This window comes from Janthinobacterium sp. GW821-FHT03A03, assembly GCF_059421435.1.
Map to the genome: position 1 here is coordinate 1 of NZ_JBWKUZ010000028.1, position 57,671 is coordinate 57,671.

General features: G+C 62.1%; 41 protein-coding genes, 1 tRNA gene and 1 riboswitch (1 of these 43 running past the window's edge). Of the genes, 23 read left to right on the forward strand and 19 right to left on the reverse strand.

The annotated features are described in order from the left end of the window. From AC07VI_RS27435 to rpoC, 10 genes are all read left to right on the forward strand, one after another. Positions 1–105: EF-Tu C-terminal domain-related protein (locus AC07VI_RS27435; protein ID WP_462805295.1), on the forward strand; the 105-nt coding region annotated here is incomplete at its 5' end. A 66-nt stretch (positions 106–171) separates the two neighbouring features. Beyond that, a tRNA-Trp gene (locus tag AC07VI_RS27440) sits at positions 172–247 on the forward strand. A 32-nt stretch (positions 248–279) separates the two neighbouring features. Then, positions 280–663 carry a preprotein translocase subunit SecE gene (gene secE, locus AC07VI_RS27445; protein WP_010394308.1) on the forward strand — a complete coding sequence of 128 codons (384 nt, stop codon included), beginning with the start codon at positions 280–282 and terminating at the stop codon, positions 661–663. Further along, complete coding sequence (nusG, locus tag AC07VI_RS27450) at positions 663–1,289, forward strand: transcription termination/antitermination protein NusG (RefSeq protein ID WP_076565135.1); 627 nt, start codon at positions 663–665, stop codon at positions 1,287–1,289. The genes secE and nusG overlap by 1 nt, the downstream gene beginning before the upstream one ends. A 114-nt stretch (positions 1,290–1,403) precedes the next feature. Beyond that, on the forward strand, positions 1,404–1,838 hold the full coding sequence (gene rplK / locus AC07VI_RS27455; RefSeq protein WP_034753131.1) for a 50S ribosomal protein L11: 435 nt from the start codon (positions 1,404–1,406) through the stop codon (positions 1,836–1,838). Further along, on the forward strand, positions 1,838–2,533 hold the full coding sequence (gene rplA, locus AC07VI_RS27460; RefSeq protein ID WP_034753134.1) for a 50S ribosomal protein L1: 696 nt from the start codon (positions 1,838–1,840) through the stop codon (positions 2,531–2,533). The genes rplK and rplA overlap by 1 nt, the downstream gene beginning before the upstream one ends. A gap of 320 nt (positions 2,534–2,853) precedes the next feature. Beyond that, on the forward strand, positions 2,854–3,390 hold the full coding sequence (gene rplJ, locus AC07VI_RS27465) for a 50S ribosomal protein L10 (protein ID WP_086140065.1): 537 nt from the start codon (positions 2,854–2,856) through the stop codon (positions 3,388–3,390). 67 nt (positions 3,391–3,457) lie between these two features. Beyond that, positions 3,458–3,835 (forward strand): 50S ribosomal protein L7/L12, encoded by a 378-nt coding sequence (gene rplL / locus AC07VI_RS27470; protein WP_086140055.1) that lies wholly within the window; start codon positions 3,458–3,460, stop codon positions 3,833–3,835. Positions 3,836–4,079: 244 nt separating this feature from the next. Then, positions 4,080–8,186 carry a DNA-directed RNA polymerase subunit beta gene (rpoB, locus tag AC07VI_RS27475; protein WP_086146739.1) on the forward strand — a complete coding sequence of 1,369 codons (4,107 nt, stop codon included), beginning with the start codon at positions 4,080–4,082 and terminating at the stop codon, positions 8,184–8,186. A 122-nt stretch (positions 8,187–8,308) separates the two neighbouring features. Then, a complete protein-coding gene (gene rpoC, locus AC07VI_RS27480) occupies positions 8,309–12,550 on the forward strand; it encodes a DNA-directed RNA polymerase subunit beta' (protein WP_086146738.1) in 4,242 nt (1,413 codons plus the stop codon). Between the two features lie 62 nt (positions 12,551–12,612). On the opposite strand, the gene AC07VI_RS27485 is transcribed toward rpoC, so the two are convergent. Further along, a complete protein-coding gene (locus tag AC07VI_RS27485; RefSeq protein ID WP_086146737.1) occupies positions 12,613–14,052 on the reverse strand; it encodes an FAD-dependent monooxygenase in 1,440 nt (479 codons plus the stop codon). Positions 14,053–14,132: 80 nt separating this feature from the next. Here AC07VI_RS27485 and AC07VI_RS27490 point away from each other — a divergent pair, with 80 nt between their 5' ends. From AC07VI_RS27490 to AC07VI_RS27500, 3 genes are all read left to right on the forward strand, one after another. Next, entirely contained in the window at positions 14,133–14,768 is a 636-nt protein-coding gene (locus AC07VI_RS27490; RefSeq protein ID WP_086146736.1) for a TetR/AcrR family transcriptional regulator C-terminal domain-containing protein, read from the forward strand. Between the two features lie 288 nt (positions 14,769–15,056). Continuing rightward, the gene (locus AC07VI_RS27495; RefSeq protein WP_086146735.1) at positions 15,057–15,689 is read left to right on the forward strand and encodes a helix-turn-helix domain-containing protein; all 633 of its coding nucleotides are present in this window, start codon (positions 15,057–15,059) and stop codon (positions 15,687–15,689) included. A 79-nt stretch (positions 15,690–15,768) separates the two neighbouring features. Then, positions 15,769–16,608, forward strand: coding sequence for an HDOD domain-containing protein (locus tag AC07VI_RS27500; protein WP_086146748.1), 840 nt, complete (start codon positions 15,769–15,771; stop codon positions 16,606–16,608). A 73-nt stretch (positions 16,609–16,681) separates the two neighbouring features. Here AC07VI_RS27500 and AC07VI_RS27505 read toward each other — a convergent pair whose 3' ends face one another. The 4 genes from AC07VI_RS27505 to AC07VI_RS27520 form a co-directional block, all read right to left on the reverse strand. Further along, complete coding sequence (locus AC07VI_RS27505; protein ID WP_086146734.1) at positions 16,682–18,502, reverse strand: DUF885 domain-containing protein; 1,821 nt, start codon at positions 18,500–18,502, stop codon at positions 16,682–16,684. 134 nt (positions 18,503–18,636) lie between these two features. Further along, positions 18,637–19,734: a M48 family metallopeptidase gene (locus AC07VI_RS27510; RefSeq protein ID WP_086146733.1), complete on the reverse strand. Its 1,098-nt coding sequence runs from the start codon at positions 19,732–19,734 to the stop codon at positions 18,637–18,639. Next, the gene (locus tag AC07VI_RS27515) at positions 19,731–20,897 is read right to left on the reverse strand and encodes an HPP family protein (RefSeq protein WP_099376142.1); all 1,167 of its coding nucleotides are present in this window, start codon (positions 20,895–20,897) and stop codon (positions 19,731–19,733) included. The genes AC07VI_RS27510 and AC07VI_RS27515 overlap by 4 nt, the downstream gene beginning before the upstream one ends. 80 nt (positions 20,898–20,977) lie before the next feature. After that, positions 20,978–21,271 (reverse strand): DUF3349 domain-containing protein, encoded by a 294-nt coding sequence (locus AC07VI_RS27520; protein WP_086146731.1) that lies wholly within the window; start codon positions 21,269–21,271, stop codon positions 20,978–20,980. 155 nt (positions 21,272–21,426) lie between these two features. On the opposite strand from AC07VI_RS27520, the gene AC07VI_RS27525 reads away from it, so the two are divergent. Then, complete coding sequence (locus tag AC07VI_RS27525) at positions 21,427–21,930, forward strand: thioredoxin family protein (protein ID WP_492992235.1); 504 nt, start codon at positions 21,427–21,429, stop codon at positions 21,928–21,930. A gap of 5 nt (positions 21,931–21,935) precedes the next feature. On the opposite strand, the gene AC07VI_RS27530 is transcribed toward AC07VI_RS27525, so the two are convergent. Beyond that, the gene (locus AC07VI_RS27530) at positions 21,936–23,960 is read right to left on the reverse strand and encodes a methyl-accepting chemotaxis protein (protein WP_492992237.1); all 2,025 of its coding nucleotides are present in this window, start codon (positions 23,958–23,960) and stop codon (positions 21,936–21,938) included. A gap of 197 nt (positions 23,961–24,157) precedes the next feature. After that, positions 24,158–24,655, reverse strand: coding sequence for an Lrp/AsnC family transcriptional regulator (locus AC07VI_RS27535; protein WP_086146729.1), 498 nt, complete (start codon positions 24,653–24,655; stop codon positions 24,158–24,160). 157 nt (positions 24,656–24,812) lie between these two features. Between AC07VI_RS27535 and AC07VI_RS27540 the strand changes: the two genes are divergently transcribed. Together AC07VI_RS27540 and AC07VI_RS27545 are read left to right on the forward strand one after the other, a co-directional pair. Next, positions 24,813–26,849 (forward strand): aminotransferase class V-fold PLP-dependent enzyme, encoded by a 2,037-nt coding sequence (locus AC07VI_RS27540; protein ID WP_492992239.1) that lies wholly within the window; start codon positions 24,813–24,815, stop codon positions 26,847–26,849. A 394-nt stretch (positions 26,850–27,243) separates the two neighbouring features. Then, a complete protein-coding gene (locus tag AC07VI_RS27545) occupies positions 27,244–35,871 on the forward strand; it encodes a glycoside hydrolase family 94 protein (protein ID WP_492996244.1) in 8,628 nt (2,875 codons plus the stop codon). A 334-nt stretch (positions 35,872–36,205) separates the two neighbouring features. On the opposite strand, the gene AC07VI_RS27550 is transcribed toward AC07VI_RS27545, so the two are convergent. Continuing rightward, entirely contained in the window at positions 36,206–36,781 is a 576-nt protein-coding gene (locus AC07VI_RS27550) for a TMEM165/GDT1 family protein (protein ID WP_492992241.1), read from the reverse strand. Positions 36,782–36,789: 8 nt separating this feature from the next. Then, positions 36,790–36,972: riboswitch (yybP-ykoY riboswitch) on the reverse strand. Positions 36,973–37,118: 146 nt separating this feature from the next. Here AC07VI_RS27550 and AC07VI_RS27555 point away from each other — a divergent pair. The 3 genes from AC07VI_RS27555 (at position 37,119) to AC07VI_RS27565 (ending at position 43,150) form a co-directional block, all read left to right on the forward strand. Next, positions 37,119–39,512 carry a M1 family aminopeptidase gene (locus AC07VI_RS27555; RefSeq protein WP_099376145.1) on the forward strand — a complete coding sequence of 798 codons (2,394 nt, stop codon included), beginning with the start codon at positions 37,119–37,121 and terminating at the stop codon, positions 39,510–39,512. A 118-nt stretch (positions 39,513–39,630) separates the two neighbouring features. Beyond that, complete coding sequence (locus AC07VI_RS27560; protein WP_086146725.1) at positions 39,631–41,490, forward strand: M1 family metallopeptidase; 1,860 nt, start codon at positions 39,631–39,633, stop codon at positions 41,488–41,490. A 22-nt stretch (positions 41,491–41,512) separates the two neighbouring features. Then, positions 41,513–43,150: a serine hydrolase gene (locus tag AC07VI_RS27565; protein WP_086146724.1), complete on the forward strand. Its 1,638-nt coding sequence runs from the start codon at positions 41,513–41,515 to the stop codon at positions 43,148–43,150. Here AC07VI_RS27565 and AC07VI_RS27570 read toward each other — a convergent pair. Then, positions 43,089–43,607, reverse strand: a complete 519-nt coding sequence (locus tag AC07VI_RS27570) for a hypothetical protein (protein ID WP_157792489.1) — start codon at positions 43,605–43,607, stop codon at positions 43,089–43,091. The two genes, AC07VI_RS27565 and AC07VI_RS27570, sit on opposite strands and share 62 nt — an antisense overlap. A gap of 94 nt (positions 43,608–43,701) precedes the next feature. On the opposite strand from AC07VI_RS27570, the gene AC07VI_RS27575 reads away from it, so the two are divergent. Continuing rightward, complete coding sequence (locus AC07VI_RS27575) at positions 43,702–43,893, forward strand: hypothetical protein (protein WP_086146722.1); 192 nt, start codon at positions 43,702–43,704, stop codon at positions 43,891–43,893. Between the two features lie 68 nt (positions 43,894–43,961). Here the strand turns inward: AC07VI_RS27575 and AC07VI_RS27580 are convergent, their stop codons facing one another. Together AC07VI_RS27580 and AC07VI_RS27585 are read right to left on the reverse strand one after the other, a co-directional pair. Further along, the gene (locus tag AC07VI_RS27580; RefSeq protein ID WP_086146744.1) at positions 43,962–44,792 is read right to left on the reverse strand and encodes a class I SAM-dependent methyltransferase; all 831 of its coding nucleotides are present in this window, start codon (positions 44,790–44,792) and stop codon (positions 43,962–43,964) included. 85 nt (positions 44,793–44,877) lie between these two features. Further along, a complete protein-coding gene (locus tag AC07VI_RS27585; protein WP_086146721.1) occupies positions 44,878–45,537 on the reverse strand; it encodes a pyridoxamine 5'-phosphate oxidase family protein in 660 nt (219 codons plus the stop codon). A gap of 108 nt (positions 45,538–45,645) precedes the next feature. On the opposite strand from AC07VI_RS27585, the gene pdxR reads away from it, so the two are divergent. Both pdxR and AC07VI_RS27595 read left to right on the forward strand, forming a co-directional pair. Then, the gene (pdxR, locus tag AC07VI_RS27590; RefSeq protein WP_086146720.1) at positions 45,646–47,151 is read left to right on the forward strand and encodes a MocR-like pyridoxine biosynthesis transcription factor PdxR; all 1,506 of its coding nucleotides are present in this window, start codon (positions 45,646–45,648) and stop codon (positions 47,149–47,151) included. Positions 47,152–47,179: 28 nt separating this feature from the next. Next, complete coding sequence (locus AC07VI_RS27595; protein ID WP_086146719.1) at positions 47,180–47,785, forward strand: imm11 family protein; 606 nt, start codon at positions 47,180–47,182, stop codon at positions 47,783–47,785. Between the two features lie 28 nt (positions 47,786–47,813). On the opposite strand, the gene AC07VI_RS27600 is transcribed toward AC07VI_RS27595, so the two are convergent. The 8 genes from AC07VI_RS27600 to AC07VI_RS27635 form a co-directional block, all read right to left on the reverse strand. Further along, complete coding sequence (locus AC07VI_RS27600) at positions 47,814–48,593, reverse strand: spermine/spermidine synthase domain-containing protein (protein WP_086146718.1); 780 nt, start codon at positions 48,591–48,593, stop codon at positions 47,814–47,816. 59 nt (positions 48,594–48,652) lie between these two features. Next, positions 48,653–49,177 (reverse strand): FxDxF family PEP-CTERM protein, encoded by a 525-nt coding sequence (locus AC07VI_RS27605; RefSeq protein WP_086146717.1) that lies wholly within the window; start codon positions 49,175–49,177, stop codon positions 48,653–48,655. A 238-nt stretch (positions 49,178–49,415) separates the two neighbouring features. Next, entirely contained in the window at positions 49,416–50,771 is a 1,356-nt protein-coding gene (locus AC07VI_RS27610) for a sensor histidine kinase (protein WP_216356367.1), read from the reverse strand. After that, a complete protein-coding gene (locus AC07VI_RS27615) occupies positions 50,771–52,117 on the reverse strand; it encodes a sigma-54-dependent transcriptional regulator (protein WP_492992247.1) in 1,347 nt (448 codons plus the stop codon). The genes AC07VI_RS27610 and AC07VI_RS27615 overlap by 1 nt, the downstream gene beginning before the upstream one ends. A gap of 28 nt (positions 52,118–52,145) precedes the next feature. Next, positions 52,146–53,384, reverse strand: a complete 1,239-nt coding sequence (locus AC07VI_RS27620) for an ABC transporter permease (RefSeq protein WP_492992249.1) — start codon at positions 53,382–53,384, stop codon at positions 52,146–52,148. A 28-nt stretch (positions 53,385–53,412) separates the two neighbouring features. Beyond that, complete coding sequence (locus AC07VI_RS27625) at positions 53,413–54,735, reverse strand: ABC transporter permease (RefSeq protein ID WP_086146714.1); 1,323 nt, start codon at positions 54,733–54,735, stop codon at positions 53,413–53,415. Between the two features lie 9 nt (positions 54,736–54,744). Then, positions 54,745–55,461: an ABC transporter ATP-binding protein gene (locus AC07VI_RS27630; protein WP_086146713.1), complete on the reverse strand. Its 717-nt coding sequence runs from the start codon at positions 55,459–55,461 to the stop codon at positions 54,745–54,747. Between the two features lie 24 nt (positions 55,462–55,485). Then, entirely contained in the window at positions 55,486–56,751 is a 1,266-nt protein-coding gene (locus AC07VI_RS27635; protein ID WP_492992252.1) for an efflux RND transporter periplasmic adaptor subunit, read from the reverse strand. Between the two features lie 222 nt (positions 56,752–56,973). On the opposite strand from AC07VI_RS27635, the gene AC07VI_RS27640 reads away from it, so the two are divergent. Continuing rightward, positions 56,974–57,671 carry the 5' portion of a MutS-related protein gene (locus AC07VI_RS27640; RefSeq protein WP_492992254.1) on the forward strand. The gene runs 895 nt beyond the window's last position, so 698 of the gene's 1,593 nt are visible here — the first part of the coding sequence; its start codon is at positions 56,974–56,976; its stop codon lies beyond the right edge, outside the window.

Here is a 57,671-nt window from a genome sequence, read left to right on the forward strand (position 1 = left end):
GTCAAGCTGATCAACCCGATCGCGATGGAAGAAGGTCTGCGCTTCGCTATCCGTGAAGGCGGCCGTACCGTCGGCGCCGGCGTGGTTGCAAAAATCCTCGCATAAGGAAATGTTATGCTTCCACCCGGGGCGTCCTGGGTGGTAGAATAGCACTCCTCGAAAGTTTTACGTAGGGACGTAGCTCAATTGGCAGAGCGTCGGTCTCCAAAACCGAAGGTTGGGGGTTCGATGCCCTCCGTCCCTGCCACCGTCAAGGTGCAGGGCACCGAAAGTAGAAAAATGTCAAATCAATCCGTGCAAACCGTTAGCACGTCGAGTGACAAGATAAAAGTCGCGCTGGCAATAGTGGCTGCGATTGCAGGAGTAGTCGGGTTTTATTACCTGGCAGGCCAACCAGCTCTGGTGCGTGCAAGCGCGCTTGTGGCTGGTTTGGTTATTGCTGTTGCGCTCTTGTATGTCTCGACGACCGGCCGTGAATTTCTCAATTTCGCCAAAGAAGCTGTGCGCGAAACCAAGAAAGTCGTTTGGCCAACCCGCAAAGAAGCCACGCAGATTACTGCGATCGTGTTTGCCTTTGTGCTGGTCATGGCGATTTTCCTGTGGGGTACGGATAAATTGCTCGAGTTTTTGTTGTATGACGTAATTCTGGGTTGGAAAAAATAATGAGCGAAAATGTGCATGATGAAGCGGCGGACGAATCCGTTCCGGGCGACGCTCCGGTAGCGGATACTGGTGCAGCGCTGAGCGTGCCAGTGAGCAGCAAGCGCTGGTATGTCGTGCATGCTTATTCCGGCATGGAAAAAAGCGTCATGCGCGCACTGACCGAGCGCATCGAGCGCGCGGGCATGCAAGACCAGTTCGGCCAGATCCTGGTGCCGATCGAAGAAGTGGTCGAAGTCAAGAATGGTGTGAAGTCGGTCACCGAGCGTCGTTTCTATCCTGGCTATGTGCTGGTCGAAATGGAAATGACCGATGAGAGCTGGCACTTGGTCAAGAATACCAGCAAGGTTACCGGTTTTATTGGTGGCAAATCGAACAAGCCGACGCCGATTTCCGCGCGCGAAATCGATGCCATCATGCGCCAGATGCAGGAAGGCGTTGAAAAGCCCCGTCCGAAGACCTTGTACGAAGTGGGCGAGCAAGTGCGCATCAAGGATGGTCCGTTCACCGACTTCAACGGCAACGTCGAAGAAGTCAACTACGAGAAATCCAAAGTGCGCGTTTCGGTCACCATCTTCGGCCGCGCTACTCCGGTGGAACTCGAATTCGGCCAGGTCGAAAAAGTTTAAGTTGTATCAGCGCCACCAGGAGCGCCGCAGCAGTCTCAGCGAAATCCGGTCAGAGGAGCCCCGCCAGGGTAGGATCGGCGGGGCGCTACTACTCAATCCAAGATAGGAGCCATCATGGCAAAGAAAATCATTGGTTTTATCAAGCTGCAAGTGCCAGCTGGTAAAGCAAACCCATCCCCACCAATCGGTCCAGCTCTGGGTCAACGTGGCCTGAACATCATGGAATTCTGCAAGGCGTTCAATGCACAGACCCAAGGTCTGGAGCCAGGCATGCCGATTCCAGTCGTGATCACCGCGTTTGCTGACAAGTCCTTCACGTTCGTGATGAAGACGCCTCCAGCAACCTACCTGATCAAAAAAGCTGCTGCGATCACCAAAGGTTCGCCGAAGCCACATACCGACAAAGTCGGTACGCTGACCCGCGCACAAGCTGAAGAAATCGCTAAATTGAAAACCCCTGATCTGACCGCTGCCGACATGGATGCTGCTGTACGCACCATCGCTGGTTCCGCTCGTTCGATTGGTATCACGGTGGAAGGTGTTGTATAATGGCTAAGTTATCCAAACGTATCAAGGCTTTGAAAGCCAAAGTCGACCGTACCAAAGTGTACGCTTTCGACAACGCTGTCGCTCTGATCAAAGAGTGCGCAACGGCCAAGTTCAATGAGTCGATCGACGTATCGGTACAACTGGGCGTTGATCCTAAGAAATCCGACCAAGTGGTGCGCGGCTCCGTCGTGTTGCCAGCTGGCACCGGCAAAACCGTACGCGTGGCAGTATTCGCGTCGGGCGAAAAAGCGGAAGCTGCCAAGGCAGCCGGCGCCGACATCGTTGGTATGGAAGACCTGGCTGAGCAGATCAAAGCCGGCGACATGCCTTTCGACATCGTTATCGCTTCGCCAGATACCATGCGTATCGTTGGTACCCTGGGTCAGATCCTGGGCCCACGCGGCATGATGCCTAACCCGAAAGTCGGCACTGTTACTCCTGACGTCGCTACCGCCGTGAAAAACGCGAAAGCCGGTCAAGTTCAGTACCGTACCGACAAGTCCGGTATCATCCACGCTACCATCGGTCGTAAATCGTTCGCTGACGCAGATCTGAAGTCGAATCTGGTCGCACTGATCGACGCACTGAACAAAGCCAAGCCAGCATCGAGCAAAGGCGTGTACCTGCGCAAAGTTTCGCTGTCGTCGACCATGGGCGCTGGCGTCCGTGTTGACCAGGCTAGCCTGGCAGCTTAAGTAACAGAATCAAGTCCTGTAGCGCCTTCGGGCGCTGTAGGCGCATCTTTGGGCTGTCTGCGCGGTGTTCGCACCGGGCAGGCAGACAATCAAAGACCGTTGGGCCGACTGCGATGGCACATGCAGAAGGTTAATAGGCTTGCCGGCAACGGCAAGTGCCCAACGCAGATGGTGTACCCGAACAAGTTTTGTAGTCCTCATGCTGCGTGAATCCATCCGCTCAGTTTAGTACTTCTTGACTTCGGACGCCGTGTTCGAACCGATGCAAGGCGCTCAACCACTCGGTTGTGATTGCCGAACATCATTTAAGGAGGTTGACCGTGAGTCTCAATCTGAATGACAAAAAGGCCGTCGTCGCCGAAGTTTCCGCACAAGTAGCAAATGCGCAAACGATCGTCGTGGCCGAATATCGTGGCATCCAGGTTGGTCACTTGACGCAACTGCGTGCTAAAGCGCGTGCCCAAGGCGTGTACCTGCGTGTGTTGAAAAACACTCTGGCTCGTCGCTCCGTTGAAGGTACCGCATTCGCCAGCCTGGCAGATGCCATGACCGGCCCGTTGATCTACTCGATCTCGGCCGATGCCGTTGCAGCAGCTAAAGTCATCGCTGACTTCGCTAAAACCAATGACAAACTGGTCATCAAAGCAGGTAACTACGCAGGCAAGCCGCTGGATACAGCTGCTGTCACCGCGTTGGCGAGCATTCCTAGCCGTGAAGTTCTCATTTCGCAGTTGTTGGGCGTTATGCTGGCTCCGGTTTCGGGCTTTGCACGTGGTCTGGCTGCCCTGGCAGCGAAAAAAGGCGAAGGCGCCGCTCCTGCAGAAGCAGCAGCAGAAGAAGCCCCAGCAGCCGCTTAATTGCGCGCACTTTTTTCTCTCAGTACCAATCTGATGTAACTAACGTAATAAATTTAGGAGTTTCAAAATGGCAATTAGCAAAGACGATATCCTGGAAGCAGTTAGCGCCATGTCCGTAATGGACCTGAACGACCTGGTTAAAGCATTCGAAGAAAAATTCGGCGTGTCGGCAGCAGCTATGGCTGCTCCTGCAGCCGGCGGCGCAGCAGCAGGCGGCGCAGCAGCTGAAGAGCAAACCGAGTTCAACGTTGTGCTGGACACCTTCGGCGCAAACAAAGTTGGCGTCATTAAAGCAGTTCGCGAAATCACCGGCCTGGGCTTGAAAGAAGCTAAAGACCTGGTCGATGGCGCACCAAAAACTGTGAAAGAAGCAGTGTCGAAAGCTGACGCTGAAGCTGCAGTGAAGAAACTGGTTGAAGCCGGCGCAACCGCTTCGATGAAGTAATATCTGTACCGGCGGCAGTTAGCGCCCGAGTCAAAGTCTGAGGTTTCCCCTCGCAAGGGGGGAAATCCGACTTTGGCTCCTTTGTCGTCTGCATCGTATTTGTCATGTAGTTGTAGCAGCAGTTTTTATTCGATTCAAGCCGGAAAGCAGAGCCTTGAGGTTTCGTCTGTGTCACACGCAGCGGTGCAAACGAACACTTGCAAAACCTGAATTTTCTATCCTTTCTGTCACTCACGGAGTGTCCATGCACTACTCATTTACTGAGAAGAAACGCATTCGCAAATCATTCGCGAAGCGCGCCAACGTTCACCACGTTCCGTTCCTGCTGGCGACCCAGCTCGAGTCTTATCATAGCTTCTTGCAAGAGGACATAGCACCGTCCGGCCGCAAGAATGATGGCCTGCAGTCGGCTTTCACTTCGATTTTCCCTATCGTGTCGCACAATGGTTTTGCGCGTCTCGAATTCTTGTCGTACGTTCTGGGCGATCCTGCCTTTGACGTCAAAGAATGTCAACAACGTGGCCTGACGTTCGCGTCGCCGCTGCGCGCGAAAGTGCGCCTGGTGATCCTGGACAAGGAATCGCCAACCAAGCCCGTCGTCAAAGAGATGAAGGAACAGGAAGTCTACATGGGCGAATTGCCGCTCATGACGACCACCGGTTCGTTCGTGATCAACGGCACGGAGCGGGTTATCGTTTCCCAGCTGCACCGTTCGCCAGGCGTGTTCTTCGAGCATGACCGCGGCAAGACCCACTCGTCCGGTAAACTGCTGTTCTCCGCGCGTATCATTCCTTACCGCGGTTCGTGGCTGGACTTCGAGTTCGACCCGAAAGACATCCTGTTCTTCCGCGTCGACCGCCGCCGCAAGATGCCCGTGACGATTTTGCTCAAAGCAATCGGCATGTCGCATGAGCAAATCCTGGCCAATTTCTTTGTCTTCGACAATTTCAACCTGCGCTCCGAAGGCGCGGAGATGGAATTCGTTGCCGAGCGTCTGCGCGGTGAAGTGGCGCGTTTCGACATCGTCGACAAGTCGGGCAAGACCCTGGTCTTGAAAGACAAGCGTATCAATGCCAAGCACGTGCGTGATATCGAAGCTGCCGGCATCAAGCACATTTCCGTACCGGAAGACTACCTGCTGGGCCGCGTACTGGCGAAGAACATCGTCGATGGCGACACCGGCGAAGTCGTCGCTTCCGCGAACGATGAGCTGACGGAAGACCTGCTGGGTCGCTTGCGCGATGCCAACATCTCCGAAATCCAGACCCTGTACACCAACGACCTGGATCAAGGCGCCTACATTTCGCAAACCCTGCGTATCGACGACACCGCCGACCAGATGGCTGCGAAAGTGGCGATCTACCGCATGATGCGTCCAGGCGAACCGCCAACGGAAGACTCCGTTGAAGCGCTGTTCAATGGCCTGTTCTACAACTCGGACCGCTACGACCTGTCAGCCGTGGGCCGCATGAAGTTCAACCGCCGCATTGGCCGCGATGAACTGACTGGCGCCATGACCCTGTCGAACGAAGACGTGCTGGCCGTGATCAAGATCCTGGTGGAATTGCGCAATGGCCGCGGCGAAGTCGACGATATCGATCACCTGGGTAACCGCCGCGTACGTTGCGTGGGCGAACTGGCCGAGAATCAATTCCGCGCCGGCCTGGTGCGTGTTGAGCGCGCCGTCAAGGAACGCCTCGGCCAAGCCGAAGCGGACAACCTGATGCCGCACGACCTGATCAACTCGAAGCCGATTTCGGCCGCGATTCGCGAGTTCTTCGGTTCGTCCCAGCTGTCGCAGTTCATGGACCAAACCAATCCTCTGTCGGAAATTACCCACAAGCGCCGCGTATCGGCTCTGGGACCCGGCGGTCTGACACGCGAACGCGCCGGCTTTGAAGTGCGCGACGTGCATCCGACCCATTACGGCCGCGTCTGCCCGATCGAGACACCGGAAGGTCCGAACATTGGTCTGATCAACTCGCTGGCTCTGTATGCCCGCCTGAATGAATACGGCTTCCTGGAAACCCCGTACCGCAAGGTCGAAGGTTCCAAGATTACCGATCAGATCGACTACCTGTCCGCCATCGAAGAAGGCCGCTACATCATCGCTCAGGCGAATGCGACCATCAACGACGAAGGCATGCTGTCCGATGAACTGGTCTCGGCCCGTGAAGCCGGCGAAACCATTCTGGTCTCCCCGGAGCGCATCCAGTACATGGACGTGGCGCCGGGCCAGATCGTTTCCGTCGCTGCCTCGCTGATTCCGTTCCTCGAACACGATGATGCGAACCGTGCATTGATGGGCGCCAACATGCAACGCCAGGCTGTGCCTTGCTTGCGTCCGGAAAAGGCGCTGGTCGGTACCGGTATCGAACGCACTGTTGCGGTCGACTCGGGCACCACCGTGCAAGCGCTGCGTGGCGGTATCGTCGATTACATCGATGCGGGCCGTGTCGTGATTCGCGTCAACGATGACGAAGCGCAAGCTGGTGAAGTGGGCGTCGACATCTACAACCTGATCAAGTATACCCGTTCGAACCAGAACACCAACATCAACCAGCGTCCTATCGTGCAAGTGGGCGACCGTGTTGCCAAGCGCGACGTGATCGCCGACGGCGCATCGACCGACCTGGGTGAATTGGCGCTGGGCCAGAACATGACCGTGGCCTTCATGCCATGGAATGGTCTGAACTTCGAAGATTCGATCCTGATCTCGGAAAACGTCGTCAAGGACGACCGCTACACCTCGATTCATATCGAAGAGTTGTCGGTGGTGGCCCGTGACACGAAACTGGGCGCGGAAGAAATTACGCGCGACATCTCGAACCTGGCTGAAAACCAGCTGGCTCGTCTGGATGAGTCCGGTATCGTCTACATCGGCGCGGAAGTGCAAGCGGGCGACACCCTGGTCGGTAAAGTGACGCCGAAGGGCGAAACCCAGCTGACCCCGGAAGAGAAGCTGCTGCGCGCGATCTTCGGCGAAAAAGCCTCGGACGTGAAAGATACGTCGCTGCGCGTGCCTTCGGGCATGATCGGTACCGTGATCGACGTGCAAGTCTTCACCCGTGAAGGCATCGTGCGCGACAAGCGTGCCCAGCAAATTATCGATGACGAACTGAAACGTTTCCGTCTGGATCTGAATGACCAGATGCGTATCGTGGAAGGCGATGCCTTCCAGCGTCTGGAAAAAATGCTGATCGGCAAAGTCGTCAACGGCGGCCCGAAAAAGCTGGCCAAAGGCGCCAAGATCACCAAGGAATACCTGGCCGATCTGGACAAATACCACTGGTTCGACATCCGTCCTGCGGACGACGATGCCGCGGTAGCGCTGGAAGCGATCAAGGAATCGATCAACGAGAAGCGTCACCAGTTCGACCTGGCTTTCGAAGAGAAGCGCAAGAAACTGACGCAAGGCGATGAGCTGCAACCAGGCGTGCAAAAAATGGTCAAGGTGTACCTGGCCGTGAAACGCCGCCTGCAGTCGGGCGACAAGATGGCAGGTCGCCACGGTAACAAGGGTGTGGTTTCCCGTATTGTTCCTGTGGAAGACATGCCATACATGGCCGACGGCACGCCAGCCGACGTTGTGCTGAACCCGCTGGGCGTTCCTTCGCGGATGAACGTTGGTCAGATTCTCGAGACGCACTTGGGCTGGGCTGCCAAGGGTCTGGGTATCCGCATCGGCGAAATGCTGAAGGCGCAAACCAAGGTCGAGCAAGTGCGCAAGTACCTGACGACGATCTACAACGACAACGGCCGTGCGGAAGAGCTGGACAACTTCGACGACGAAGAGATCATGAAGCTGGCGGAAAACCTGAAAAAAGGTGTTCCGTTCGCCACGCCAGTGTTCGACGGCGCGAATGAAGAAGAGATCCGCCGCATGCTGGACCTGGCGTATCCGGACGACATCGCCAAGAACCTGGGCATGACCGCATCGAAAAACCAGGTGACCATGTATGACGGTCGCACCGGTGAGGCATTCGAGCGCAAGGTCACTGTCGGCGTCATGCACATGCTGAAACTGCATCACTTGGTTGATGACAAGATGCATGCGCGTTCGACCGGTCCTTACTCGCTGGTGACGCAGCAACCGCTGGGTGGTAAAGCCCAGTTCGGTGGTCAGCGTTTCGGTGAGATGGAAGTCTGGGCACTGGAAGCGTATGGCGCGTCGTATGTCTTGCAAGAGATGTTGACCGTCAAGTCCGATGACGTGAATGGCCGTACCAAAGTGTACGAAAACCTCGTCAAGGGCGACCACGTGATCGACGCCGGCATGCCGGAATCGTTCAACGTGCTGGTCAAGGAAATCCGTTCGCTCGGTATCGATATCGACCTCGAACGCAACTAAACGACAGGCTTATTGACCCAATAAGCGTCATTTGGTTTGGGAAACACAAAGCCCGGCTGGGAAACCATGCCGGGCAATGTAGTCTCAGGAATATAGAAATTTAATCACCTCTGGAGTGATACATGAAAGCACTGCTCGATCTATTCAAGCAAGTACAGACCAACGAGACCTTCGATGCAATCAAGATCGGTCTCGCTTCGCCTGAGAAAATTCGTTCGTGGTCCTACGGCGAAGTCAAAAAGCCGGAAACCATCAACTACCGTACCTTCAAGCCTGAGCGCGATGGCCTGTTCTGCGCCAAGATCTTTGGCCCGATCAAGGACTACGAGTGCCTGTGCGGCAAGTACAAGCGCCTGAAACACCGTGGCGTGATCTGTGAAAAGTGCGGCGTCGAAGTCACGCTGGCCAAGGTGCGCCGCGAGCGCATGGGCCACATTGAGCTGGCTTCGCCAACCGCGCACATCTGGTTCCTGAAGTCGCTGCCGTCGCGTCTGGGCATGGTCCTGGACATGACCCTGCGGGACATCGAGCGCGTGCTGTACTTTGAAGCATACGTCGTGACCGACCCAGGCATGACCCCGCTGAAGAAGTGCCAGATCATGTCGGAAGACGACTACGCCGCCAAGTACGAAGAGTACGGCGACGACTTCACCGCCTTCATGGGTGCCGAAGGTATCCGTGAACTGCTGCGCTCGATCGACATCCACCGCGATGCCGAAACCCTGCGCGTGGAACTGAAGGAATCGAAATCCGAAGCCAAGATCAAGAAATACGCGAAGCGCCTGAAAGTGCTGGAAGCGTTCCAACGTTCGGGCATCAAGCCTGACTGGATGATCATGGAAGTGCTGCCAGTGCTGCCGCCGGAACTGCGTCCGCTGGTACCGCTGGACGGCGGCCGTTTCGCGACTTCGGATCTGAACGATCTGTATCGCCGCGTCATCAACCGTAACAACCGTCTGAAACGCCTGATGGAGCTGCGCGCTCCAGAGATCATCACGCGCAACGAAAAGCGCATGCTGCAAGAAGCGGTCGATTCGCTGCTGGACAACGGCCGTCGCGGCAAAGCGATGACCGGCGCCAACAAGCGTCCGCTGAAATCGCTGGCAGAGATGATCAAGGGCAAGGGCGGCCGTTTCCGTCAAAACTTGCTGGGCAAACGCGTCGATTACTCCGGTCGTTCGGTCATCGTCGTGGGCCCGCAATTGAAACTGCATCAGTGCGGCTTGCCGAAACTGATGGCGCTGGAACTGTTCAAGCCATTCATTTTCAATAAACTGGAACTGATGGGTCTGGCTACCACGATCAAGGCCGCGAAAAAGCTGGTCGAGATCCAGGAACCGGTCGTGTGGGACATCCTGGAAGACGTGATTCGCGAACATCCGATCATGTTGAACCGTGCACCAACCTTGCACCGCCTGGGTATCCAGGCTTTCGAGCCAGTCCTGATTGAAGGCAAGGCCATCCAGCTGCATCCGCTCGTCTGCGCCGCATTCAACGCCGACTTTGACGGTGACCAAATGGCGGTCCACGTTCCTCTGTCGATCGAAGCGCAGATGGAAGCACGTACCTTGATGCTGGCATCGAACAACATCCTGTTCCCATCGAACGGCGAACCGTCGATCGTGCCGTCGCAGGATATCGTGCTGGGTCTGTACTACGCGACCCGCGAAGCGATCAATGCGAAGAACGAGGGGATGATGTTCCCTGACGTGTCGGAAGTGATCCGCGCCTACGACAACAAGGAAGTCGAACTGACGACTCGCGTCACCGTGCGTATTACCGAATACCCGAAAAACGCCGAAACGGGCGAATTCGAGAAAACGGTTACCCGCTACGAAACGACGATCGGCCGTGCGATCCTGTCGGAAATTCTGCCGAAAGGCCTGCCGTTCTCCGTATTGAATCGCGCGCTGAAAAAGAAAGAAATTTCCAAGCTGATCAACACGTCGTTCCGCAAGTGCGGCCTGCGCGCCACCGTGGTGTTCGCAGACAAACTGATGCAATCGGGTTTCCGCCTGGCGACACGCGCCGGTATCTCGATCTGCGTCGACGACATGCTGGTACCGCCTCAAAAAGTTACCCTGATCGCGACGGCCGAGTCGGAAGTCAAGCAGATCGAACAGCAATACGCCTCGGGTCTCGTGACCGCCGGCGAGCGTTACAACAAGGTAGTCGATATCTGGGGCAAGACCTCCGATGAAGTCGGCAAGGCCATGATGGACCAGCTCAAAGTTGAAGACGTGATCCGCCGCGACGGCACCAAGTCGACGCAAGAATCGTTCAACGCCATTTACATGATGGCCGACTCCGGCGCGCGCGGTTCCGCAGCCCAGATTCGCCAGTTGGCCGGTATGCGTGGTCTGATGGCGAAACCGGATGGTTCGATTATCGAAACGCCGATTACCGCGAACTTCCGCGAAGGCCTGAACGTGTTGCAGTACTTCATTTCGACCCACGGTGCGCGTAAAGGTCTGGCCGATACGGCGCTGAAAACGGCGAACTCCGGTTACCTGACGCGTCGTCTGGTCGACGTGACGCAAGATCTGGTGGTGATCGAGGACGATTGCGGCACCATGAACGGTACCGTCATGAAGGCCCTGGTTGAAGGTGGTGAAGTCATCGAACCGTTGCGCGACCGTATCCTCGGCCGCGTGGTGGTGCATGACGTCGTCAATCCTGAAACCCAGGAAACCCTGTATGACGCCGGTACCCTGATGGACGAAGACATGGTCGAAGAGATCGAGCGTCTGTCCATCGATGAAGTCAAGGTCCGTACGCCGCTGACTTGCGACACGCGCTTCGGCCTGTGCGCCAAGTGCTACGGCCGCGACCTGGGCCGCGGCATGCTGGTCAACGCCGGCGAAGCTGTCGGTGTGGTGGCAGCGCAGTCGATTGGTGAGCCTGGTACCCAGCTGACCATGCGTACCTTCCACATCGGTGGTGCGGCATCGCGTGCGGCAGTGGCATCGTCGGTGGAAGCCAAGTCGAACGGTACCATCCGCTTCACGGCAACCATGCGTTACGTGACGAACGGCAAGGGCGCGCAAATCGTCATTTCCCGTTCCGGCGAAGTGCTGATCACCGACGACCATGGCCGTGAGCGTGAACGTCATAAAGTGCCGTACGGCGCGACCCTGATCGTCAAGGACGGCATGGTCATCAAGGCCGGTACGGCCCTGGCGACGTGGGATCCGCTGACCCGTCCGATCATTACCGAATACGCCGGTCAAGTGCGTTTCGAGAACGTCGAAGAAGGCGTCACCGTGGCCCGTCAGGTCGACGAAGTGACCGGTCTGTCCACCCTGGTGGCGATCGATGCGAAACGTCGCGGTTCGCTGACCAAGACCCTGCGTCCGCAAGTCAAGCTGATCAACGACGCGAACGAAGAAGTCAAGATCGCCGGCACCGAACACTCGGTGGCGATCGGCTTCCAGGTCGGCGCGCTGATCATGGTCAAGGACGGTCAACAGGTATCGGTGGGTGAAGTGCTGGCACGTATCCCGACCGAATCGCAAAAAACACGCGATATTACCGGTGGTCTGCCGCGCGTTGCGGAACTGTTCGAGGCGCGCTCGCCGAAAGATGCCGGTATGCTGGCGGAAGTCACGGGTACGGTTGCGTTCGGTAAGGAAACCAAGGGCAAGCAACGTCTGGAAATCACGGACATGGACGGCAACAAGCATGAGTTCCTGATCACCAAGGACAAACAAGTGCTGGTGCATGACGGCCAAGTCGTGAACAAGGGCGAGATGATCGTGGACGGCCCGGCCGATCCGCAAGACATCCTGCGCCTGCTGGGTATCGAAGCGCTGGCCCGCTACATCGTTGATGAAGTGCAGGACGTGTATCGTCTGCAAGGCGTGAAGATCAATGACAAGCACATCGAAGTGATCGTGCGTCAGATGCTGCGCCGCGTGCAGATCGTCAATGCCGGCGACACCAACTACATCGTTGGCGAGCAGGTAGAGCGTTCGGAACTGCTGGACGAGAACGATCGCGTAACGTCGGAGAACAAGATTCCTGCGACTTACGAGAACGTCTTGCTGGGTATTACCAAGGCATCGCTGTCGACCGATTCGTTCATCTCGGCCGCATCGTTCCAGGAAACCACCCGCGTGCTGACCGAAGCGGCGATCATGGGCAAGCGCGATGGTCTGCGCGGCCTGAAAGAGAACGTCATCGTCGGCCGCCTGATTCCTGGCGGTACGGGCCTGGCCTTCCACCGCGCACGCAAAGAGAAAGAAGCGTGGGAAGTGGAAGAGCGTCAAGCCCTGCTGCTGGCCGAGAAAGCCTCGATGGCTGGCGAAGCTGCCGAAGCGCTGCAGGATATCGAGACCCAGCAACACCACGGCGACGAAGCGTAAGCTTCCCGCTGACAGAAACGGCACCTTCGGGTGCCGTTTTTTTTCGTCTTGAGATCAGTCAATCAGACCGCGTGATCCGCGTAACCGTCGGGTCGGATCAGCAAGCTTTTGATGCCGGCCAGTTGCGGGCAGCCGGGTTTGATGGTCAGCGAGGTCAACCAGGCGGCATCAAAACGATACGGCTGTGCCGAGGGGGCGGCGCCGCCGACGGCCAGGTGTAGCCATTTTCCCGCGTGCAGCAGTTCATGGATGCCCACGGCCGTGCCGTCGGCCAGGCGCAGCAGCCAGTCGGGCACGCGCCGGCCCGTCCAGTCTGTGCTGCCGGTACCGGCGCTTAGCGGGGCGCGATAGCGCACGCCGAAGCCGGACAGTTCGCTGGCCAGCGCGCGGTTCACTTCCGGTTGCGTCAGCATGTCACTGATGGTGGCGCGCAGGGCCAGGGTGCGCGCGTCAAAACGCGTCAGCATGGCCGTTTGCGCGAGGGTATTGTGCTGCAAGGACACGCCAACGGGATGGCGCTCCGCATGGTAGCTGTCGAGCAGGCTGTCCGGCGCGTAACCGTTGAGCACGCCGGCCAGCTTCCAGCCCAGGTTCATTGCGTCCTGCATGCCGACGTTCATGCCCTGGCCGCCGGCCGGCATGTGGATGTGGGCGGCATCGCCGGCCAGGAAGACACGGCCCTGGCGGTAGCGCCGGGCCAGCCGTGTTTCATCGCTGAAGCGCGACAGCCAGCTGGCGTCATGCAGGCCGAAATCGTGTTCCGCGATGAGCGTGCAGGCCTGCGCCAATTCCTCCAGGGTGGCCACTTCCGCTGCCGCAGCGTGGGGGCGGCGCGCATTCATGGCGATGACGCGGTGACGGCCTTGCCCCAGCGGCACGATCATCAGGCTGCCAGCCGCATTCGTCAGCGACAGCATGGGTGACGCGGGCGGATGGCGCAGCCGTACATCTCCCATGAGCATGCTGCAAGTGGCCGCCACGCCGTCGAAGGCGATGCCCGCCTGCTGGCGCACCAGGCTGCGGCCGCCATCGGCGCCGACCAGGTAACGGGCGCGCAGGCAGAACGGCGCGCCGTCGCGCGTGCCGGCTACCGTGACGCCATCGTCATCCTGCTGCGTCTGTTCCACGAGTGCGCCGCGCGCAATCGCCACGCCGTCGTCCAGCAATTGCTCTTCCAGCAAGCATTCCGTCGTGTTTTGCGGCAGGAACAAGGTGTAGGGATGGGGCGTGTCGAAGCCGGAAAAGTCGAGCCGGGTATCGAGGCCTGCATAGTGGCCGCTGGAGACGGCCGTGCCCAGCGCGACAAAGCGCTGGTCCAGGCCCCGCAAACCCAGCATTTCCAGGGTGCGGCCATGGATGGTCAGCGCGCGCGAATGCACGCTGCGTTCCTGCCGTCGCTCGAGGATGGCCACGCGGATGCCCGCCAGGCGCAGTTCACAGGCCAGGGTCAGGCCGACGGGGCCCGCTCCCACGATGATGACTTCGGTATCACTGTTGTTCATGCTGTTCTCAATCTAACGTTGTTAGTCTGCGCAAAATGGTAAACTAACGACGTTAGACTTTCAAGAGAAATGACAGGACAATGAAAATTCAACGCGAAGCCGTGGTGGCCAGGGCACTCGAGTTGCTGGACGACGTGGGCATCGAAGGCTTGACCATGCGTCGTCTGGCCGATGCCTTGGGCATCAAGGCCGCTTCGCTGTACTGGCATTTTGCGAACAAGCAGGCTTTGCTCGATGGCATGGCTGACGTGCTGATCGACGACGTTGCCAGGAACATCGATGAGAATGCGGGCTGGGAAGCGCGGCTGCGCCAGGTGGCGGCGCAAATGCGCGCGGCGCTGTCGGCGCGCCGCGATGGCGTGCGCGTCTTTGGTGGCACCTATGTCATTTCGGAAAACGTGTTTCGTGTAGCGGAAGCGTTAATTGGCCCCATGCGCGCTGCCGGGGCATCGGAGAAACTGGCCAGCTGGAGCGCATTTACGCTGTTATATTATGTGCTCGGCTTTGTCATGGAAGCGCAAGGCGCGGGACCGGGAAGTGCTGCCATGAATGCCTTATCGAACCGGCGTGCCGATTTCGCTACCATGGCGGCCGATCGTTATCCGCATGTGCTCGCTTCTATGGATGCCATTTTTGATGCGGAAATTGATGACCGTTTTAATGCCGGACTCGATTTGCTGATTATCGGCTTACAGGTGAAAATAAATATGGGCTAAAGGTCTATATAATATATTTCCCCGGCACCGCTACTATTGGATTGTCGAGCATGTTCAATTATTCTCATTCTTTTTGCGCGAATTTCCCTGCTTCCTTGCTCACATTTTAGTGAGTACTCACTCCGACCTTCCTCACTGGCGCCATTGCGGGGCATGCCGAGGCTTGTCCGCTGATGCCGCGTGCAGCCGCAACGGCTGACTCTGCTGGCGACCGGCACGTGTTGCACAAATGCCTGGCTACGACCGCGCTACGCCAATTGTCAGTTTATTCATGCTAAGATTTGGCGCATGATTGCCCAAGCCCTGTTTACTCCCGCCCAGCAAAAATTGCTGGGATTGCTGTTTGTTCGCGTGAATGAAGGCTTTCATTTGAACGAGATCATGCGCCTGACGGGACTTGGCAGCGCGTCGGCACAACGGGAGCTGCGCCGTCTGCATGATTCCGGCTTGATCACGTCCGAGCGCATCGGCAACGTGCGCCGCTTCTGGCCGAACAAGGAAAGCCTCGTGTATCCGGAGTTGAGCGGACTGGTGCAGAAGACCTTCGGTATCGTTGGCGTACTCAGCATGACTCTGGCACCCCTGCGGGCGCAATTGCAACTGGCCTTCGTTTCTGGCGCCACGGCGAAGGGACAGGACTTGCCAGGCAGTGCCATCGACCTGCTGCTGGTGGGCGAGGACGCCAATTATGGCGATCTGTTGACGCGATTGGCCCCGGCCGAGCGAACCTTACGGCGTAAAATCAATCCCAATCTCTATACGCTGTCGGATTATCGGCGCCGCTTGCGTGAGGGACAACCATTCCTGCTGCAGGTATTACAGCAGCCAAAGCTGTTTGTAATTGGCGATGAATCGGCTTTGCAGGCGCTGGAATTTGCGGATCAGCCATGGCAGGCAAATGGATTGCCATCCGTTTTCTAAAGGCCGGGGCTGATAATCATTTTCTGATATAAGGTGAAGTTGTTTGCTGGAATAATATCTGAGGCGGGTTGATCGTATGATGAATAAATTGCAGGCATTTGGCTTGATCGTTTCCCAGGCAGTGCGGGGAGAATTAACTTTTCCCACCAGTGTGAATTCCGCGTTGCAATTGCAATTGGCCTTGGCGGAACCGGACTGCCATATCGATCACGCCATCAAGCTGGTATTGGCCGAGCCCTTGCTGGCAGCGCGCACGGTGGCGCTGGCCAACTCGGCCGTCTATAGCCGCGGCGAAGCGGCGCCCGTCACCAGCGTGCGCGCCGCCGTCATGCGCATGGGTTACCGCAACCTGTATGCGCTGGTGGCGGCCATGGTGGTGCGCCAGTTTGGCAGCAAGATCATCGACCCCGTCCTGCGCCAGAAGGCGACACAGTTGTGGGAACACACGGCGCATGTGGCGGCGTTGGCGCATGTGCTTGCCCGCAGGGTCACCCACGTCGATCCCGATACGGCCCTGTTCGCCGGCATCGTGCATGAGGTGGGCGGTTTTTACTTGCTGTCGCGCGCGGACGAGTTCCCCGGCCTGCTCGACGACGATGCCGATCACTGGATGGAATCTGCCGAAGAAATCATTTCCCGCGAAGTCATGAAGAAGCTGCTGATCCCGCTGGCCGTCAGCGAAGCGATCGAGGGCTTGCGCGACGGCCTGCTGTCCATTCCGCCCGACTCCCTGCTCGACACCTTGTTGCTGGCAAAACAACTCTCTCCTGTGCCTTCGCCGCTGCAGGCGACGTTCGTGGAAATGCTCACGCCCTCCGATTCCGTGATCGACTTTATTATCGACAACGAAACCTTGCAAAGCATCCTGGCCGAATCGGCCGAGGAAGTGCGTTCGATGAGTGCGGCGCTGCTGGTGTAAGTGCACATCGGGCAGGCGAAAAAAAACGGCAGCCCCGTCAAGGTGCTGCCGTTTTATCGTCAAGCGTCGCCGCTTACTTCTGCTGGGCGATCCACCGGTCGACCTTGGCTTCCAGCAGTTTCAGGGGCAGGGTGCCGTCGCCGAGCACCACTTCGTGGAATTTCGGCAGGCTGAACTTGTCGCCCAAGGCTTTTTGCGCGCGCTGGCGCAGTTCGACGATCTTCAGCGAGCCGATCTTGTAGCCCAGCGCCTGGCCTGGCCAGGCCATGTAGCGCTCCGTTTCGCTTTTCGCCACGGCGTCATAGCCGAGGGTGTCGCGCATGTACTTGATGGTCTGCTCGCGCGTCCAGCCTTTGGTGTGCAAGCCCGTGTCGACCACCAGGCGCACGGCGCGCAGCATTTCGTCGTTCAAGTGACCGAAATACTGGGCCGGATCGTCGAACAGGCCCATTTCCTTGCCCAGGGTCTCCGCATACAGGGCCCAGCCTTCCGCAAAGGCATTGTTGCCGCCGAAACGGCGGAAGTTTGGCAAGTCCATCTCTTGCACCAGCGCCAGGTGGAAATGGTGACCCGGCTTGCCTTCATGCAGGAACAAGGTAGTCATGCCCGTGTCGCCATACAGTTTCGGATCGGTGACGACGGACCAGAACACGCCGGGGCGCGAACCGTCGGCGGCTGGTGCCGTGTAGTGGTCGGCGGCCGTGTCACGGCTCAGCTCAGGCTCCAGACGCAAGTCCAGCGGCGCCTTCGGCACCAGCGTGAACAGGGCCGGCAATTTGCTATCCAGCAGCACGTTCAGCTTGCGGTAGACGTCGAGCACTTCCTGCTCCGTCTTGAACGGGCGGAATTTCTCCTGCTGCGAGACCCACACGGGCAAGCCGGCGGCGGGGCCGTTGTAGCCCATCTTCGGCCCCACGATCGCGTACTGCTCCTGGATGCGCGCCACTTCGCGCAAGCCGATGGCGTGGATCTGTTCCGGCTTCAGGTCCGTGGTGGTGCTGCTGGCCACGCGCGCCTGGTACCAGGCAGCGCCATCGGGCAGGGCGCTCCAGCCGCTGCTGCTGCGGCTGGCCGGCAGGTAGTCGCGTTCCATGAACGTGGCCAGGCGCTGCAGGGCCGGCATCAGCCTGGCTTCGATGACAACGGTATATGTTTGCGTCAGGCGAGCCTTGTCCGCATCGGAAAAGCTGGCAGGCAGCTTTTTGATGGGCGTGTAATAGACGCTGTCCTGCGGCGTGGCGCTGACGAGTTTCTTGAATTGCGGCAGCGCCGATTCCGTCAGTGCCTTCGGCAGTACGATGCCCTTCTGCATGCCGACCTTCATGTTGGCGATAGCCTGGTCTATCCAGCCCGGCAATTGGCCGATACGGCTCAGGTAAGCGTCATACTCTTTGACACTTGTCAAAGGCTGCGATGCCTCACCGCCCGCATAATTGGCCAGGGTGACGGGCATGCTGTCCATCTGGTTCAGCGGCAGCAGATATTCGGGGAAGCGCTCGAAGCTCAGCGCCGTCGCCAGTTCATAGTCGAGAATGTCGTAGTTGATCTGGTCCTGGTGCGACAGTTGCTGGCGCGCGATGGCGCGCAGGGTTTTCTGGTACTGGCGGTACAGGGCGAACTGTTTCGCGCGCGCGGCGGGTACGATGGCTGAACCGAGCTGGTCGTCAAAACGGTTGTCGCCGCTCTCGGTGGCATTGATCGGCTCGAAACGGGCCTGCGCATCGTAGTATTGGTCGGCCAGCACTTGCAGTTGCTGTTTGGCTTGCGGCGCGCCCGCGGCTGGTGCGACGGCTGCCTTGGCAGCGGGCTGGGCCGCTTGCGCCATCGATGCATGGGCGAGTAACAGGGAGAGGGCCAGGGTGCCGAGGGTACCGGCGGCAAAACGATGCTTCATGCGCGATGTCCTTTGTAAGGAGGGAATGAACGGAGGCGTTGCGGATCGGGGTGGCCGGTCGTGTAGGAGCAGCCGGGGCGTAAGCATACGCCATTGCCCAGCGTGCTTGGATAAATTGTACGAGGGGAATGTTGCTATTTTGTTGAGGCAGGCAAGGCGGCTTTCATCTGCTGCCAGCCGCTGCTATGTATTGGTTGGCAGGCAGGGCAGGGCGTGGCGGCGATCAGGCTGCGGATCTGTTGCGCGCGGGCCGTCGTTTGCGGGTGCGAGGACAGCCAGTCCGGCGGCGTTGCTCCATCTGTCTTGCCCAGTTTCTGGAAAAAGCTCAGCATACCGTCGGGATGGATGCGCGCACGCTGCAAGGCGAGCAAACCCAGGCGGTCTGCTTCATCCTCCATGTCGCGGCTGAAATACAGGGTGCCGGCCTGGTGCGCCAGCATGGCGGCCACGGCGCTGATGTCGCCGATGGTCACGCCGACCAGGGCGCCCCAGCCCAGGCTGCTGATCATCTGCCGCAGCGAATGGCGCTGCTCCACATGCTGCACCTCATGCGCGAGCACGCCGGCCAGTTCGCCCGGATCCCCCGCCTGGCGCAGCAAACCCGTGTGCACGACGATGATGCCGCCGGGCATGGCAAACGCATTGACCGTGTCGTCATTCTTGACCAGCCAGCGGTATTGGTAGCGCGAACCGGCCGTCAGGCGCTGGCCGATGTCCCGCACGGTTTGCTGCGTCGCACCATTTTCGGCGATGCCGCCTTGCGCGCGCACTTGCGACAGCGCCAGTTCACCCAGCTGCTTCTCCGTCGACAACGGTATCAGCCCCGCCAGCGCGCTGATGGCGTTGCCACCTTGCCACCACAGCAGCGCGGTGGCGACGACGGCCGCACCCGTCAAACCGGCCAGCCAGCCCGATACTTGCCGGCGGTTGCGCTGGCGCTCGCGCCACAGGCGCTGCAGTTGCGGTTGCAGCGCGGCCGGCGCTTCGTTTAACACGATGGCGATGTCGTCCGCTGTCAGCGGTTTGAGCGACGCTTGCCTGCCTTGCGCATCAAGCCAGTTCAGGAACAGTTCCGGCCCATCGACACCGCCTACGCTGACGACCAGTTGCGCAATATCAACGGTGGTGCGGGGCGCATCGACGAGCAACTGTCCGTCAAAAAAACGCGCGCTGACGGCAGTCCCGGCGGAGTCGCCGTCGGGGCCGGTCAGCAGGGCCTGGAATGGCGTCACGCGGCGGCCTCGGCAAAGCGGCTTTCGTACAGGGCCGCCATCAGGTCGGACTGGCTGATGATGCCGGCCAGGCGTTCTTCATCGTCGAGGATGGGGATATGGTGATAGCCGGCATCGGCCATCAGCGGCACCAGGTCGATGATGGGCGTGCCCAGGCGCGCCGTGTGCGGCGATGGCGTCATCAGCTGGCCCACCACTTCCGGCTTGTCGTCATGGGAGAGGCCGCTGCGCTGCAGCAGGCTGCGCAGGCGCTGGCGCACGCCCTGGTAATCGTCGAGCCCGCCGTGGCGCAGGAAATCCGTCTGCGTGATGATGCCGATGATGCGGCGCGCCCGGTTCACAACGGGCAGGGCGCCCACATCGTGCTCGCGCATGGTGCGCCAGGCAACATCGAGCGGCGTGCCGAATTCCACGCTGATCACGTCTTTCGACATGATGTCGGCGCAGGTGACGACGCCGAAGCGGCGCTGGTAGGCGCGCATTTCCGTCTGCACGAAGATCGCTTGCAAATCGTCGCGGCTGATGTCGAGCACTTCGCCATGCTGGCGCAAGACGGCATCGAGGTCGTCCGGTGAAAAGCCCAGGCGGTTGCTGGGCACCTCATCCTTTGTGTCGTGCGGATGCGGCGCGGCCAGTTGCTGGACGTGGGGGTAGCGGCGCCCCGTCAGATTGTTGTACAGCACGGCGCAGGCGACCAGCACGGCGGAATTGAACAGTACGGTGATGAAGACGAATTCAAAGCCGGCCGCGTGCACGCTGGCGCCGCCGACGACGGTGGTCAAGGCCACGGCGCCGCCTGGCGGATGCAGACAGCGCAGGGCGAACATGGCGCCGATGGCCAGGCAGGCGGCCAGCGCCGCCACGCCCACGCTGGGTCCCAGCCACTTGACGCAGGCCATGCCCACGAGGCCGGAGACGACGTTGCCGCCCACTACCGACCACGGCTGTGCCAGCGGGCTGGCCGGCAGGCAGAACAGCAGCACGGCGGAGGCGCCCATGGGCGCGATCAGGTACACGCTGGCGCTGTCGGGGGCCAGCAGGAAATGGCAGATGAGTCCCGTCAGCAGCAAGCCGCAGATGGCGCCCGCGCAGGCGCGCAATTGTTCGCGGCGGCTGCCGTTGTTCGGTTGCGGCAGCCAGCGTGCCAGGAAAGAAGTCGTCATGGAGGAGGGCGCGTTCGGGCCGCGTTGCTCAGTGTGAGCCTGGCATTATCCCATGCGTTCCAATTCGCTGCCGGCGGGCACTACGCGTCCTCCGCGCAGACGGCCTGCAAGCCGTATCGCTCCAGCCGCTGTCTGGCCGCATCGATTGCGGATGGCTCCGGCTTGCTGCCGGCGCAGGCATAGATGTCGTTGAGGATCTGCGCCGCATCCTTGCCCGTGACGGCCGCCATCAGTTCTGTCAGATTGCGGTCGGAAAAGTATTCATACAGCAAGACCAGTACGGCGACATACGCCGTCTCGGGAATGCCGCCGGGATAGGCGCTGTGCAGCATGCGCGCGGCGCGCCACAGCACAGGGGGTAGGCCAGCTTGCATGCTCAAATCGTTTCTCCTCTTCTTGCTTATACGTTTTCCGCATAAGCACAGTGCAATTAAATTGTAGATATTTCCTGGAAGCAGGCATATTCTAGACAGTCACGCCCGCTGGCGCCTGTCCAGCTGACCTCACGATTTTCTTTCAGGAGCCCCGCATGCGCCCACCCATCCTGCTCGCCAGCCTGTTGTTCGCCGCCGCCGCCGTTGCCGCCGCCCCGACACCGCCTGCCGCCAGGGCCGCCACGCCGCATCTGCCGTACAACGCGGCGGCCGATGCCAAGGCCGACGTGGCCCGCGCGCTGGCCGAAGCCAAGGCGGCGCGCGTGCCCGTATTGCTGATCTTTGGCGCCAACTGGTGCGAGGATTGCCGCGCGCTCGACAAAGCCTTGAAGGAAGGCAAGAACGCGCAGCTGATGCAAACGGAGTTCAAGGTCGTCAAGGTCGACGTGGGCAACTTCGACCATAACCTTGACGTGGCGCAAACCTATGGCAATCCGCTCAAGAAAGGCATCCCCGCCGCCGTGCTCGTGTCCAGCGACAACAACCAGGTGCTGTACGCCACCAAGGGCGGCGAACTGGCGAATGCACGCCGCATGAGCGAGAGCGGCATTTATGACTTCTTCAAGCAGGCGGCCAGCGTCAAGTCGCCTGCCATTTAATGGCCTTAAAACGCTTCCCACTCATCGCCGCCCGCTGCCTTGCGGCTGGCGGTCGGGGCGGGCCTGGCCGGCACCGCAGGTTTGGCAGCGAGCCTGGACACGGGCCGTGACGGTTTGCCTGCGGCCGCAGGCGCCGGGCGCGGTGCGGCCGCCTGGCCCGATTCGTCGAGTGTGAACACGCTGACCACCTGCGCCAGTTTGCCGGCCTGATCCTGCAAGGATTGGGCTGCGGCCGCCGCTTCTTCCACCAGCGCCGCATTTTGCTGGGTTGCATCATCCATCTGCGTGACCGTCGCATTGACTTGTGCGATGCCCTGGCTTTGTTCCTGGCTGGCCGAGGCGATTTCTCCCATCAGGTCGGCAACTCTCTGCACGGAAACGACGATGTCCTGCATGGTGGCACCGGCTGAATCGACCAGCTTGCTGCCCGCCTCCACCCTGCTGCCCGAGTCGACGATCAAATCCTTGATTTCCCTGGCTGCCTGGCTCGACCGTTGCGCCAGGTTGCGCACCTCGGTCGCCACCACGGCAAAGCCGCGGCCCTGCTCGCCGGCACGCGCCGCCTCGACTGCCGCATTCAAGGCCAGGATGTTGGTTTGAAACGCAATACCGTCGATTACCCCGATAATGTCCGCGATCTTGCGTGAACTTTCTGTAATCTCGCTCATCGTCTGTACCACCTGGCCGACCACGTCGCCGCCCTTGACGGCGTGGCCCGATGCCGACACCACCAACTGGTTCGCCTGGCGCGCGTTGTCCGCGTTCTGTTTTACGGTCGATGTCAGTTCTTCCATGGCCGCCGCCGTCTCTTCCAGGCTGGACGCCTGGGCTTCCGTGCGCGCCGACAGGTCCAGGTTGCCCGACGCGATCTGGCTCGATGCGCCGGCAATGGCCTCGGTACTGTCGCGAACTTCGCGTATCGTCACGTTCAGCGACGCGATGAATCGATTGAAGGCCGAGGCCAGCGCTCCCACTTCATCGTCCGATTCGACGGCCATGCGGCGGCTCAAGTCGCCATTGCCGCTGGCGATGTCGCCCAGCATGTCGGCCGCCCGCGCCACCGGGGCGGCAATGGCGCGGCTGATGACATAGATGATGAGCAGGGCGATGCCGCCGCCCACCAGGCCGGCGATCAATGCGGCGATCAGCGCCGAGCGCATGACATTGCCCAGCACCTCCGCTTCCGGCACTTCGGCCACCACGTACAGGTTCAATTCCGGTACGAAAGAGGCCGCCACGAGTTGCTTGCCACTGGGCGCCGCATAGCTGGCATACGTGTATTTGTTGCCGGTCAGTAGAGTCTTGCTCAATGCTTCGTCAAAACCAGGCAAGTCCTTCAGTTGATGCTTGCCGTCGGCCAGGGCCGGGTCACGGTGGATCAGCAGGCTGCCGTTGGCACGCACCAGGTAGACATAGCCCGTCTGGCCGACCTTGTAGCTGCGGATGGTTTCGGCCATGGCGTCGACGCTCAGGCCCATTCCGGCGATGACGGCCTTGCCGCCGGCCGTCTGGCCCCGCGCGTTCAGGAACAGCATGAAGCTGCCCGAGGCCGGATCGCGGTCCAGATTCACCGTATGCAGTTTGTTTTCGTCGAGCATGTTGAAGAACCAGTGATCGGCTGCTTGTTGCTTGTCCAGCGTGCGGATCAGTCCTGCGTCGGTCATGTAGCGGGACGCCGCTTGCGAACTCCAGCTGACGACGGCAGCCTTGTTCTTTTCCTTGAGCAGCCTGGCGTAGCGCTGGAAGGTGGGCAAGCCGCCATCGGCCAGGCCCGCGTCTTCCCAGTCCTGCAGAAAGATGTCGTTGGCCATGGTTTGCACCACCGACAGCGGCTGATTGATCTGGCGCAACACATCGTTGCGGATCTCGCCCACCTGGGCCGGCAGTTCCTGGCCGACGACGCGTTCGCGCACATAGGCGCTGCTCATGCGCACACTGAGGAAGGACGAGATCGCCATGAACAGCAGCAGGCACAAGCCCATGCTGAACATCAATTTTTTCTGGATGGAGAGGCGGCGGAGCAGATGCATGGAAGACCCTGGGCGTGGGCCCGTGCGACTGGCAGAGGTTGCCGGACATGCACAGGCAAGTGGGCAGTATAGCGACGGATAGGGAGGCTATTGGGGGAGAATGCCGTATTTTATGCATGGGTGTTGCCATATGGCAACGATTTCATGGTGCTAATATGCGTATTTTTCATGCGCCCTCGCACAGGGTGAAAAAACGTTCAAGCAGGCAAGCCGTGAGCGATCAATTCCAGCGGCAATTCCGTACTGCACTTAATTTGTTCCATGGAAAAGGCGGACGACACGCCCGTCAGTTGCACGGCCTTGATGAGCTTTTTATAGAAGGTATCGTAGCCCTTGATGTCGGTGGTGACGACTTTCAGCAGGTAGTCGATGTCGCCGCTCATGCGGTGAAATTCCTGTACCTCGGGCAGGACGATCACGGCGGCGGCAAAGCGGCGCAGCCATTTTTCATCGTGCTGGCCCGTGCGCACGCTGACGAACACCGTCACGGGCAAGCCCACTTTTTGCCGGTTGACGATGGCCACGCGGCTTTCGATATAGCCCTCTTCTTCCAGCCGCCTGACCCTCTTCCAGCACGGCGTGCTGGACAGGCCGATCTTTTCGCTGAGGGCGGCGATCGACAAGGTGCCGTCCTGCTGCAGGGCGGCCAGGATGGCGCAGTCGAATTTGTCGAGCGGGGTGCCAGGTGAATTCATTTTGTTATCTCCAATTTTGTAGCATATTCATGCTGCATATTACCGTGTTTGCAGTGTCTTTTGGCATATCTTCACGGTGGCGTGCCGCTAGACTAATGGGCATGCCCGAGCCGCAGCCGCGACGCCCCTTCTACCCTTGCCCTGACAGACTGCCATCATGAAAGAAATCTACCTCGACAGTAACGCCACCACCTGCGTGCTGCCCGCCGCCGTTGCCGCCGCCCGGCAAGCCATGGAGCACGGTTACGGCAACCCCAGCAGCACCCACGCGACAGGCTTGCAGGCCAAGGCCATGATGGATGGCGTGCGCCAGCGCGCCAGCCGCCTGCTGGGCGTGGGCGACGGGCGCCTGATGTTCAATAGCGGCGCCACCGAGGGCATCCAGACGGCTGTGCTGTCGGCCCTGTACGCGTTGCGCGAACGGCGCGATGCGGGCAAACGCATCGGCAGCCTGCTGCTGTACGGTGCGACCGAGCACAAGGCCGTTCCGGAAAGCCTGGCGCACTGGAACCGCTTGCTGGGCCTGAACCTGGACGTGCGCAAGCTGCCCGTCGATGCGCAGGGGCGCCACGACTTGCAGGCGCTCGATGCGCTGATCGGCGACACGGCCATGCTGTGCACGATGGCGGCCAACAATGAAACGGGCGTCATCAGCGACCTGTCGGCCATCGCCCAGCTGCTGCAGGAGCGTGGTGCGGACGCCTACTGGATGGTCGATTGCGTACAGGCGCTGGGCAAGCTGAAATTGAACCTGGCCGCCACGCGCATCGATTACGCGCCGTTTTCCGGTCATAAACTGTATGCGCCCAAGGGCATCGGCATGCTGTACGTGCGCGCCGGCGCGCCATTTACGCCGTTGATGATGGGTGGCGGCCAGGAGGCGGGCCTGCGTTCGGGGACGGAAAACATGGCCGGTATCGCCGCGCTGGGCGCCGTCCTGGCCGCGCTGGAAGACGGCAAGACCTTCCGCAGTCACGCCGACCTGGCCGCGTTCCGCGAGCAGCTGGTGGCCAGCCTGGAGTGCGCTTTCCCCGGCATCGTGTTCAATATGCCGTTTGATTTGTCGCTGCCGACCACGCTCAATTTTTCCGTGCCGGGGCTATCTTCGAAGGAATTGCTGGATTTGTTCGACGCGGCGCGCGTGCGCGTCAGCTCGGGCAGCGCCTGCTCCGCCGCCAAGGCCCTGCCCAGCTATGTACTGGAAGCGATGCACGTGCCGCAATGGCGCGCCAGTTCGGCCATCCGCCTGTCGTTCGGCCCCCTGATCGACGCGGCGACCGTCGCTGCCGCCTGCGCGCGCATCGAGCGCTGCGGCGAAGCGCTGCGCAGCAGCTGTTTGCTGCCGTCGGCGCTGGCGCCCTCGCCGCATGACGGCGTGATCCAGCTGAGCGTCGACGGCCAGAACACCTGGCTGCTCAGCGATGCGGCCAGCGCCAGTTGCGTTGTCATCGACCCCGCCGCCGCGCTTGTGCCGCGGCTGGCCGCCTTCATCCGCTGCCAGCATCTGGCCTTGCGCGCCATCGTACACACGACGGCCCCTGGCGACCATGGCGCCGCGCGCCTGGCGCTGCTGCAGGAACTTGATATCGAGCAAGTGGGCCGCGTCGATATCGACGGCGAACTGCCGCTGGGCCAGCAGCGTCTGCGCCGCATCGAGTGTGGCGAAAACCACGAAACGCATGTGTACTTGCTGGGGCAGCGTTTCGCTTTTGTCGGCGCCCTGGCGTCGCACGCCATCGCCCCTCTGCTGGAGGCCGGCCTGGTGACGCCGGAGACCGTGCTGTGCGCATCAAGCGACGATAACAGCGTCTGCAGCACCGTGCGCGCCGTGTGCGATGGCGTGCCCTCCGCCAGCGCGCTGCAAATTGATGCGGCCGGCTTGCCGGCCTTGCTGCGCCAGCATCCTGACGCCATTCTCGTCGACGTGCGCGAGGCGTATGAACATGCGGCCTGCGCCGGCACGGTATTTGAAGGGTGCGAGGTGCACAGCGTACCCCTGAGCCGCCTGGCGGGACAGGTCGGCGCCTGGTTGCAGGAGCCACAGCGTCCGCTGGTGTTTTTCTGCCGCAGCGGCAACCGCAGCGCGCGCGCCGCCGCCTGCCTGCGCCGCCTGGGCCATGGTGCGGCGTGGCAGCTCAGCGGCGGCATGGCGATGGCGGAAGCGACGCGCCACCCGCTGGCCATTGCGGCCTGAGCCGAGGTAAAGTTTCATCTTTGAAATCTTGCCCTGCATCATCATTGGTGTGGGGCAATTGATTTATTTCCTTGTGGCATTTTTATGCTGTTCAGTCCGCTAATTTCTTGGCCGACACGCCGCCAAAGCGCCAGCTATGTACGCTAGCGCACGGTCTTGCCAGCGCAGCACCCCTACGATGAAGTTCAGAAAATCTCCCTATACCCTGAGATTCGTCGCAACGCTCCGGCGCTTCGCTTTCCGTCTTCGCCAGTGTCCGATCTTGTTCCTCCTGACTGGGCCGGCGTGACGGCGGTCGCTGGCTGCATGCGTGCACCTAGCGAGGCCCAAGTTGAAAGAGTACACAGCAGTAGTCGCGGAACAGATCAAGGAACAGATTTCCAAATTCAAAGAAATCTTCCGGGACCATTCCCTTGCACAGGACACGTTTGACGCCGCGCGCGACGATGCCTTGCCCTTGCGTTCGGAATTGTTCAGCGCCATGCAGATGGCTGCCCACGGCAAGAACGTGGCCGCCGGCCATGCGGTGGGGCGGCATCACGGCCGCGACCGCCTGCTGGCGCGCCTGGCCGACAATGCGGCCCTGATCACGGCCACCGTCAACGAGCTGACGGCTACCGTGAAGAGCGGGCGCCAGGTCACGCCCGCTTCGGAATGGCTGCTCGACAATTTCTATCTCATCGAAGAACAGATCCGCACCACGCGGCGCCACCTGCCAAAGAACTACAGCAAGGAGTTGCCGCGCCTGACCTCGGGTACGGATGCGGGATGCCCGCGCGTGTATAAAATCGCGCTGGAAATCATCTCGCATGGCGACGGCCGCGTCGACCTGGAAAACCTGTGCCACTTCGTCGAGGCTTACCAGGATGTCGCCACCCTGACCCTGGGCGAACTGTGGGCCGTGCCCATCATGCTGCGCCTGGCCCTGATCGAAAATCTGCGCCGCGTGGCCGCGCGCGTGGCCGACGACCGCATGCAGCGCGACCTGGCCAATACCTGGGCCGACCAGATGACGGACATCGCCGAGCGCAACCCCAGCGGCCTGATCCTGCTGGTGGCTGACATGGCGCGCTCGAATCCGCCGATTACCAGCGCCTTCGTGGCGGAATTGTCGCGCCGCCTGCAGGGGCAAAGTCCGTCGCTCACGCTGGCGTTGTCGTGGCTGACGCACAAGCTGGCCGAATCGGGCCTCACCATCGAGCAGCAGATTCAAGCGGAGATCGGGCAGCAGGCGGCTGACCAGGTATCGATCGCCAACAGCATTGGCAGCCTGCGTTTTCTCGGCACCATGGACTGGCAGGAATTCGTCGAGACCATGAGCGTGGTCGAGCAGACCTTGCGCCTCGACCCGGCCGGCACCTATGGCCTGATGGATTTCGCCACGCGCGACAGTTATCGCCACGCCATCGAACGCATCGCCAAGCGCAGCGCGCGCAGCGAAGTGGACGTGGCCGAGATGGTGGTGCAACTGGCGCACACACACGGCAACGGCAATGACGCGCGCCGTGGCCACATCGGCTTTTACCTGGTCGGGCGCGGCGTGCTGGTGCTGGAAAAGCAGGCCGGCGCGAAACTGCCATTTATCGAGGCGCTGCAGCATACGGCGCGCGCCGCGCCGCTGGCCGTCTACCTGGGCGCCATCTCGTTCCTGACCCTGGCGACGAGCGCACTGCTGCTCGAGCGCGCCGTACGCCATGGCGTGCAGGGCTGGCCACTGGCGGCGCTGGGCGCGCTGGCGCTGCTGGGCAGCAGCCAGCTGGCGGTGGCCGTGGTGAACTGGCTGGCGACGCTGATGACGTCGCCGCATCCGCTGCCGCGCATGGATTACCAGGCCGGCATTCCGTCGGACGGGCGCGGCATCGTGGTGGTGCCGACCCTGATCTATAACCCGGAAAACGTGGCCGCCCTGTGCGAGGCGCTGGAAGTGCGCTACCTGGCCAACCGCGACCCGAACCTGCGTTTCTGCCTGCTGACGGACTTCGTCGACGCGGACGCGCAAACGATGCCGGGCGACGACGCCCTGCTGCGCCAGGCGCAGGACACCATCCGCGGCTTGAACGATAAATACCGCGTGGAGGGTGCCGAGTTCAAGGATAATGGCGACCCGGTCGAGCGTGAAGAGCTGGGCCATGTGGGGCCGTTCCTGCTCTTGCACCGTCCGCGCCTGTGGAATTCGCAGCAGAATACGTGGATGGGGCAGGAGCGCAAACGCGGCAAATTGTCCGACCTGCACGCCTTTCTGCGCGGCGGCGCGCGCGACAGATTCTCGCTGGTGGAAGGCGAGTTGCGCGGTTTGCGCACGATCAAATACGTGATTACGCTCGACACCGATACGCAGCTGCCGCGCGACGCGGCGCGCGAATTCATCGCCACCATGATGCATCCGCTGAACCGTCCCGTGCTCGACGCGGCCGGCACGCGCGTGGTCGCCGGCTACGGCATCCTGCAGCCACGCGTGGCCGTGGCGCTGCCCAGCGCGAACGCCTCGCGCTATGAACTGCTGTGCGGCGGCGAACCGGGCATCGACCCGTACACGCGCACTGTGTCGGACCTGTACCAGGACGTGTTTTATGAAGGCTCGTTCATCGGCAAGGGCATCTATGACCTCGACATGTTCGAGCGCGTGCTGGGCCAGCGCCTGCCCGACAATAAAATCCTCAGCCACGACCTGCTCGAAGGCTGCTACCTGCGCGCGGGCCTGCTCAGCGACTCGCAATTGTATGAAGAATATCCGGCCCGCTATGACGCCGACGTGAGCCGTCGCCAGCGCTGGATACGCGGCGACTGGCAGCTGATCGGCTGGCTGCTGGGGCGGGTGCCGGGCCGCGCCGGCAAGCGCGAACGCAATCCGCTGTCCATGCTGTCGCGCTGGAAGCTGTTCGACAACCTGCGCCGCAGCGTCGTGGCGCCGGCCACCACCCTGTCCCTGCTGCTGGCGTGGGGCTTCCTGCCGCACGTGGCGTTCTGGAGTGCGGCAGTGCTGGCCATCATCTTCCTGCCGCCCGTGTTTTCGGCGCTGTACGACTTGTTGCGCAAGCCGCGCGACACGCTGTGGCGCCAGCACCTGGCGGCGTTCGAGCGGCGCTGCGGCGTGCAGTTCTCGCATGCCATGCTGACTCTCGTCTTCCTGCCCTATGAGGCCTGGATCAGCCTGGACGCCATCGCGCGCACCCTGTGGCGCCTGGGCGTATCGCATAAACACCTGCTCGACTGGCGTGCCTCGAACCTGCATGTGTCTACAGGCTCGCAAGCGGACAGCTGGCGCGCCATGTGGTGCTCGCCCGCGCTGGCGCTGGCCACTTTTGCCGCCTTGCTGACCTGGCGGCCGGCAGCGTTGCCGGCCGCCGCCGTGGTGCTGCTGCTATGGCTGATGGCTCCCGCCATCGCCTGGTGGATCAGCCGCCCCATCGAGCGGGCGGTGGCGCGCCTGTCAGCCGAGCAAGGGAGGTTTTTGCACGGCGTGGCACGCAAGACCTGGGCCTATTTCGATACCTTCGTCGGACCGGACGACCACTGGCTGCCGCCCGATAACATGCAGGAGCATCCGAACCTGGTGGTGGCGCACCGCACCTCGCCGACGAACATCGGACTGGCGCTGCTGGCCAACCTGACGGCCTACGATTTCGGTTATGTCACCATGGGGCAGTTGATCGAGCGCAGCCGCGCCACCCTGCACAGCATGAGCGAGCTGGAGCGCTTCCAGGGCCATTTCTATAACTGGTACGACACGCAGACCCTGAAGGCGCTGCAGCCGATGTACATCTCGACGGTCGACAGCGGCAACCTGGCCGGCCACTTGCTGACCTTGCAGCCTGGTCTGGTGGAACTGTACGACGCGCCCATTTTGGGCGCGCAGATCGTGCAAGGCATTCGCACGACGGCGCAGGTGCTGCAGGAGTTCATTGCCGCCGAAGGCGAAGGCAAGGAGGTGCGCGCATCGCTGGCGCTGCTGCAGATGCCGGCCGCGCCAGCGAGCCTGCCCGAATGGCATGCCTACCTGAGCGCCGCAAATGGCGCGGCCGACGCGCTGCTGTCGCTGACCCTGCAAAGCGAGGATGGCGAGCTGCCCATGTGGAGCGGCGCGCTGGCCCGCCAGTGCCGCGCAGCGCTGACCGAGTTGCTGCAGCTGGCGCCGTGGGTCGCGCAGGCGGGCGTCGATGTGACGCTGGCGCGCGTGCCGACCCTGCGCCAACTGGCGAACCTGGAGGCGCCCGAAGGCATGCCCACCGAGCTGGCTGCATTGCTGGCGCAGGGCCGCGAGCAGGCGGGCCGCCACATGCGCGACATCGCCCGTGCGGCGGGCCAGGCACGCGACTTCGCGCAGATTGAATACGCGTTCCTGTACAACCCGTCGACAAAACTGCTGGCCATCGGCTACAACGTCAGTGAACGGCGCCTGGACCCCAGCTACTACGATTTATTGGCTTCCGAAGTGCGCCTGGCCAGTTTCATTGCCATCGCCCAGGGCCAGCTGCCGCAGGAACACTGGTTCGCCCTGGGGCGCCAGCTATGCATGGTAGCGGGGCAGCCCGTGCTGCTGTCGTGGAGCGGCTCGATGTTCGAGTACCTGATGCCGCTGCTGGTGATGCCGAACTATCCGAATACCCTGCTCGACCAGACTTACCACTCGGTCATCGAGGCGCAGATCGACTATGGCCGCCAGCGCGACGTACCATGGGGGATTTCCGAGTCCGGCTACAACACCGTCGACGCCAGCCTGAATTACCAGTACCGCGCCTTCGGCGTGCCGGGACTGGGCCTGAAGCGGGGCTTGGCCGACGACCTGGTGGTGGCACCGTACGCCAGCATGATGGGGCTGATGGTGCAGCCGGAAGCGTCGTGCCAGAACATGCAGCGCATGCAGGCGGCAGGCTACATGGGGTGTTACGGCTTTTTTGAGGCGGTCGACTTCACCACGGCGCGCCTGCCGCGCGGGCAGGGCAGCGCCGTCATCCGTTCCTTCATGGTGCATCACCAGGGCATGGGATTCCTGGCCCTCAGCTATTTGCTGCACGACCGCCCGATGCAGCGCCGTTTCGAGTCTGATCCGCTGCTGCAATCGGCCTTGCTGGTGCTGCAGGAGCGCACGCCGCAAGCGGGGGCGTTTTACTCGAATACGGCTGAACTGGCGGTGCTGCGCAGCGGCGCGCCCGAGCAGGCCATGCCGATGCGTATCCTCACGCAGGCCAACAGCGCCGTGCCGGAAACGCAATTGCTGTCGAATGGACGCTACCACGTCATGGTGAGCAATGCGGGCGGCAGCTACAGCCGCTGGAAAGACCTGTCCGTAACGCGCTGGCGCGAGGACAGCACGCGCGATAACTGGGGCAATTTCTGCTATCTGCGCGACCTTGATGACGGCGCTGTCTGGTCCACCATGTACCAGCCCACATTGGCGGAACCGAAGAAATACGAGGTGATTTTCTCGGAAGGGCGGGCCGAGTTCCGCCGCGCCGATCATGGCCTCGATTTGTACACGGAAATCGTCGTTTCGCCCGAGGACGACATCGAAATCCGCCGCACGCGCATCAGCAATAATTCGAACCGCCAGCGGCGCATTGAGATCACCAGTTTTGCCGAAGTGGTGATGGCGCCGGCGGCAGCCGATGCGGCCCATCCCGCGTTCAGCAAATTGTTCGTGCAGACGGAAATCCTGCCGCACGAAAACGCGATTTTGTGCACGCGCCGGCCCCGCTCGAAGGATGAGCAAATGCCGTGGCTGTTGCATGTGATGACGGTGCACGACGTGGACCGCTACGAAGTCTCGTTCGAGACGGACCGCGCGCGCTTCATCGGCCGCGGCAACACGGCGCAACTGCCGCAGGCGCTGCAGGACAGCGGGCCGCTCAGTGGCGGCCACGGCTCCGTGCTCGACCCCATCGTGGCCGTCCGCTATGTGATCACGCTCGAACCCGACCAGGCTGTGACGGTCGACAGCGTGACCGGCATGGTGGAACAGCGGGAGGCGGCGCTGCACCTGATCGACAAGTACCAGGATCGCCACCTTGCCGACCGGGTGTTCGAACTGGCCTGGACGCACAGCCAGGTGGTACTGCGCCAGCTCAATGCCAGCGAAGCGGATGCACAGCTGTATGCGCGCCTGGCCAATGCTGTCATCTATCCGAACGCGTCGTTGCGCGCCGAGGCCGGCATCCTGATCAAGAACCAGCGCGGCCAGTCCGGCCTGTGGGCGTATGCCATCTCGGGCGATTTGCCGATCGTGCTGCTGCAGATACGCGACGTGGCCAATATCGAACTGGCGCGCCAGATGGTGCAGGCACATGCCTACTGGCGCCTGAAAGGACTGATAGTTGACCTGGTGATCTGGTATGAGGAGCAGTCGGGCTACCGCCAGCTGCTGCACGACCAGATCATGGGTCTGATTGCCTCGGGCATCGACGCGCAGGCGATCGACCGCCCGGGCGGCATCTTCGTGCGCCTGGCCGAGCAGATCGCCAATGAAGACCGCATCCTGCTGCAGTCGGTGGCGCGCGCCATCATCAGTGACTTGCGCGGCACCCTGGCCGAGCAGGTCAAGCGGCCACCCAGCCCCGTGCTGCGCATGCCGCCACTGCTGCAGGACCCTGCTCGCGAGCATGGCGGCGTGCCGCACCGCGCCGCGCCGCGTGAACTGATACTGGAAAATGGCCTGGGCGGTTTCACGCCCGATGGACGCGAATATGTCATCACCACGTGCGAGGGCAAACAGACGCCGGCGCCATGGTCGAACGTGCTGGCCAATGCACAGTTTGGCACGGTAGTGTCGGAAGCCGGCCAGGCGTATACGTGGAGCGAGAATGCGCATGAATTCCGCCTCACGCCATGGCAGAACGACCCCGTGTCCGACCTGTCCGGCGAAGCGTTTTATGTGCGTGACGAGCACAGCGGGCAGTTCTGGTCGCCGTCAGCCCTGCCGGCGCGCGGCAGCGGCGACTACGTCACGCGCCACGGCTTCGGCTACAGCATTTTCGAGCACAGCGAGGGCGGCATCGTCACCGAATTGTGTACCTATGTGGCGATGGACGCAGCCGTCAAATACTCGCTGATCAAGGTGCGCAACGACAGCGGCGTGCCGCGCCGCCTGTCCGTCACCGGTTACGTGGAATGGGTGATGGCAGACCTGCGCGCCAAGTCCGGCATGCATGTGGCGACCGAGATCGATACGATCAGCGGCGCGCTGTTTGCGCGCAATAACTACAATACGGAGTTTTCGGGCCGCGTCGGATTTTTCAATACCGATGCCAGCATCCGCTCGATCACCTGCGACCGCAATGAGTTCATCGGCCGCAACGGCAGCCTGGCGCAGCCGGCCGCCCTGCGCCGCGTGCGCCTGTCCGGCAAGGCCGGTACGGGACTGGACCCGTGCGCAGCAATCCAGGTGCCGTTCGAGCTGCAACCGGGACAGGAGCGTGAAATCGTCTTCCTCCTTGGCGTGGGCGGGCGCCGCAATGCCGATGCCAGCACCATGGTGCAGCGTCATGCTGGCAAAGAGGCGGCCCGCAGCGCGCTGGAAGCGGTGCGCGCGCATTGGGAGACGACACTGGGCGCCGTGCGTATCGAGACGCCTGATCCTTCGCTCGATGTCATCGCCAACGGCTGGCTGATGTACCAGACCATCGCCTGTCGTCTGTGGGCGCGCAGCGGCTATTACCAGTCTGGCGGCGCCTACGGTTTTCGCGACCAGCTGCAGGATGCGATGGCCATGATCCACACGGCGCCGCAACTGCTGCGCAGCCACTTGCTGCTGTGTTCGGCGCACCAGTTTGTCGAAGGCGACGTGCAGCACTGGTGGCATCCGCCCTCGGACCGCGGCGTGCGCACGCACTGCTCCGACGATTACCTGTGGCTGCCGCTTGCCGCCTGCCGTTATGTGATTGCCACCGGTGACGTCAACGTGCTGTCGGAAGTGGCGCCCTTCATCGAGGGGCGCGCCGTCAAGCCGGAAGAGGATTCGTACTACGACTTGCCTATGCGTTCGGGCGAATCGGCCGACTTGTACGAGCACTGCGTGCGGGCCATCCGCCATGGCCTGAGACTGGGTGTGCATGGCTTGCCGCTGATGGGCTCCTGTGACTGGAATGACGGCATGGACAAGGTGGGCGAACACGGCAAGGGAGAGAGCGTGTGGCTGGCCTTCTTCCTGTATGAGGTGCTGCTGCGCTTCGCCGAGGTAGCCGTGCTGCGCGGCGATGCGGCCTTCGCGCAGTTCTGTCGTGACGAAGCCGTGAAACTGGCGGCCAGTATCGAGGAGCATGCGTGGGATGGCGAGTGGTACCGACGCGCATATTTCGACGATGGCACGCCGCTCGGTTCGCATACCAACGAGGAATGCCAGATTGATTCGATTTCGCAAAGCTGGGGCGTGCTGTCGGGCGCCGCCAACAAGGAACGTGTCGCCGGTGCCATGCGCCAGGTCGATGCGCGCCTGGTACGGCGCGATTCCGGCGTGATCCAGTTGCTCGATCCGCCGTTCGATAAATCCAGCCTCAATCCTGGCTATATCCGCGGCTATGTGCCTGGCGTGCGCGAGAATGGCGGCCAGTACACGCATGCGGCCATCTGGACGGCGATGGCATTTGCCCGCATGGGCGATGGCGAAAAGGCGTGGGAACTGCTGCGTATGATCAATCCCGTGCGCCATGGCGCCGACGCGCAGGCGGTGGCGCGCTACAAGGTGGAACCGTACGTGGTGACGGCCGATGTGTATGCTGTCGCGCCGCACGTCGGGCGCGGCGGCTGGAGCTGGTATACCGGGTCGTCGGGCTGGTTGTACCGGTTGATTGTCGAATCCCTGCTGGGCTTGACACGCGAGGCGAACGTGCTGCGCCTCACTCCCCGTATGCCGGCCGAATGGGACAGCTTCAAGCTGCACTACCGTTTCGGCGCCAGCAGCTACGCGATCACGGTGGAAAAGGCGCAGGGACGACCTGCCGGATTGTCGCTCGATGGCGTGGCAGTAGCGGACGGCAGCATTGTCCTGCGCGACGAAAGCCGCGAGTACGCGGTGTTATTGTTGCTGTAATCCTGTAGCGGATCTTGCCACTTTTCGTAGCCGGGGCGGCGGCGGCCGGCCAGCAGGATCAAGCCTGCGCCCAACAGCAGCAGGTCGCGGGTACGCACTTCGTGGCTGACTTGGCCCGCAGCGAGAGGCGCCTGGCGATGAGTGGGTGCGGCCGTGGCGGCGGGAGCATGGCTGGCACAGGCGGCCAGGCACAGCGCCGCCACTTTTCCATTTAACTGCATAGATTCCTCAAAAAAGCGCGCTGACCTTGCGGGACCGGCGCGCCTGTGTTTATGTCGGCGATATTGTAATTATGAGCATGAACATTGTAAATGAGGAATTATTCAGCCCTGTGTCAGAAACCCAGGCGCGCACCGGCGCCAAGCAGGGTGGCCACGCCCAGCACGGCAAATACGAGTGCCGCGATACCGTGCACCAGACGCAGCGACACGCGGTTGGCAATCTTGTCGCCCAAGTACACGGCAGGGACGTTGGCAAGCATCATGCCGAGAGTGGTGCCCAGCACGACGGAGACAATGTCGTGGTAGCGCGCCGCCAGCGCCACCGTGGCCACCTGTGTCTTGTCGCCCATTTCCGCCATGAAGAAGGCGATCAGGGTGGTCAGGAAGACGCCATATTTGGCCAGCCTGGTCTCTTCTTCATCGAGCTTGTCGGGGATCAGGGTCCAGGCGGCCATGGCCAGAAAGGACACGCCCAGCACCCAGCGCAGCACGTCCGGCCCCAGCATGCTGGTGATCCAGGTGCCGACGGCGGCGGCGAACGCGTGGTTGGCAACGGTGGCGACGAAAATCGCCAGCACGATGGACAGGGGCCTGCGGAATTTGGCGGCCAGCAGAAAGGCCAGGAGTTGGGTTTTGTCGCCGATTTCAGCGAGGCCGACGATGCCGGTGGAGATGAGAAATGCTTCCATGAGATTGCAAGAGGTACGTGGGCCGGACGAATTAACCAATGATCCACGGGCGACTCCGGCCCATGCGGCCGCCCTGGATCAATGGTCTCGTCAAGTTTTTCAACCACCTGCACCATGGCCTGCGGGCCAATTATGTTGATACAGGTTCCTGCGGCAGGACCGCGGGACGACTACTCCCCAATGTTCGAGGCGCATCATACGCCAATGCCTGTTTCTGCGCCAGTGCCACTGGCCGCCGGCGCTGTGCTGCGTGTGGGACTTCCACAACAATGATCGATTTGCAAACAGACTCGACTTAGAATGCAGTTCTGTCCACGACTCCCAGATGGAATGCGCCATGCCGGTTCTTGTCCGCTTGCTTGCCCTGTGCCTGACCTTGATTTCCCCCTTGACCGCCATGTGCGCCGCCGCGCCTTTCGACGACAAGTTCCGCCAGCTCGAAGAACTGCTGCCCACGCCGAACGCCTACCGCACCGCATCGGGCGCGCCCGGCCACGCTTACTGGCAGCAGCGCGCCGATTACGTGATCCGCGCCACGCTGGACGAAGCGCGCCGCGAGATCACTGCCAGCGAACAGATTACTTACCATAATCGCTCGCCCGACAGCCTCGCGTACTTGTGGCTGCAACTGGACCAGAATGGCTTGCGCAAGGACGCTGACCAGCGCCGCGTCCTGAGCGCGCCCTCGCGCCAGGCCTGGTTGGGTAGCAGCGAAGAAGAAGCGCTGAAGTTCGAGGACTTGCGGGCCATCCATGCGGGCCGCGAATTTGACGGCGGCTTCAAGCTTACCGCCGTGAAAGCGGCCAGCGGCAAGCCGCTGCCGTATGTTGTCAACCAGACCATGCTGCGCATCGATTTGCCGGTGGCGCTGGCGCCCGGCCAGAGCATCACGTTCAATATCGACTGGTCGTATCAGATCAATGACCAGAAGGTGCTGGTCGAGCGCTCCGGCTATGAGTATTTTGAAGACGACAAGAACGCGATTTTCCAGATCGCGCAGTGGTTCCCGCGCATGGCCGCCTACTATGACGCCGTCGGTTGGCAGCATAAGCAGTTTCTTGGCTCGGGTGAATTCACGCTGGAGTTTGGCGATTACGAGCTGTATCTGACGGTGCCGGCCGATCATGTGGTGGCGGCCACGGGAGAATTGCAAAATCCTGCCACCGTGTTGAGCACGGCGCAGCGCGAACGCCTGGCGAGGGCGAAAAACAGCGCTACGCCGCTGCTGGTGATCACGCCCGCCGAGGCGCTGGCGGCGGAAAAGGGCCGGGCGGCGGGCATGAAAACCTGGCACTTCAAGGCGGCCAATGTGCGCGACGTGGCGTGGGCATCGAGCCGCAAGTTTATCTGGGATGCGCAGGGTTTGAATAGCGGCGGCAAGCGCGTAATGGCCATGTCCTACTATCCGAACGAGGGTAATCCGCTGTGGCAGCAGTACAGCACGCGCGCCGTCGCGCATGCGATCGAGCAGTACAACAAATACAGTTTCGACTATCCGTATCCGAACGCGATTTCCGTCAATGGCGCCGTGGGCGGCATGGAGTATCCGATGATTGCGTTTAATGGCGGGCGCCCCGTGAAGGACAAGAAGACGGGGGAAATTACGTATTCGAAGACGACCAAATATGACCTGATCGGCGTGATCATCCATGAAGTGGGGCACAATTATTTCCCCATGATCGTCAACTCGGACGAGCGCCAGTGGACGTGGATGGACGAGGGCCTCAATTCCTTCCTGCAGTACCTGGCCGAGCAGGCGTGGGAAGAGCATTTCCCGTCCTGGAATGGCGAGCCGCGCAAGATCGTCGACTACATGCGCAGTCAGAATCAGGTGCCCATCATGACCAATTCAGAATCCTTGCTGCAGTTTACGGCGAATGCCTACGACAAGCCTGCCACCGCCCTCAATATCCTGCGCGAAACCATCCTCGGGCGCGAACTGTTCGACTTCGCCTTCAAGCAGTACGCCTTGCGCTGGAAATTCAAGCGCCCGACGCCGGCCGATTTTTTCCGCACCATGGAAGACGCTTCCGGCACGGACCTGGACTGGTTCTGGCGCGGCTGGTTCTACACCACCGACGCGGTCGACATCAGCATCGACGGCATCAGCGAATATGGCGTGAGTACAAAGAATCCGGAAACGGAAAAGGCGTGGAAGAAGGCGCAGAAGGCGGCGCAGCCTATCTCGATCTCGGACCAGCGCAACAAGGCGCTGCCGAAGAAGGTGGATACCGATCCTGCGCTGAAGGATTTCTATAACCAGCACGATGAGTTCACGGTCACCAACAAGGACCGCAACAGCTATGCGGAAGAGCAGGAAACGCTGGAACCATGGGAGCGTAAACTGCTGGAACAGCACAACATGGGCAAGCATTTGTACCTGGTCGATTTTTCGAATCTCGGCGGTCTGGTGATGCCGCTGATCCTGGAAATCGAACTGCAAAGCGGCAGGAAAATCACCGAGCGCGTGCCGGCCGAAGTGTGGCGCTACGCGCCGCACAAGATCAGCAAGGTGATCATCACGGACGAACCGATGGTGGGGCTGGTGCAGGACCCGTACTGGGAGACGGCTGATATCGACACCAGCAATAATTCCTGGCCGAGGAAAATCACGCCATCGCGCCTGGAACTGTTCAAGCTGGACCGCGACAAGAACAACCTGATGAAGGATGTCAAAACACCGCTGAAGGCGTCCGAGCCAAAGCCTGAGGCCAGGCCGGAGACGAAATAGGGAAGCAGCGCCGGCCAGCCCGGCGCTTTTTTCTGCCGGCCAGCGCCGGAAGTGCTATTCTGCGCGACGCCCCGGCGCACACGGACCGGGGCTTTCGCAAATCATTCAAAAGACGACCATGCAAACTATGACCTTCCTGCGCGCGCTGGGCTGTGCGCTACTTTGCCAGGCGACCCTGGCCGCGCACGCCGATCCCCTCAGCTACGCGCGCTACGACCAGGTGCGCACGCGCGACCTGCAGCTGGACCTGAAAGCCGATTTCAAGCAAAAGACCCTGTCCGGCTATGCCGAGCTGTCCTTGAACTGGATCGATCCGGCGGCGCGCACCCTGGTGCTCGATACGCGCGACCTGTCGATCGCGAAGGTGCAGGTGCAGGACAAGCGCGGCGCATGGCAGATGGCGCCGTACCAGCTGGACAAGGCCGATCCGGAAAAGGGCCAGGCACTGCGCATCACCACCACGGGCCAGCCGGGCAAGGTGCGCGTCTACTATCACACGGCCCCGAACGCCATCGCGCTGCAGTGGCTCACGCCGCAGCAAACCATGTCGGGCAAGCTGCCTTTCATGTTCAGCCAGTCGCAAAGCATCAACGCCCGCTCGTGGGTGCCATCGCAGGATACGCCGGCCGTGCGTTTTACATATAGCGCGCGCATCGATGCGCCAGCGGGTATGCGCGTCGTGATGAGCGCCGAGAACGACGAGAAGGCGACCGGCAAGGGCGGCTGGAAATTCAGGATGCCCCAGCCGATTCCCTCGTACCTGCTGGCCATTGCCATCGGCGAACTGGAAGTGCGCAAACTCGGCCCTCGTTCCGCTGTGTATGCGGAACCGCCGCGTATCAAAGCGGCTGAATACGAGCTGGCCGATACGGAAAAGATGATCCAGGCAGCCGAAGCGCTGTACGGTCCGTATGGCTGGGGGCGCTACGACATGATCGTGCTGCCGCCATCGTTCCCCTACGGCGGCATGGAAAATCCGCGCCTGACCTTCCTTACGCCGACCATGATCGCGGGCGACCGCAGCCTGGTTGACCTGATTGCGCATGAACTGGCCCACTCGTGGTCTGGCAACCTGGTCACCAACGCGTCGTGGAAGCATATGTGGCTCAACGAAGGCTTCACCACGTACGTCACGACGCGCATCGTCGAGCAGCTGTATGGCAGCGAAGTGGCGCAGATGGGCGTGCAGGTCGACCAGGAAGAACTGGCCGCCTCGATCCGCGAATTGCCGGCCGCGAAAACGGCGCTGGTCACGCGCGATGCGGATGCCAATCCCGCGGAAACGTACACGGACGACGGCATCATCTACCCGAAAGGCGCATGGTTCCTGGCCACCATGGAGCGCCGCGCGGGCCGCGCCGTGTTCGATCCTTTCCTGCGCGGCTGGTTCGACCAGCATGCGTTCCAGAGCGTCACGACGGAACAGTTCATCGCCTATCTGCGCAAGAACCTGCTGACCCAGCATCCGGACGTGATGCCGCAAGCGGAACTCGATGAATGGCTGTATGGCACGGGCGTGCCGGCCAGCGCACAGCGCGTCGTCTCGCCACGCCTGGCGCTGCTCGACCAGCACCGCGACGCCTGGCTGAAAGGTGAACTGGCGACGAAAGACCTGGGCATGGACAAGTGGATCGCCATCGAATCGATGCATTTCCTGAACGATGTCAACAACAAGGCCAGCGCGGCGCAATTGCGCGAACTGGACCAGGTCTACGGCGTGGGCAAGAGCGGCAACAATGAAGTGGCGTACCGCTTCTATCTGGCCTCCGTGAACGCCGGCTACGACGTGCGGCAGCCTTTGCAGGCATTCCTGCTGAGCGTGGGCCGCCAGAAGTTCGTCGTGCCCCTGTACAGCGCCTTGATGAAGACGCCGCAAGGCCATGTCTGGGCCAAGGAGGTGTACGCGCAGGCGCGCGAACGCTACCACCCGGTGACGCAGGAAAGCGTTGATAAATTGATGGCCGCGCAAGCGCATTGAACTTTCTCTGGATATCCTGACCATGCATACCATGAACCGTCTCGCCGCCGCCATCGTGCTGGCGTTTTCCAGCATCGCCGTGCCGGCGCTGGCAGCCGATGCAGTACCCGTCGTTGCCGCAGCGCCGGTGCCTGCGCCTGCCTTCGATCTTGAGCGCGACGTCGCCACCGCCCTGACAGTGTTCGACGTGCCCGGCATGGCGATCGCCATCGTCAAGGACGGCAAGGTCGTCACCGCCAAGGGCTTTGGTGTGCGCAAGCTGGGCGAACCGGCCGCCGTCGATGCGCAGACCTTGTTTGAAGTGGCATCGAATTCGAAGGGTTTTACGGCCGCTGCGCTGGCCATGCTGGTTGACGACGGCAAGCTGGCCTGGGACGATCCCGTCACCAAGCACCTGCCCGGTTTCCAGATGCACGATTCCTACGTGACGGGCGCCATGACCATCCGTGATTTGCTGACGCACCGCAGCGGCCTGGGCCTGGGTGCGGGCGACTTGCTGTGGTGGCCGACTACCACCTTCAGCACCGACGAGATCATCGAGAAACTGCGCTACATCCGTCCGGCCACGAGTTTTCGCAACAGCTATGCCTACGATAACCTGCTGTACATCGTGGCCGGCAAGATCATCGCCGACAAGGCGGGGAAAAGCTGGGGCGAGGCCATGCATGAGCGCATCCTGGCACCGCTGGGCATGACGGGCACCACCACCAGCCTGGCCGAGAATGCGGGTAATCCCGACGTCGCCCATGCGCACAGCAAGATCGACGGCAAGATTGCCGCCGTCAAGTCGATGCCCGTGCCGAACGCGGTGGGCGCCGTCGGCATCAACACGAATGCGGAAGATATCGCCAAGTGGATGATGGTGCTGCTCGACGGCGGCAAGATCGCCGGCGTGCAGGGCAAGGACGGCAAGGAAGCGCGCCTGTTCAGCGAAAAGCAGGGCCGTGAAATGTGGACCGCGCAAACGCCGATCAAGATTCCCGAGCCGAAGCCGGCGCTGGCCGCGACGAAACCGAACTTCAGCGCGTATGGCCTGGGCTTCCAGCTGCGCGACTACAAGGGCATGAAGGTCGCCATGCACGGCGGCGCGCTGCAGGGATTCTATTCGCGCGTGCTGATGGTGCCGGAAGCGAAACTGGGCGTGGCCATCCTCACCAATGCGGAAAATGGCGGTTCGATGACGGCGCTGCAATGGCGCATCCTCGACCATTACCTGCAGGCGGCGCCGTCGGACTGGCTGGCGCTGGTGGCCAAGGTGGAGCAGGACCAGCATGCGGAAGAAGTGAAAAAGCAGGGCAAGGCGTCGAGCGCGCGCGCGGCGAAATCGCAGCCGTCGCTGCCGCTGGCCGCGTACGATGGCGAGTATGAGGACGCCTGGTACGGCAAGGTCGTGATCAAGCCGGAAGGGAAAAAACATATCCTCAGCTTTACGCGCACGCCGGACCTGACGGGCGAGCTGGAACACTGGCAGCACGACACCTTCATCGTGCGCTGGAAAGAGCGCAACTTCAATGCCGACGCCTACGTGACGTTTTCGTTGAACCCGGATGCCAGTATCGACCGGGTGAAGATGGCGCCCGTGTCGGCCGAGACGGACTTCAGCTACGACTTTCAGGACTTGAGCCTGGTGCCGGTGAAGCCCAAGGAAGCGAAGAAATAAACTGTCGATACAAAAACCGCAGCCTGGCCTGCGGTTTTTTTTCGCGCCTTTCCATGCAAGTGGGAGTCGGAATGGCCGCAGGCCGGTTTTTATTCCATGAAAGGGCGTGAAATGAAAATGTTATCTTGTTTTCTTGTTTGCGTATTTGGTAACTTTCTTTGGTGCTACTATTTTTATGCGCTATACGTCTATCGATAGGTGGAAGTTGGCGGCTGGCGTTCTGCCCTGGTTTTTTATAACGATGAACTTTTTTGCTAACGGGATAAAAATGATCAATTTCAAGAAAGCCGTAGTTGTCTTCTGTGCCGCTGTCGGTTTCGCCGGTGCCGTCAGTTCGAGTGCATATGCCTTGCCGTCGCGTGAAACGTGTGAGGAAGCCCGCGATTCCTGTCTCGCCGATGGCAATGAAAACGACTGCGCGCTGGTGCGTCGCCTGTGCGGCGTGTACGGCATTCACGTCTGAGCGTGTTGCTGCCTGCGTGCACGCGCTGTTGTGATCTTCCAGTTCACTAGTTTCTAGATCGGCTCAACTCTTTGGGAGTGGAATAAAAATGATCCATGTGAAAAAGGCGGTATTTGTCTTCTGCGCCGCCGTTGGTTTGGCCGGTGCCGTGAGCACCGCGTATGCGCAGCCGACACGCCGGGAGTGCATGCAGGCCCTGATTGACTGCACCGAAAATGGCACGGCGAGCCAGTGCATGCTTGTCTCGCGCTCTTGCGGCGTGTACGGCATTTACCTTTAAGGCGCGCTGCGCGCACAAGGCAATGGGGCGCGCCGTATCGGCCCGCCGCCGTTGGCTTTTCTAGTGACTCAGGGTTTGACGAACTTCAGGGTCATGCGGTCGCTCTCGCCGATGGCCGTGTACTTGTCGCGCTCCACGTCCTTGTTGGCGTAGGTGGGTGGCAGGGCCCAGACGCCGCCCTGGTGGTCGGCATGGTCTCGCGGATTGGCGTTGATCTCCGATTTGGCCGCCAGCTTGAAGCCTGCGCCTTCAGCCAGCTTGATCACGTACGCTTCGTGCATGTAGCCGCTGCTGGCCGTGGCATCCTGCACCTTGCTGGCGGGCAGGCGGTGCTCGACGACGCCGAAGACGCCGCCCGGTTTCAGGCTGTCATAGACTTGCTTGAACAGGGCCTGCATGCCCGCTTCGCCGATCGGTATCCAGTTGTGGATATTGCGGAAGGTAAGTACCATGTCGGCCGTGCCCCTGGGCGCGATACGGTAGGTGGCGGGGGGCGCGAAGGCGCCGATTTCCACTTTGCCGAAAGCGGCCGGATTGGCGTCGAGTTTTTGCTGGAAGCGCGCGGCGCCCTTGCGCGCGCCTTCGCTGCTTGACTGCGGGTCATTGCCGGCGGCGATCAGCTTGCCATGCTCGCGCAGATAAGGCGCCAGGATCTCCGTGTACCAGCCGCCACCGGGCGCCAGTTCCACCACTGTCATGCTCGGCTTGATGCCGAAGAACGTCAGCGTTTCATACGGGTGGCGGGCGCTGTCGCGCGTCACGTTGGCTGGCGTGCGCGCACTGCCGCCAATGGCCGCCTTCAGGGCCGCGTCACCTGCATCGGCGGCCAGGGCCGCGCCGCTGCCGCCACAGGCCAGCATGACTGTCAGGGCCGCAGCCAGGGATACTCGCTTCATCATCATATGCTCCATGCGTGATTGGATCGGTTGGTGAATTGGTGGCGATCGCCATCAATGCCGATCATCGGCCAAGCACGCTGGCCGGTCAAGCGGATTCCGTTTGCCATGCGGCGGCATACGCGGGCAATGCGCTGGTGTTTTGCGCGTCGGCGATGGCTGCGCCACGGCCGTGCGTGAAGGGCAGTTCGCCCGTCCAGACAACATGCGCCATGTCGCCCGCGTCGTCGAGCGGGCCGCCCGTGCGCTGCTTGACGGCGCATTCGTCGAGCGCGATGCGCAGCACTGTGGTGGCCGCATATTCCTTGGCGCTGCCGCCACGCACCTGCGCCAAGCGTCCCGGCGCCAGCTTTTCCATCAGCGCATCCATGGCCGCATGCTGCTGGCCGATGTCGGCCACCTTTTCAAATTGCCCATACACCATCGCCGAGCGGTAGTTCATCGTGTGATTGAAGGCGGAGCGCGCCAGCACCAGGCCGTCGAGATGGCTGACCGTCACGCATACGTCGGCATCGTTGACGAGTTGCTTGAGCATGCGGCTGCCGTTCGAGCCATGGATGTACAGGTAGCCGCCGATGCGCCAGCAGGCGGTCGGAATGCAATGGCTGCCCTTGTCGTCGCGGAAGGCGATATGGCACAGGTAGGCGGCATCGAGGATGGCGTACAGGGTGGCTTGCTCGTAGCTGGCCAGTTCGGCGACGCGGCGCACGCGGGTACGGGGGCTGGGAGGGAGGGCGGTGGCGGTCATGGCGGAAGTCCGGTTGGTTGAAGAGGCTGGCCGCACTATAATCGGCATCTGGTTCTGAAAAAAGATCCAGAGTCGACAAATAATTTAGAGCCACATGGAGGGACGCGCATGGATTTTGCTTTGCTGCTGAATGCGTTCGAAGGCAGGCACCGCGAACGGGGCTGGTCGCGCCAGCGTTTGCTGCATGAATGCCTGCGTACGGCGATCCGTGATGGCCAGCTGGCACCCGGCACGCGCCTGGCCGCTACGCGGGTGCTGGCGGCGGAACTGGGCTTGGCGCGCAATACGGTGCTGTATGCCTATGAGCAGCTGGCCAGCGAAGGGTTTGTCTTGCCGGATCGGCGCGGCACGGTGGTCGCCGGCAGCGTTGGTGCGGCAATGGCACCGTTGGCCGAGGGCGACGAGGATGGCTTGTCATTCCGTGCCCGGCATTTGCGCGGCGTGGCGGGACAGGACGTGAATGCGGCGGTGGTGTTTCCCGCCGATGCGATGGCGGCGTTCGCGCCTGGCGTGCCCGCGCTGGACGAATTCCCGCTGGCGCAATGGCGCCGCGTGCTGGATCGCGCCTGGCGCGCGTTGACGCCGCGTCAGCTCAACTACGGCGATCCTGCTGGCGAGCCGCAGCTGCGCATGGCCATCGCGGACCATTTGCGCTCCTCGCGCGGCGTCGTGTGCAATGCGGGCCAGGTGTTCATCACGGATGGTACGCAAAGCAGCCTGGATGTGTGTTTGCGCGCCTTTGCGGATCCGGGGGAAACCCTGTGGATGGAGCATCCCGGTTATGGCGGGGCGCTGGCGGCGGGGCGCGCTGCCGGCTTGCACGTGGTGGGTATTCCGGTCGACATGGATGGCATCGCGCCGACGGACAGGGACTGGCAGGATACCCCGCCGCGCCTGATCTACACCACGCCGTCGCACCAGTATCCGACCGGCAGCGTGCTCAGTCCCGCGCGCCGCATGGCGCTGCTGGAACGCGCCCGGGCGGCGGGCGCCCTGATCATCGAAGACGATTACGACAGCGAGTTTCGTCATGGCGGGCCACCCCTGGCCGCCATGCAGGGACTGGTAGCCGACGCACCGGTCGTGTACCTGGGCACGTTCAGCAAGACCATGTTTCCCGCCTTGCGCATCGCCTTTATCGTCGTGCCGGCCGCGCTGGCCGCTGCATTTGCGCAAATGCAGGCGCAAGGCGCCGCGCGGGGGCGCGTAGCCGAACAACTGGCGCTGGCCGAGTTCCTGCGCAGCGGCCTGTTTGCGCGCCATGTGCGGCGCATGCGCCGTCTGTATCGCCAGCGCCGTGACGCCTTGAGCGCGGCATTGCAGCGCCATGCATGTGCGGGCGCATCCATCCATGGCGGCTCTGCCGGCATGCATTTGGCGCTGCGTTTTCACGATGCAGGCTGGGATGATCTGGCATTGAGCCGTCGCGCCGCGCACGACGGCATCGTGGCGCTGGCGCTGTCCGCGCATGGTACCGGCGAGCGGGCCGGCTGGAGCGGTTTTTTGCTCGGCTATGCCCAGGTTCCGGCCGAGCACATGGATGGCCTGGCGCGTCGCGTTGGGACGCTGCTTGCGCAAGCTGGCGCGGCTGGACAGACAAAGCGGGCAAAATAGACCTTTGCCAGGCCGAAGAAGACTGCCCATGATACTGAGCTGGAAAGCCCCTGTTTATTACAATGACAAACTGATCGGCTCCTACGACACGACGCGTGGCTCGTATGAGACCGCGGGCTCGAACTTCGACTACCTGGCGCTGCTGCAGGGCGCGCCGTATCCGTTCGACATGGACAGGCCATCCGTGCATGTCGTCTGCGACCAGGCAAAACTCCTGAAATATGACTGCCTCTGGCTGCTCGGGAACGTGCCGCTGATTTCGGCCCGTCTGGCGGACTTTCTTGCCGGCGCGGGCGATCAGGACGTTGAATTGATACGCCCGGCATGCATCATGGCCGATGGGGAGCTGGTGGGCGAGCCGTTCTACATCTTGAACGCGATGCACCAGGCGCAGGTCGTCGATCTTGCGCGGTCAATAGCGCAAACGGATGACGTTGGCAACGTCATCTACTTCACGCGGACATTTTTCCGCGACGAGGGGCTGGCGCCCAGGCATATTGCCAGGGAAGCGCAATCGGGCGACCTGCTGATCTCCAGCGAACTGGCAGGCCGCATCAGGGCCGGGCGCTTCAAGGGCGACAGGAACCTGGGGTTTTATCGCGCCGAAGGAAATTGGCAGCCCGTTCTGGAATGAGATGCAGACGCGCTGCGCCCGCTGTCTCCTACTGCTGGTCCAGCATCCACTGCTTCAAGCCGTTGACCCAGTTCTTGGCCGGCAGGTTGAACTGTTTCTTGATGCTGGCGGCGCGTTCGTACAACTCGCTGAAGTCGAGCGACGGCGACTTTTTGAAGGCCAGCACGACGATGTTTTCATCTTCCATTTCCGGCACCCACACGACGGCGTCGAACACCAGTTCCATCGCCTGCAGATTCTTGTCGTAGTTGGGGAAGTCGCCAAACACGTTCGTGCACATGATGCCGTCGTCCGTCAGGCAATCGAAGCAGGCCTGGTAAAACTCGGGCGTGTCGAGCACGGGGCCGCGCGCCTCCTCGTCGTACAGGTCGACCTGCAGTACGTCGACCGTGCCGTGGTTGGCCATGTCGAGCACGAAGTCGAGCGCGTTCATTTCGCGCACGTCGAGACGCGTGTCGTTTGGCGGCAGCGCGAACTGGGCGCCGCAGATGGCGATCACGTTCGGATTGAGCTCGATGGCCGTGACGGAGGCATCAGGAAAGCGGCGGTAGCTGAATTTGGTCAGTGCGGCGCTGCCCAGGCCCAACTGCACGATGCGTTTCGGCTGCGTCTTGAAGAGCATCCACATCATCATCATTTGCACGTATTCGAGCTCGATGGCGTCGGGTTTGTCGAGGCGCATGGCGCCCTGCACCCACTTGGTGCCCAGATGCAGGTAGCGGATGCCGCGGTGTTCGGTGGTGGTGGCGGGCGGGTGGCCCGGGTGGCTGAAAGCGGTGTGGCTGGTGGAGATAAAATCGGTTGTCATGGCGCCAGTTTAGCAGCCGTCAAAGAAAAAGACGCCGCAGCGTCTTTTGGGTGGTGCGCTCAAGATTGCTTGCGGCGTCGCGCCAGGAAGCCGAGTATGCCCAGGCCTGCCAGCAGCATGCCATAGGTTTCCGGTTCAGGAACGGGAGCCAGGTTCAGGTTGAAGACGCCGCCATAGCTGCCGCCCTTGGTGTTGCCCATGACGGTGAGGACCAGCGGGCCATTGAACAGGATGCTCGTCGGCGCCAGGACTTCGCCTTGGGCATAGCCAAAGACGGTAGGTCCGCCAAAGCCGGTCAGTCCTATGCCGTTCAGGTCGGCAGCGGTGAAGTGGATGGAAGAGCTGTCCGTGCCCGTGACGGACAGGTTGGCCAGGAAGGCTTGCGCGGTGGAGCCGAAGATCGCGTTCGGTGTGAACGTGAAGGTATCCGTGAAGTCGCCAAGCGGGCTGGGCACGGCGTTGAAACCGCTGGTCCACAGATTGCCCGTGGTATTGACGAGGTTGACCACGTAGGCGGTGGCGCTGGCGCTGCCGATGGAAGCAGCGCTCAGTACTGCCGCTGCGATGAGTGATTTTAGTTTCATGTTGATCCCCGCGAAAAAACGATTAATGTTTCAAAAAAACCGTACCGCAGTGATAAATTATCGCCAAGATAATTCGTTGTCAACGAGCTATTTTTATATCATTATGCAAACTTAAATAGCTTATTTCTAACACACGGGCATGGGCCGCGAAAAGTTGCGATATTTAAAATTATTATTATCAATATCGCACTCAAAAATAGTCTGGGATTTTGTGATGTAAAAATCGTTACTTTAGGAACTAATTTCTGTCCAGTAAGGGAAAAATCAAGGTCACCGCCAGGCCGCCACCTTCGCGGTTGGCCAGGGTGATGCGCCCGCCATGCGCTTCGGCGATTTCGCGTGCCAGAGCCAGGCCCAGCCCCGTGCCGCTGCGCTTGGTGGAGTAAAACGGTACCAGCGCGTTTTCCAGCACGGCGCCGCTCATGCCTGGCCCGCGGTCGTGTACCTCGATGCGCAGCTGCCCATGCGCCTGACTGACGTGCAGGCCGATCTGCTCTGCCCGCGAGCCTGATTCCAGCGCATTCTTGAGCAGGTTCAGCAGCGCCTGCTGCATTTGCGCCGCATCGAACACGGCTGCCTGCGCCGGCGGCGGACAGTCGAGCGTGAAGACTGCCTGCGAAGCCAGGCTGTCGAGGAACGGTTGCCACTCGCACGGGGCCAGACGGGGAGCGGGCAGTTTGGCGAAGCGGGCGTAGCCGAGAATGAATGTCTCCAGGTGGCGCGTGCGTTCCTCGATGGTGGCGAGGATTTGCGGCAGGCGCTCCGTCTGGCCGCGGCGCACCAATTCGGCGCCGGAATGGGCCAGCGAGGCCAGTGGCGCGAGGGAGTTGTTCAGCTCATGGCTGATGACACGGATGACTTTCTTCCAGGTCTGCACTTCCTGGCGGCGCAGTTCCAGGGTCAGCTGGCGCAACAGCAGCAGTTCGTGCTTGCGGCCGTTCAGGCTGAAACTGCGACGCGCCAGGTGATATACCTCTTCCTGTTCTCCATCGCCGCTGGTGAACAGGCCGTCGCTGGCGCGCGCCAGTGCCTCTGCCAGCGCGGGGGCTGCCTGCTGCACGATGTCGGTCAGGTGCTGGCCCTCCAGCCGGCGGCCCTCGTTGAGCAAATGGCGCGCGGCCAGATTGGCATAGACGACGGCATTGCCCTCGGCCACCAGCAGCATGGCCACCGGCGTGTTTTGCACCATGGTGTCGAGCAGCAGTTCGCGCTGCACCAGATCCAGGCGCTGCTTGCGCAGCACGTCGCCCAGAGCATTGTGCGCTGTCACCAGGTCCGCCAGCTCGTCGTTTTGCGGCCAGCGCAGGCTGAAGGCGAAGTCGCCGTCCTGGTAGCTGGCGACCGTGCCGGAGAGGGCGCGAAACAGCGACAGCATCGCCTGTAGCTGCGCGCGGATGGTGATGATGGCGATCGGCACGATGCACAGCAGGGACAGGCCCAGCACCAGCCATGGCTGGCCTGGCAGAAAATGCGCGAGCAGCAGGGCGATGCCCATGCCCAGTATCAGCAGGGTGACGATCAGCGCCGTCCAGCGCGTGAGTAATGAAAGGCGCTGGCCTTGCGGATGCCGCGGTGTGTGCTGGACGGGTGGCATCAGGCGCGTGCAATGCCCAGGCGCTCCATGCGCCGGTACAGCGCCTGGCGCGACAGGCCCAGTTCTTGCGCCGCCTGCGCCACCACCCCGTGCGCGCGGTCCAGCGCGGCCACGACGCTGTCGCGATCCGGTTCCGTGCCGGCGCCATCCTGCGTTGCGCGCGGCACCGTTGCCAGCGGCAGCCCCAGTTCGGCCGCGCGTATCACGGGACCAGCTGCCAGCAGGCTGGCGCGCTGCATGACGTTTTTCAGTTCGCGCACATTGCCCGGCCAGCCATGGGCCAGCAGGGCTGCCTGCGCCTGTGTTTCGAGTGTCTTGTCCGGTCCGAGGAAATGCCGCGCCAGCACGAGGATGTCGGCCGGGCGCTGGGCCAGCGGCGGCAGGCGCAGCTCGATCACGTTGAGGCGGTAAAACAGGTCTTCGCGGAAGGTGCCGGCGCGTATCATGGCCGGCAGGTCGGCATTGCTGGCGCTGATGACGCGCACCTTCACCTGGCGCTCACGGTTCGAGCCGAGGCGCTCGAAGCGGCCCGTTTCCAGCACGCGCAGCAGCTTCATCTGGCCGGCCAGCGGCAGATTGCCGATCTCGTCGAGAAACAGGGTGCCGCCGTCCGCCGCATCGAACTTGCCGTCGCGCGCCCGGGTAATGCCCGTGTAAGCGCCTGCTTCTGCGCCGAACAGTTCCGCCTCGATCAGTTCCACGGGAACGGCGCCGCAATTGAGCACCACGAAGGGGCCGGCGGCCACCTGCGAATTGGCTTGCACGATGGCGGCGATACGTTCCTTGCCGCTGCCGTTCGGCCCCGAAATGAGTACGGACACGTCGGCACGCGCCACCTGGCACGCCAGATGCACGACTCGTTCCGTGGCTGGGTCTTGCCACACCATGCCGCGCAAGTCGAAGTCGCGCTCCAGGGTGTGGCGCTGGCGCTGTTCGGCCACCACACGCTGGCGCAGCGCGCGGTTGGCCTGTCCCAGCTCCAGCAGGTTCTGCACGCTGGCGATCAGGCGCCGGTCGTCCCATGGCTTGGCCAGATAGTCGGCCGCACCGGACTTGATCAGGTCGACGGCCGCGTCGAGCTGGGTCCAGGCCGTCAGCAGGATCACGGGCAGGTCCGGGTGGCGCGCGCGGATGGCATGGAACAGCGCGCTGCCTTCCTCGCCCGAGGTGGTGTCGGCCGTGAAGTTCATGTCCTGCACCACCAGGTCGATGGCGTGGCGCTCGAGCAGCTGCAGGCCCTCCTCGGGCGAGGCAGCGCGCACGGCGTCGATCTCGTGCAGGGAGAACAGCACGTCGAGCGCGATGGCCACGGCGGCATTGTCGTCAATAATCAGTACGGTAGGCATGCGCGCAGCATATCACTCAGGTGCCGGCTCAGGTACTGCGGGTGGCAGTGGCCGGCGAAATGCTGGCCGCGCGCCATGCCGGGCCATACACGGCGCCCACTCCCAGCAGCCAGAACACGAGCGCGCCGGCCAGCAGGTAGCCGGGCGGCAGGCGCGCCATTTCCAGCTGGCTTACCAGCAGCTGGTTCAAGCCCAGTGCCAGCAGCACGCCGCACGCCACGCCGACGCTGGTGATCATGAAATTCTCCGTCAAAAAATAGCGCAGGATGTCGACGCGGCGGGCGCCCAATGCGCGCCGCACGCCGATCTGCTTCCTGCGCTGCGTCACCCACAGGCTGGCAATGCCGACGATGCCGCTGGCCGTCACCAGCAGCAGCAGGGCCGAGACGGCGATCAGCGTCCAGGACAGCCCGCGGTCGGCCCGGTAGCGTGACTGGCGATGGTGTTCCAGGGTGTCGATACGCACCAGCAGGCGGTCGCTGCTGGCACTGCGGATGGCTTGCTCGGCCTCCTTCATCAGGCGGTCGCGCTGGCCCGGTTCGGCGCGCACGGCATATAGCAGTGAATCGCGCCCGCCCGTCAGGCGCGCCGGCAGCAGGATCGAGTATTCGCCTTCGGCCCTGACCTGGCCGACCTGCGTCTGCAGCCGCTCGACGACGCCGACCACGCGCAGCTCGGGATCATCGGCGCCGGTACCCTTGTACAGCGTCTTGCCGACAAAGCTGGTGTCGCCTGGCCAGATCTTCTGCGCCGCCGCGCGCGTCACGATGGCCACCTTCGGGTAGCTGTCGTCGACATCCTCGTCGATCTCGGGCACTTCCTCGGGCCGGAAGTCGCGCCCCTCCACCAGTTGCAAGCCGTAGGTCTTGACCAGTGAATCGGGGGTGACGTAGGTCGAGATGTTGGCGCTGGGCGTGACCTGGCTGCGCTTGGCCGACACGCTGGTGGAGTTACCGGAGCGCGACAGCACCGCCTGCGACGTCTGCGCTACCGACAGCACGCCCGGCAAGGCGCGCAGCAGGGACGCCTGGCGCTTCTGCTCGGACAGCTGGCGCTGGTGGCTGCCGCGGTCCATGTTCTGGATATTGACATAAAAAATGTCGTTTTCAGCGGCCACGCCGGTGGGCCGCGCGGCTACGGCCTGGCGCAGGTTGACGATGTGCAGGGCATTGGCCAGGATGGCCAGGCTGATCGCGATCTGCACCGCCACCAGGATGGCGCCGGTTTTGCTGCGCATCAGCGCCGACAGGATGGGACGGATTTCCATGCTGGACCTCATGTTGGGGAAAGGGGTGTCATTGGGATTTGAGCTGGATCGCCGGCGTCACCTGGCAGGCGCGCCAGGTGGGCAACAGGCCGGCCAGCAGGGCCGCCAATACCGACATGGCAAACGTCAGCAGCAGCATCGGCACATCCATGTGCGCGACAGTGCCCAGTTCCTCCGACTGCTGGCTGACCACGGCCAGCGCGCCAAACGCCAGCAGCAGGCCCAGTACGCCGCCGGCCAGGCCGATCACGCCGCTTTCGATCAGGAACTGGCGGAAGATGTCGCGCCGCGTGGCGCCCAGCGCGCGGCGGATACCCACCTCGCTGGCGCGCACGGAAAACTTCGCCAGCAACAGGCCGATGGTGTTGACCAGGCACAGCAGCAGAAAGCCGAAGGCCAGCCAGGCCGCCAGTTTGTTGTCGTTGTCGACCACCTGCAGGTAGTTCATCCATTCGTTCAGGTCGTACAGCCGGTTCGGCGCATTGCGCATCATGCGCCCCAGCTTGCGCTGCTCGCCTGCATAGGCGTCCAGGTACTGCTGCAGCTGGCCACGTTCGCCGCTGCTGGCCATTTCGAACCAGAACTGCAGCCAGGTGCAGCCGGAGGCGAGCCGGCCCTGGAAGCCGGGGGCATTCTGGTCGCCATTGCAGCTCATGCCGCCGTCGTGCTCCGTTTCGTGGCGGATGGCGCTGGCAAACGGGATGAAGAATTCATCCTCCGGGCCGAACGCGCCTTTGCTGCCGATGATGCGGTGGGAGCGTGGCACCACGTCCCAGGCCGCCAGCACGCCCGTCACCATGTAGGGCCGGCCAAGCACCGTGACGCGCAGGCCGACGGGGTTGCTGCTGCCGACCAGTTTTTCGGCCAGCGCGCGGTTCAGCACGATCACGTCGGCGCCGCTGGCGTCGTCGGCTTCGCTCCACGGCTGGCCGTACAGGAAGGGGGCGTCGAACATGCTGAAGAAATCGCGCGTGGGCGCAATCCCCTGGGCCTGGAAGGAGCCGATATCCTTGCGCGCCGGTTCGACCGGACCGGCCACGCCATACATGACGGTGCGGCGCACGCCCATCTTGCTGGCCATGAAGTTGCGCGCATCGATATAGCTCATCTGGGATTGCGCGAAGCCGGGCTTTTGGCCGGGCACGTAGCCCTTGACGGGCAGGATGTCGATCATCGGCACGAACAGGCGGTCGCTCTTGTGCGGCAGCGGATCGCCCGACATGGCGTGCAGGATGGTGACGGTGGACACGCTGGCGGCCACGCCGACGGCCAGGGTCAGCACCATCAGCGCGGTCAGGGCGCGGTTGCGGCGCAGGCTGCGCAGGCCCAGCGTGAAATAGTAGCGGAACATGGTTTCTCCTTACGCAGTCGCGGCGTGCTGCGGCCTGGCCGACAGCGTGGCGCCGTGCTGCACCAGGTCCGACACCTGGCCGTCGATGATGTGCACATTGCGCTGGCTGCGCAGCGCCAGTTCCGGATCGTGCGTGACCATCAGGATGGTGGTGCCTTGCGCATTGATCTCTTCCAGCAGCTCCATCACGCCGCGCGCCATCTGCGTGTCCAGGTTGCCCGTCGGCTCATCGGCCAGCAGCAGTTTGGGCGAGCCGGCCAGCGCGCGCGCGATCGCCACGCGCTGCTGCTGGCCGCCCGACAGTTCGGCCGGATAATGCCTCATGCGCGACGCCAGGCCGACTTTGGTCAGCGCCTCCTCGATGCGCTCCTTGCGTTCGGCGCGGTTGAAGCCCCGGTAGCGCAGTGGTACGTCGACGTTGTCGAACAGCGACAGGTCGGGAATCAGATTAAAACCCTGGAAGATGAAGCCCAGCTTTTCGTTACGCAGGCGCGAACGGGCATTGTCGTTCATGCCTTTCACGTTGACGCCGTCGAGAATGTACTCGCCATCGGTAAATTCCTCCAGCAGCCCGGCGATGTTCAGGAAGCTCGTCTTGCCGGAGCCGGACGGACCCGTGACGGTAACGAATTCACCTTGCCTGACGTGGATTTCGAAGCCGCGCAGCGCGTGCGTTTCGATCATGTGGGTGCGGTAGATTTTGCTCAGGTTTTGCATGCGCAGCATGGGAATGCTCCTCGTTGTCTGAAATTAGTTGAGCGCGACGCGGGCCGCGTTCGTAAAGTTTTCCGTGCCGGCGACCACCACCTTGTCGCCCAGCTTCAGGCCGTCGAGAATTTCGACGGCCGCCACGCTGGTGGCGCCCAGCTTGATGGGAGTGCGGATGGCGACGCCATCGCGCACCACGTAGGCGAAACGTCCCCCTTCGGCCTCGACGAAGGAGCCGCGCGCCAGCATCAGCACATTGGGCCGCTCGTCGATCAGCAGGCGCGCCGCCACGCGCTGGTTCTGGCGCAGGCCGGCCGGCTGTTCGCCGTTGAAGCGCACGCGCGCCAGGACCTGGTTTTTCACCACTTCGGGCGACAGCGCCGAGAGTTTTCCCGTTGCCTTGATGGCGCCAGTTTCGATTTCCGCACGCATGCCCAGGCCGATATCGGCCACATAGGTTTCCGGCACTTCCAGTTCGACTTCCAGCTGCGACAGGTCGACCAGGGTCATCAGCGCCGTATTGGCTTGCACCACGCTGCGGTTGGCCACCGACAGGGTGCCGATAAAACCGTTGACGGGCGCGCGCACGGTCAGTTCGTCGACGCGGCGCTGGGCATTGTCGCGGACGAGGCGCTGGCGCTCCAGTTCATTGAGCCTGGTCTTCAGGGCCAGAGTCACGTCCTCGCCTTCCAGACCGGCCGCCTGGGAGGCGTGCTTGCTGCGGATCTCGGCCGAGTTGAGCGCGTCCTTGGCCTTCTGGTAATCGATCTTGGCGATGATGCCCACCTGCGCCACGCTTTCGTAGCGTTCCAGCGTGCGCTGCGCGGACAGGCGCTCGATTTCCGCCGTGTCGGCTTCGCGCCGCGCCAGCAGTTTCTGCTTCTTGGCCAGAATCTGCTGGCGCGCCACTTCCGCTTCCAGCTGCTGCACGCTCGACTGTTCGCGTTTCAGCGTGTCGGACAGGTCGGGTGACTCCAGCACGGCCAGGATGTCGCCCTTCCTGACCGTGTCGCCCGCCTTCGCCTTCAGGGTCACCGTGGCCACTGTGGTGGAATACAGGGTGGGGCTGATGGCGGCCACCACGCGCCCGGTGACGGCGGCGTCGCGGACCAGGGTGCCGCGCGTGACCTCGGCGATGCGCAGGCGGCTGGCGTTGACGGAGTGTTCGCTGTTGCGCCAGCCGGAGAACACGGCGATGGCGCCGCCGATGACGATGGCGGCGCCGGCCAGTACGAGGGCGCGTTTTTTGTGACGCTGACCCGGCGGGGCGGACAGCACGGCGTCTTGGGAGGAGGTATCGCGGATCATGGCGGACGTTTCGTGGACAATACCCTTTTGCTAGCAGATTCTGTGCCAGATTCAAGATGTTGATTTGCAAGGGGAAAATATAAAGTGTCCGGCTGTCCGCCGTGTCCGCACCGTCCAGCGGGCGTCCGCGCATGCATGGATCTTGATAAGCTGATAATCGCCCCGATCTGTGCCTGGCAGTGATGGCGCGCGGCGCCAAGCTGGCCACCTTTCTGGAGCATGATGCCTGCCTCGCCCCCCAAGCCGTCCCTGTATGCCAAGCTGCGCCACTGGTTGCGCCAGTTCGCCAGCCTGCCAGAGCCGGCCGAATTCGATTATCCGTTTGCCCGCAGCGACATCGCCATGCTGCACCAGGTCGAGGGCGGTCCGGCCCAGCTCGATGGCCAGACCTGGGAGGAAATGCTGCTCGATGACTACCATGCACAGCTTGCCGCGCAGACCAGCATCGTTGGCCAACAGCGCCTGCATCAGCGTCTGGCGGGTGGCACGGCAGACGCCGCCTCGCGCGCGCGCATCGCTGCCCTGCTGGCGGCGCCGGCACAGCAAGCCGTGCTCGAGCAAGCCATGCAGCCCTTGCGCACGGCGGACATGGAAGTGGCGGCGCTGCTGTGTGGCGCACCGCCGCCGGCGGTGCCGTGGTGGAGCCGCTGGCTGCTGCTGCCCACCGTGGCACTGCTGCTGTCGCTGCTGGCCGCATGGCTGGTCGCGCCGCTGGCATGGGCCGTCGCGGTGCCCGTCTGGCTCTTGCTGATGGCGTTGCAGATGCGCTTTTACGACCTTTGCAAACCGTGGGAGCGCAGCGTATTTACCTTGCAGCAGATACTGCTGGTGCATGGCCGCCTGGGCGCGCTCGATACTGCGTTCACGGCGCAGCTGCGAGAAGGCGGGCGGGCTGCCGGCGTGATCAACCGCCAGATCAC

What these genes read in the sequence shown, in the direction of transcription:
- AC07VI_RS27550 (WP_492992241.1), bottom strand. Translation starts at nt 36,781, where the DNA reads ATGGAAGCATTTCTCATCTCCACCGGCATCGTCGGCCTCGCTGAAATC.
- AC07VI_RS27500 (WP_086146748.1), top strand. Translation starts at nt 15,769, where the DNA reads ATGAATAAATTGCAGGCATTTGGCTTGATCGTTTCCCAGGCAGTGCGG.
- rpoB (WP_086146739.1), top strand. Translation starts at nt 4,080, where the DNA reads ATGCACTACTCATTTACTGAGAAGAAACGCATTCGCAAATCATTCGCG.
- AC07VI_RS27585 (WP_086146721.1), bottom strand. Translation starts at nt 45,537, where the DNA reads ATGACCGCCACCGCCCTCCCTCCCAGCCCCCGTACCCGCGTGCGCCGC.
- AC07VI_RS27540 (WP_492992239.1), top strand. Translation starts at nt 24,813, where the DNA reads ATGAAAGAAATCTACCTCGACAGTAACGCCACCACCTGCGTGCTGCCC.
- AC07VI_RS27565 (WP_086146724.1), top strand. Translation starts at nt 41,513, where the DNA reads ATGCATACCATGAACCGTCTCGCCGCCGCCATCGTGCTGGCGTTTTCC.
- rpoC (WP_086146738.1), top strand. Translation starts at nt 8,309, where the DNA reads ATGAAAGCACTGCTCGATCTATTCAAGCAAGTACAGACCAACGAGACC.
- AC07VI_RS27560 (WP_086146725.1), top strand. Translation starts at nt 39,631, where the DNA reads ATGCAAACTATGACCTTCCTGCGCGCGCTGGGCTGTGCGCTACTTTGC.
- AC07VI_RS27630 (WP_086146713.1), bottom strand. Translation starts at nt 55,461, where the DNA reads ATGCTGCGCATGCAAAACCTGAGCAAAATCTACCGCACCCACATGATC.
- AC07VI_RS27525 (WP_492992235.1), top strand. Translation starts at nt 21,427, where the DNA reads ATGCGCCCACCCATCCTGCTCGCCAGCCTGTTGTTCGCCGCCGCCGCC.
- AC07VI_RS27615 (WP_492992247.1), bottom strand. Translation starts at nt 52,117, where the DNA reads ATGCCTACCGTACTGATTATTGACGACAATGCCGCCGTGGCCATCGCG.
- AC07VI_RS27485 (WP_086146737.1), bottom strand. Translation starts at nt 14,052, where the DNA reads ATGAACAACAGTGATACCGAAGTCATCATCGTGGGAGCGGGCCCCGTC.
- AC07VI_RS27520 (WP_086146731.1), bottom strand. Translation starts at nt 21,271, where the DNA reads ATGCAAGCTGGCCTACCCCCTGTGCTGTGGCGCGCCGCGCGCATGCTG.
- AC07VI_RS27625 (WP_086146714.1), bottom strand. Translation starts at nt 54,735, where the DNA reads ATGTTCCGCTACTATTTCACGCTGGGCCTGCGCAGCCTGCGCCGCAAC.
- rplA (WP_034753134.1), top strand. Translation starts at nt 1,838, where the DNA reads ATGGCTAAGTTATCCAAACGTATCAAGGCTTTGAAAGCCAAAGTCGAC.
- AC07VI_RS27600 (WP_086146718.1), bottom strand. Translation starts at nt 48,593, where the DNA reads ATGACAACCGATTTTATCTCCACCAGCCACACCGCTTTCAGCCACCCG.
- rplK (WP_034753131.1), top strand. Translation starts at nt 1,404, where the DNA reads ATGGCAAAGAAAATCATTGGTTTTATCAAGCTGCAAGTGCCAGCTGGT.
- AC07VI_RS27555 (WP_099376145.1), top strand. Translation starts at nt 37,119, where the DNA reads ATGCCGGTTCTTGTCCGCTTGCTTGCCCTGTGCCTGACCTTGATTTCC.
- AC07VI_RS27530 (WP_492992237.1), bottom strand. Translation starts at nt 23,960, where the DNA reads ATGCATCTGCTCCGCCGCCTCTCCATCCAGAAAAAATTGATGTTCAGC.
- AC07VI_RS27635 (WP_492992252.1), bottom strand. Translation starts at nt 56,751, where the DNA reads ATGATCCGCGATACCTCCTCCCAAGACGCCGTGCTGTCCGCCCCGCCG.
- nusG (WP_076565135.1), top strand. Translation starts at nt 663, where the DNA reads ATGAGCGAAAATGTGCATGATGAAGCGGCGGACGAATCCGTTCCGGGC.
- AC07VI_RS27575 (WP_086146722.1), top strand. Translation starts at nt 43,702, where the DNA reads ATGATCCATGTGAAAAAGGCGGTATTTGTCTTCTGCGCCGCCGTTGGT.
- AC07VI_RS27535 (WP_086146729.1), bottom strand. Translation starts at nt 24,655, where the DNA reads ATGAATTCACCTGGCACCCCGCTCGACAAATTCGACTGCGCCATCCTG.
- AC07VI_RS27515 (WP_099376142.1), bottom strand. Translation starts at nt 20,897, where the DNA reads ATGACGACTTCTTTCCTGGCACGCTGGCTGCCGCAACCGAACAACGGC.
- AC07VI_RS27490 (WP_086146736.1), top strand. Translation starts at nt 14,133, where the DNA reads ATGAAAATTCAACGCGAAGCCGTGGTGGCCAGGGCACTCGAGTTGCTG.
- AC07VI_RS27580 (WP_086146744.1), bottom strand. Translation starts at nt 44,792, where the DNA reads ATGATGAAGCGAGTATCCCTGGCTGCGGCCCTGACAGTCATGCTGGCC.
- pdxR (WP_086146720.1), top strand. Translation starts at nt 45,646, where the DNA reads ATGGATTTTGCTTTGCTGCTGAATGCGTTCGAAGGCAGGCACCGCGAA.
- AC07VI_RS27610 (WP_216356367.1), bottom strand. Translation starts at nt 50,771, where the DNA reads ATGCCACCCGTCCAGCACACACCGCGGCATCCGCAAGGCCAGCGCCTT.
- secE (WP_010394308.1), top strand. Translation starts at nt 280, where the DNA reads ATGTCAAATCAATCCGTGCAAACCGTTAGCACGTCGAGTGACAAGATA.
- AC07VI_RS27505 (WP_086146734.1), bottom strand. Translation starts at nt 18,502, where the DNA reads ATGAAGCATCGTTTTGCCGCCGGTACCCTCGGCACCCTGGCCCTCTCC.
- AC07VI_RS27620 (WP_492992249.1), bottom strand. Translation starts at nt 53,384, where the DNA reads ATGGAAATCCGTCCCATCCTGTCGGCGCTGATGCGCAGCAAAACCGGC.
- AC07VI_RS27605 (WP_086146717.1), bottom strand. Translation starts at nt 49,177, where the DNA reads ATGAAACTAAAATCACTCATCGCAGCGGCAGTACTGAGCGCTGCTTCC.
- rplL (WP_086140055.1), top strand. Translation starts at nt 3,458, where the DNA reads ATGGCAATTAGCAAAGACGATATCCTGGAAGCAGTTAGCGCCATGTCC.
- AC07VI_RS27595 (WP_086146719.1), top strand. Translation starts at nt 47,180, where the DNA reads ATGATACTGAGCTGGAAAGCCCCTGTTTATTACAATGACAAACTGATC.
- AC07VI_RS27495 (WP_086146735.1), top strand. Translation starts at nt 15,057, where the DNA reads ATGATTGCCCAAGCCCTGTTTACTCCCGCCCAGCAAAAATTGCTGGGA.